At 63.7% G+C, this 56,591-nt stretch carries 57 protein-coding genes (2 of these 57 cut by a window edge); 24 read left to right on the forward strand and 33 right to left on the reverse strand.

The window, feature by feature from the left end; all coding sequences use genetic code 11:
* The 9 genes from ACSYG9_RS06545 to ACSYG9_RS06585 form a co-directional block, all read right to left on the reverse strand.
* Positions 1 to 189, reverse strand: the 5' end (the start) of a protein-coding gene (locus ACSYG9_RS06545; RefSeq protein ID WP_454842899.1) for an MFS transporter. It extends 1,176 nt beyond the left edge of the window; only the first 189 of its 1,365 coding nucleotides appear in the window; its start codon is at positions 187 to 189; its stop codon lies off the left edge, out of view.
* An 80-nt stretch (positions 190 to 269) separates the two neighbouring features.
* Positions 270 to 1,823, reverse strand: a complete 1,554-nt coding sequence (locus ACSYG9_RS06550) for an ABC transporter substrate-binding protein (RefSeq protein ID WP_454841710.1) — start codon at positions 1,821 to 1,823, stop codon at positions 270 to 272.
* Positions 1,824 to 1,879: 56 nt separating this feature from the next.
* Positions 1,880 to 2,611: a 3'(2'),5'-bisphosphate nucleotidase CysQ gene (locus ACSYG9_RS06555; RefSeq protein WP_454841712.1), complete on the reverse strand. Its 732-nt coding sequence runs from the start codon at positions 2,609 to 2,611 to the stop codon at positions 1,880 to 1,882.
* Between the two features lies 1 nt (position 2,612).
* On the reverse strand, positions 2,613 to 4,535 hold the full coding sequence (gene cysN, locus ACSYG9_RS06560; RefSeq protein WP_454841714.1) for a sulfate adenylyltransferase subunit CysN: 1,923 nt from the start codon (positions 4,533 to 4,535) through the stop codon (positions 2,613 to 2,615).
* Positions 4,535 to 5,437 carry a sulfate adenylyltransferase subunit CysD gene (cysD, locus tag ACSYG9_RS06565; RefSeq protein WP_454842900.1) on the reverse strand — a complete coding sequence of 301 codons (903 nt, stop codon included), beginning with the start codon at positions 5,435 to 5,437 and terminating at the stop codon, positions 4,535 to 4,537. The genes cysN and cysD overlap by 1 nt, the downstream gene beginning before the upstream one ends.
* A 44-nt stretch (positions 5,438 to 5,481) precedes the next feature.
* Positions 5,482 to 6,405 carry an LLM class F420-dependent oxidoreductase gene (locus tag ACSYG9_RS06570; protein WP_454841715.1) on the reverse strand — a complete coding sequence of 308 codons (924 nt, stop codon included), beginning with the start codon at positions 6,403 to 6,405 and terminating at the stop codon, positions 5,482 to 5,484.
* Between the two features lie 51 nt (positions 6,406 to 6,456).
* Positions 6,457 to 7,515 (reverse strand): hypothetical protein, encoded by a 1,059-nt coding sequence (locus ACSYG9_RS06575; protein ID WP_454841717.1) that lies wholly within the window; start codon positions 7,513 to 7,515, stop codon positions 6,457 to 6,459.
* Between the two features lie 101 nt (positions 7,516 to 7,616).
* A complete protein-coding gene (locus tag ACSYG9_RS06580) occupies positions 7,617 to 8,744 on the reverse strand; it encodes a sulfotransferase family protein (RefSeq protein WP_454841718.1) in 1,128 nt (375 codons plus the stop codon).
* Positions 8,745 to 8,798: 54 nt separating this feature from the next.
* Entirely contained in the window at positions 8,799 to 9,674 is an 876-nt protein-coding gene (locus ACSYG9_RS06585) for an SDR family NAD(P)-dependent oxidoreductase (RefSeq protein WP_454841719.1), read from the reverse strand.
* Positions 9,675 to 9,827: 153 nt separating this feature from the next.
* Between ACSYG9_RS06585 and ACSYG9_RS06590 the strand changes: the two genes are divergently transcribed.
* Entirely contained in the window at positions 9,828 to 10,733 is a 906-nt protein-coding gene (locus ACSYG9_RS06590; RefSeq protein WP_454841720.1) for a LysR family transcriptional regulator, read from the forward strand.
* A 70-nt stretch (positions 10,734 to 10,803) separates the two neighbouring features.
* Here the strand turns inward: ACSYG9_RS06590 and ACSYG9_RS06595 are convergent, their stop codons facing one another.
* The 9 genes from ACSYG9_RS06595 to ACSYG9_RS06635 all read right to left on the reverse strand — a co-directional run bounded on the left by ACSYG9_RS06595 (position 10,804) and on the right by ACSYG9_RS06635 (position 21,720).
* Entirely contained in the window at positions 10,804 to 11,850 is a 1,047-nt protein-coding gene (locus ACSYG9_RS06595) for an ABC transporter ATP-binding protein (RefSeq protein ID WP_454841722.1), read from the reverse strand.
* A complete protein-coding gene (locus ACSYG9_RS06600) occupies positions 11,840 to 12,853 on the reverse strand; it encodes an ABC transporter ATP-binding protein (protein ID WP_454841723.1) in 1,014 nt (337 codons plus the stop codon). The genes ACSYG9_RS06595 and ACSYG9_RS06600 overlap by 11 nt, the downstream gene beginning before the upstream one ends.
* A 28-nt stretch (positions 12,854 to 12,881) precedes the next feature.
* Positions 12,882 to 14,300, reverse strand: a complete 1,419-nt coding sequence (locus ACSYG9_RS06605; protein WP_454841725.1) for an ABC transporter substrate-binding protein — start codon at positions 14,298 to 14,300, stop codon at positions 12,882 to 12,884.
* Between the two features lie 226 nt (positions 14,301 to 14,526).
* The gene (locus ACSYG9_RS06610; RefSeq protein ID WP_454841726.1) at positions 14,527 to 15,429 is read right to left on the reverse strand and encodes an ABC transporter permease; all 903 of its coding nucleotides are present in this window, start codon (positions 15,427 to 15,429) and stop codon (positions 14,527 to 14,529) included.
* On the reverse strand, positions 15,426 to 16,379 hold the full coding sequence (locus tag ACSYG9_RS06615; RefSeq protein WP_454841727.1) for an ABC transporter permease: 954 nt from the start codon (positions 16,377 to 16,379) through the stop codon (positions 15,426 to 15,428). Before ACSYG9_RS06615 ends, ACSYG9_RS06610 begins: the two co-directional genes overlap by 4 nt.
* Before the next feature lie 269 nt (positions 16,380 to 16,648).
* The gene (locus ACSYG9_RS06620) at positions 16,649 to 17,806 is read right to left on the reverse strand and encodes a thiolase C-terminal domain-containing protein (protein ID WP_454841728.1); all 1,158 of its coding nucleotides are present in this window, start codon (positions 17,804 to 17,806) and stop codon (positions 16,649 to 16,651) included.
* Positions 17,803 to 19,002 (reverse strand): OB-fold domain-containing protein, encoded by a 1,200-nt coding sequence (locus ACSYG9_RS06625; protein WP_454841729.1) that lies wholly within the window; start codon positions 19,000 to 19,002, stop codon positions 17,803 to 17,805. Before ACSYG9_RS06625 ends, ACSYG9_RS06620 begins: the two co-directional genes overlap by 4 nt.
* Before the next feature lie 16 nt (positions 19,003 to 19,018).
* Complete coding sequence (locus tag ACSYG9_RS06630) at positions 19,019 to 20,224, reverse strand: CaiB/BaiF CoA transferase family protein (RefSeq protein ID WP_454841731.1); 1,206 nt, start codon at positions 20,222 to 20,224, stop codon at positions 19,019 to 19,021.
* On the reverse strand, positions 20,221 to 21,720 hold the full coding sequence (locus ACSYG9_RS06635) for an aldehyde dehydrogenase family protein (RefSeq protein ID WP_454841732.1): 1,500 nt from the start codon (positions 21,718 to 21,720) through the stop codon (positions 20,221 to 20,223). Before ACSYG9_RS06635 ends, ACSYG9_RS06630 begins: the two co-directional genes overlap by 4 nt.
* Positions 21,721 to 21,938: 218 nt before the next feature.
* Here ACSYG9_RS06635 and ACSYG9_RS06640 point away from each other — a divergent pair, with 218 nt between their 5' ends.
* The 10 genes from ACSYG9_RS06640 to ACSYG9_RS06685 all read left to right on the forward strand — a co-directional run bounded on the left by ACSYG9_RS06640 (position 21,939) and on the right by ACSYG9_RS06685 (position 31,312).
* Complete coding sequence (locus ACSYG9_RS06640) at positions 21,939 to 22,754, forward strand: TauD/TfdA dioxygenase family protein (RefSeq protein WP_454841733.1); 816 nt, start codon at positions 21,939 to 21,941, stop codon at positions 22,752 to 22,754.
* The gene (locus ACSYG9_RS06645; RefSeq protein ID WP_454841734.1) at positions 22,751 to 23,455 is read left to right on the forward strand and encodes an SDR family NAD(P)-dependent oxidoreductase; all 705 of its coding nucleotides are present in this window, start codon (positions 22,751 to 22,753) and stop codon (positions 23,453 to 23,455) included. Before ACSYG9_RS06640 ends, ACSYG9_RS06645 begins: the two co-directional genes overlap by 4 nt.
* Positions 23,456 to 23,560: 105 nt before the next feature.
* Positions 23,561 to 24,421, forward strand: a complete 861-nt coding sequence (locus ACSYG9_RS06650) for a mycofactocin-coupled SDR family oxidoreductase (protein WP_454841735.1) — start codon at positions 23,561 to 23,563, stop codon at positions 24,419 to 24,421.
* Positions 24,422 to 24,506: 85 nt separating this feature from the next.
* On the forward strand, positions 24,507 to 24,698 hold the full coding sequence (locus ACSYG9_RS06655) for a ferredoxin (RefSeq protein ID WP_454841737.1): 192 nt from the start codon (positions 24,507 to 24,509) through the stop codon (positions 24,696 to 24,698).
* A gap of 17 nt (positions 24,699 to 24,715) precedes the next feature.
* The gene (locus ACSYG9_RS06660; protein WP_454841738.1) at positions 24,716 to 26,080 is read left to right on the forward strand and encodes a cytochrome P450; all 1,365 of its coding nucleotides are present in this window, start codon (positions 24,716 to 24,718) and stop codon (positions 26,078 to 26,080) included.
* Between the two features lie 129 nt (positions 26,081 to 26,209).
* The gene (locus ACSYG9_RS06665) at positions 26,210 to 27,871 is read left to right on the forward strand and encodes a thiolase C-terminal domain-containing protein (protein ID WP_454842901.1); all 1,662 of its coding nucleotides are present in this window, start codon (positions 26,210 to 26,212) and stop codon (positions 27,869 to 27,871) included.
* Positions 27,868 to 28,806, forward strand: a complete 939-nt coding sequence (locus tag ACSYG9_RS06670) for an alpha/beta hydrolase (RefSeq protein ID WP_454841740.1) — start codon at positions 27,868 to 27,870, stop codon at positions 28,804 to 28,806. Before ACSYG9_RS06665 ends, ACSYG9_RS06670 begins: the two co-directional genes overlap by 4 nt.
* The gene (locus tag ACSYG9_RS06675) at positions 28,806 to 29,621 is read left to right on the forward strand and encodes an NAD(P)-dependent oxidoreductase (RefSeq protein ID WP_454841741.1); all 816 of its coding nucleotides are present in this window, start codon (positions 28,806 to 28,808) and stop codon (positions 29,619 to 29,621) included. Before ACSYG9_RS06670 ends, ACSYG9_RS06675 begins: the two co-directional genes overlap by 1 nt.
* On the forward strand, positions 29,618 to 30,412 hold the full coding sequence (locus ACSYG9_RS06680) for an NAD(P)-dependent oxidoreductase (protein ID WP_454841742.1): 795 nt from the start codon (positions 29,618 to 29,620) through the stop codon (positions 30,410 to 30,412). The genes ACSYG9_RS06675 and ACSYG9_RS06680 overlap by 4 nt, the downstream gene beginning before the upstream one ends.
* A 138-nt stretch (positions 30,413 to 30,550) precedes the next feature.
* Positions 30,551 to 31,312 carry an SDR family NAD(P)-dependent oxidoreductase gene (locus ACSYG9_RS06685; RefSeq protein WP_454841744.1) on the forward strand — a complete coding sequence of 254 codons (762 nt, stop codon included), beginning with the start codon at positions 30,551 to 30,553 and terminating at the stop codon, positions 31,310 to 31,312.
* Positions 31,313 to 31,393: 81 nt separating this feature from the next.
* On the opposite strand, the gene ACSYG9_RS06690 is transcribed toward ACSYG9_RS06685, so the two are convergent.
* From ACSYG9_RS06690 to ACSYG9_RS06715, 6 genes are read right to left on the reverse strand one after another with little or no spacing between them, the layout of a single operon-like run.
* Entirely contained in the window at positions 31,394 to 32,347 is a 954-nt protein-coding gene (locus ACSYG9_RS06690) for an NAD(P)-dependent oxidoreductase (protein WP_454841745.1), read from the reverse strand.
* On the reverse strand, positions 32,344 to 32,790 hold the full coding sequence (locus ACSYG9_RS06695) for a carboxymuconolactone decarboxylase family protein (RefSeq protein WP_454841747.1): 447 nt from the start codon (positions 32,788 to 32,790) through the stop codon (positions 32,344 to 32,346). Before ACSYG9_RS06695 ends, ACSYG9_RS06690 begins: the two co-directional genes overlap by 4 nt.
* A gap of 43 nt (positions 32,791 to 32,833) precedes the next feature.
* Positions 32,834 to 34,252 (reverse strand): aldehyde dehydrogenase family protein, encoded by a 1,419-nt coding sequence (locus ACSYG9_RS06700; protein WP_454841748.1) that lies wholly within the window; start codon positions 34,250 to 34,252, stop codon positions 32,834 to 32,836.
* A 25-nt stretch (positions 34,253 to 34,277) separates the two neighbouring features.
* Positions 34,278 to 35,285: an aldo/keto reductase gene (locus ACSYG9_RS06705; protein WP_454841749.1), complete on the reverse strand. Its 1,008-nt coding sequence runs from the start codon at positions 35,283 to 35,285 to the stop codon at positions 34,278 to 34,280.
* The gene (locus ACSYG9_RS06710; RefSeq protein WP_454841750.1) at positions 35,278 to 36,687 is read right to left on the reverse strand and encodes an acyl-CoA reductase; all 1,410 of its coding nucleotides are present in this window, start codon (positions 36,685 to 36,687) and stop codon (positions 35,278 to 35,280) included. The genes ACSYG9_RS06705 and ACSYG9_RS06710 overlap by 8 nt, the downstream gene beginning before the upstream one ends.
* Positions 36,688 to 36,692: 5 nt before the next feature.
* Positions 36,693 to 37,991 (reverse strand): hypothetical protein, encoded by a 1,299-nt coding sequence (locus ACSYG9_RS06715; RefSeq protein ID WP_454841752.1) that lies wholly within the window; start codon positions 37,989 to 37,991, stop codon positions 36,693 to 36,695.
* 135 nt (positions 37,992 to 38,126) lie between these two features.
* On the opposite strand from ACSYG9_RS06715, the gene ACSYG9_RS06720 reads away from it, so the two are divergent.
* Positions 38,127 to 38,792 (forward strand): TetR/AcrR family transcriptional regulator, encoded by a 666-nt coding sequence (locus ACSYG9_RS06720; RefSeq protein ID WP_454841754.1) that lies wholly within the window; start codon positions 38,127 to 38,129, stop codon positions 38,790 to 38,792.
* Positions 38,793 to 38,834: 42 nt separating this feature from the next.
* Here ACSYG9_RS06720 and ACSYG9_RS06725 read toward each other — a convergent pair whose 3' ends face one another.
* Together ACSYG9_RS06725 and ACSYG9_RS06730 are read right to left on the reverse strand one after the other, a co-directional pair.
* Complete coding sequence (locus ACSYG9_RS06725; protein WP_454841756.1) at positions 38,835 to 39,671, reverse strand: SDR family oxidoreductase; 837 nt, start codon at positions 39,669 to 39,671, stop codon at positions 38,835 to 38,837.
* Between the two features lie 46 nt (positions 39,672 to 39,717).
* On the reverse strand, positions 39,718 to 40,137 hold the full coding sequence (locus ACSYG9_RS06730; RefSeq protein ID WP_454841758.1) for a VOC family protein: 420 nt from the start codon (positions 40,135 to 40,137) through the stop codon (positions 39,718 to 39,720).
* Positions 40,138 to 40,267: 130 nt separating this feature from the next.
* Here ACSYG9_RS06730 and ACSYG9_RS06735 point away from each other — a divergent pair, with 130 nt between their 5' ends.
* From ACSYG9_RS06735 to ACSYG9_RS06750, 4 genes are read left to right on the forward strand one after another with little or no spacing between them, the layout of a single operon-like run.
* Entirely contained in the window at positions 40,268 to 41,569 is a 1,302-nt protein-coding gene (locus tag ACSYG9_RS06735) for an acyl-CoA dehydrogenase family protein (RefSeq protein WP_454841760.1), read from the forward strand.
* 26 nt (positions 41,570 to 41,595) lie between these two features.
* Complete coding sequence (locus ACSYG9_RS06740) at positions 41,596 to 42,588, forward strand: phosphotransferase family protein (RefSeq protein WP_454842902.1); 993 nt, start codon at positions 41,596 to 41,598, stop codon at positions 42,586 to 42,588.
* Positions 42,589 to 42,596: 8 nt separating this feature from the next.
* A complete protein-coding gene (locus tag ACSYG9_RS06745; RefSeq protein ID WP_454841762.1) occupies positions 42,597 to 43,364 on the forward strand; it encodes an enoyl-CoA hydratase-related protein in 768 nt (255 codons plus the stop codon).
* Between the two features lie 5 nt (positions 43,365 to 43,369).
* Positions 43,370 to 44,341: an NADPH:quinone oxidoreductase family protein gene (locus ACSYG9_RS06750; protein ID WP_454841764.1), complete on the forward strand. Its 972-nt coding sequence runs from the start codon at positions 43,370 to 43,372 to the stop codon at positions 44,339 to 44,341.
* Between the two features lie 140 nt (positions 44,342 to 44,481).
* Here the strand turns inward: ACSYG9_RS06750 and ACSYG9_RS06755 are convergent, their stop codons facing one another.
* Positions 44,482 to 45,621 (reverse strand): RNA-guided endonuclease InsQ/TnpB family protein, encoded by a 1,140-nt coding sequence (locus tag ACSYG9_RS06755; RefSeq protein WP_454841766.1) that lies wholly within the window; start codon positions 45,619 to 45,621, stop codon positions 44,482 to 44,484.
* A gap of 60 nt (positions 45,622 to 45,681) precedes the next feature.
* On the opposite strand from ACSYG9_RS06755, the gene tnpA reads away from it, so the two are divergent.
* Positions 45,682 to 46,047 carry an IS200/IS605 family transposase gene (gene tnpA / locus ACSYG9_RS06760; RefSeq protein WP_454842903.1) on the forward strand — a complete coding sequence of 122 codons (366 nt, stop codon included), beginning with the start codon at positions 45,682 to 45,684 and terminating at the stop codon, positions 46,045 to 46,047.
* Positions 46,048 to 46,145: 98 nt separating this feature from the next.
* On the opposite strand, the gene ACSYG9_RS06765 is transcribed toward tnpA, so the two are convergent.
* The 6 genes from ACSYG9_RS06765 to ACSYG9_RS06790 form a co-directional block, all read right to left on the reverse strand.
* Complete coding sequence (locus ACSYG9_RS06765; protein WP_454841768.1) at positions 46,146 to 46,598, reverse strand: hypothetical protein; 453 nt, start codon at positions 46,596 to 46,598, stop codon at positions 46,146 to 46,148.
* 41 nt (positions 46,599 to 46,639) lie between these two features.
* Positions 46,640 to 47,239 (reverse strand): TetR/AcrR family transcriptional regulator, encoded by a 600-nt coding sequence (locus ACSYG9_RS06770; protein WP_454841770.1) that lies wholly within the window; start codon positions 47,237 to 47,239, stop codon positions 46,640 to 46,642.
* A 115-nt stretch (positions 47,240 to 47,354) separates the two neighbouring features.
* A complete protein-coding gene (locus ACSYG9_RS06775) occupies positions 47,355 to 48,503 on the reverse strand; it encodes a thiolase family protein (protein WP_454841772.1) in 1,149 nt (382 codons plus the stop codon).
* A gap of 54 nt (positions 48,504 to 48,557) precedes the next feature.
* The gene (locus tag ACSYG9_RS06780; RefSeq protein ID WP_454841774.1) at positions 48,558 to 49,763 is read right to left on the reverse strand and encodes a CaiB/BaiF CoA transferase family protein; all 1,206 of its coding nucleotides are present in this window, start codon (positions 49,761 to 49,763) and stop codon (positions 48,558 to 48,560) included.
* A complete protein-coding gene (locus tag ACSYG9_RS06785) occupies positions 49,763 to 50,929 on the reverse strand; it encodes an acyl-CoA dehydrogenase family protein (RefSeq protein WP_454842904.1) in 1,167 nt (388 codons plus the stop codon). Before ACSYG9_RS06785 ends, ACSYG9_RS06780 begins: the two co-directional genes overlap by 1 nt.
* 99 nt (positions 50,930 to 51,028) lie before the next feature.
* Entirely contained in the window at positions 51,029 to 51,337 is a 309-nt protein-coding gene (locus ACSYG9_RS06790) for a hypothetical protein (protein ID WP_454841775.1), read from the reverse strand.
* Between the two features lie 308 nt (positions 51,338 to 51,645).
* On the opposite strand from ACSYG9_RS06790, the gene ACSYG9_RS06795 reads away from it, so the two are divergent.
* From ACSYG9_RS06795 to ACSYG9_RS06825, 7 genes are all read left to right on the forward strand, one after another.
* Positions 51,646 to 52,182, forward strand: coding sequence for a carboxymuconolactone decarboxylase family protein (locus tag ACSYG9_RS06795; RefSeq protein WP_454841777.1), 537 nt, complete (start codon positions 51,646 to 51,648; stop codon positions 52,180 to 52,182).
* A gap of 4 nt (positions 52,183 to 52,186) precedes the next feature.
* Positions 52,187 to 53,467 carry an aromatic ring-hydroxylating oxygenase subunit alpha gene (locus ACSYG9_RS06800; protein WP_454841778.1) on the forward strand — a complete coding sequence of 427 codons (1,281 nt, stop codon included), beginning with the start codon at positions 52,187 to 52,189 and terminating at the stop codon, positions 53,465 to 53,467.
* A complete protein-coding gene (locus tag ACSYG9_RS06805; protein WP_440126443.1) occupies positions 53,451 to 53,774 on the forward strand; it encodes a hypothetical protein in 324 nt (107 codons plus the stop codon). Before ACSYG9_RS06800 ends, ACSYG9_RS06805 begins: the two co-directional genes overlap by 17 nt.
* A gap of 355 nt (positions 53,775 to 54,129) precedes the next feature.
* A complete protein-coding gene (locus ACSYG9_RS06810) occupies positions 54,130 to 55,449 on the forward strand; it encodes a cytochrome P450 (protein ID WP_454842905.1) in 1,320 nt (439 codons plus the stop codon).
* Positions 55,446 to 55,634: a ferredoxin gene (locus tag ACSYG9_RS06815; protein WP_454841780.1), complete on the forward strand. Its 189-nt coding sequence runs from the start codon at positions 55,446 to 55,448 to the stop codon at positions 55,632 to 55,634. Before ACSYG9_RS06810 ends, ACSYG9_RS06815 begins: the two co-directional genes overlap by 4 nt.
* Before the next feature lie 151 nt (positions 55,635 to 55,785).
* Positions 55,786 to 56,097, forward strand: coding sequence for a DUF1330 domain-containing protein (locus ACSYG9_RS06820; RefSeq protein ID WP_454841781.1), 312 nt, complete (start codon positions 55,786 to 55,788; stop codon positions 56,095 to 56,097).
* A gap of 208 nt (positions 56,098 to 56,305) precedes the next feature.
* Positions 56,306 to 56,591: the start of an aromatic ring-hydroxylating oxygenase subunit alpha gene (locus tag ACSYG9_RS06825; RefSeq protein WP_454841778.1), read on the forward strand. 995 nt of this gene lie beyond the right edge of the window; only the first 286 of its 1,281 coding nucleotides appear in the window; the start codon lies at positions 56,306 to 56,308; its stop codon lies off the right edge, out of view.

Here is a 56,591-nt window from a genome sequence, read left to right on the forward strand (position 1 = left end):
GATGATCAACGGGATCGTGCACAGCAGCAGTATCCGGCGAGCCCCGTACATGTCCCCCAGCCGGCCGGTCACCGGTGTGGCCACAGCACCCGACAGCAAGGTCACCGTCACCACCCACGACGAGTTGGCGACGCTGGTTCCGAGGATCGTGGGGAGCTCACCGAGGAGCGGGATCACCAGCGTCGACATCAAAGTGGTGACGATGCCGCCGAATACCAGCACCCCGACGACACGACCGGAACTGCTGGGGCGGTTCGAGTTCGGCGCTCTCACTCGCCCAGCCAGAGTTCTTCGGGAAGCGGTGAACCCCAGGCGTACAACGTGATTCCGTGTAGTGGCTCACGCCAGATGGTCGACGGCGCGGACCGGATGGTCCACACGGCGGGATTCAGGGCCACGAGTCGCTCCTGGACTGTGGCGTATGCCTGTACGCGCTCCTCCATCGATGCGCTGGTACGGCCGACATCGAGAGCGTCGTTCAGGTCCTCGTCGTCGATCCCCGTGACGTTGCCCGGTGACTCGCCGTGGAAGGCGGTCCAGAGAGCGTAGTCCGGATCCTGAATGACGGCGGTCGAGATCATCGCATCGAAATCCCGCGCCCCTGCTCGCGCGGTCGCCGCCGGGTAGTCTGCAATCTCGACGTCCACCTCGACGTTCTCGAAGGTATTCAGCTGCGCCTGCAGGCCCTCCCCGAGTCCGCGGCTCTCGGGCGTGGGATACGACAGGAAGGTGAACTTCACGGGCTTGCCCTCGGCCGCGAGCTCGTCGAACAGCTTCTGAGCGGACTCCGTATCCCGTACAGGGAATGCGATGTCGCGGTGATACGGCGACGACTCCGGGAAGAGAGAGCTCTGGGTCTCTGCAGTCCCCTCATAGACGGCCGCGTTGATCGCCTCGGCATCGACGGCCAGCGCAACGGCGCGGCGCGCTCGCTCGTCGTCGAACGGTGCCCTCCGAAGATTCAGGGCGATGAACTGGCCGCCTCCGGTGGCCACGGATTCGGTTATGAGCCCTGCCTCTTCGGCCCTCGACAGGATCTTCCAGCTGGCCTCGGTGGAAAGATCCGCCGCGCCGGTCGAGAGCGCGTTGAAGCGCTGGTTGGTGTCGGTCGGCGTTCGGATGCTCAGACCATCGAGGTACGGCTTCGGAGCGTCCCAGTAGTCGGGGTTCTTCTCGAGTTCGATCGTGTGCTGCCGGGTCCATTCCGCCAGGGTGAACGGGCCGGCGCCAACCGGGTTCTCGTCGAATGCCTCCCGGCCCTCGGCCAGAGCGGTCGGCGACGCGATCCAATTCATCGACGTGTTGACGATGCCCTGCACGAGGTTCTCGTTGGGTTCGGGCAGCGTGACCTTCAACGTTCGGTCATCGATCACTTCGGTTGCGGTGATCTGGGCCGCCTGACGGATGGCGGTCGAGGCCAGATCCGGGTCGCGCAGCCGATCCCAATTGACCTTCACGGCTGCGGCATCGAGCGGTGTTCCGTCGGTGAAGGTCACGTCGGGCCGCAGTGTCAGCGTGAATGTTCGTCCCTCGTCGCTCCCGACGAAGTCCGTAGCGATCTTGTACCCGACCTCGAGTGTCTCGGGGTCGAGGGTCATCAGCGTTCCGTACAGGGCGTTCCCGATGACCGGATGATGCGACCAACTGTTGGAGAGGGCCGCCGGGTCGAGGGAACGCGGTTCGGCAGGCTGCAGGATGTTCGCTGTGCCTCCGGGAACCGGCGTATCCCCCTCACCCACGGACCGGTTGTCGCCGTCGCCATCGCCGGCGGCGGCTGCACCGCACGCCGACAACATGAGGGCGGCGATACATGCCGCAACCACCACCCCGACAGACCGACCGAATCGCGGACGCGTCTGCCTGTTCGGACACCTCCGAATCATCTGCGACTCGATTCGACACTCCCGGAGAGTGATTCGAGTACCGCATCTGTGAGTTCCGGGCGACAGATCACCAGGTCCGGCAGGTACGGGTCGGGCATGTTGTAGCGCAGTCGAGACCCATCGATCCGCGACGTGTGGAGGCCTGCGCTCTCCGCCACGGCAACCGGTGCGCAGGAATCCCATTCGTACTGACCCCCGGAGTGGACGTAGACGTCGGCCTCACCCCGCACCACCGCCATGGCCTTGGCGCCGGCCGACCCCATCGGAATCGTGGTGGCGCCGAGTAGCTCGACAACTCGATCGACGGCCATCGGGGGCCGCGACCTGGACACCACCAACCGAGGCGGACCCGAGTGCGCCACGGGCACCACGGGTGGTGTTCCCGTGTGGAGGACGATATCCATTCCGGGGAGCGCCACCGCACCGATCGCGGCGACACCGTCGATCGCGAGCGCCACGTGGACGGCCCAGTCGGTCCTCGGCGGCTCGCCGTATTCCCGCGTGCCGTCGAGGGGGTCGACGATCCAGACCCGATCGCGACCGAGGCGGACCTTGTCGTCGGCCGCTTCCTCCGACAACACCGCGTCCCGAGGACGTTCTTCCGCGAGCCGGCGCAACAACAGTTGGTTCGCCATTGCGTCGCCGGCATCACCTCCCTGGGAGCGAATCTCGAGCAGCAGCGCACCTGCTTCCGCGGCCAACGCCGCCGCAAGCTCGTGGTCGTTCATCTCATGCCCCCGTTCCTGGTTGCAGGATTCCCGCTTCACGGAGATGGAGGATCACGAGATCGGCTGCGGCTTCCGGTGTGACGCCACCACTTGCGTCGAGATGGACATCCGGAGATTCGGGAGCTTCGTACGGTGAGTCCACACCGGTGAAGTTGACCAGATCGCCGCGCCGGGCTTTTGCATACAGACCCTTCCGGTCGCGGGACTCCGCTACCGACAGCGGAGCGTCGACGAAGACCTCGACGAACTCGGATTCACCGGCAAGTTCCCGCGCCATCTGCCGTTCGGCCTTGAACGGTGAGATGAACGATGCGAGCACGATCAATCCCGAATCGACCATCAACCGGGCGACCTCCGCGACCCGCCTTACGTTCTCGACGCGATCGGCAGCGGTGAAGCCGAGGTCCTTGTTCAGCCCATGGCGTACATTGTCGCCGTCGAGAAGGTACGTGTGAAAACCCTGGTCGAACAGACGCTTCTCGACGAGGTTCGCGACGGTCGACTTGCCCGCACCGGAGAGTCCGGTGAACCACACGAGCGCTGCCTTCTGCCCCTTGGCACGCGCGCGAACGTTCCTCGTCACGTCGACCGCCTGCCAGTGGACGTTGTCGGCCCGGCGCAGTGCGAAATGCAGCATTCCCGCGGCCACCGTCGCGTTGGTGAACCGATCGATGAGGATGAACCCACCCATCTCCCGGTTCTCGCCGTACGGGTCGAAGGGAATCGGCTTGTCGAGGTTGAGATTGCACACACCGATCTCGTTCATGGTGAGTGTCTTCGCAGCGAGGCGTTCGAGAGTGTTGACGTTCACCGTGTACTTCGGCTGGGCGACACTGACACCGACAGTGCGCGTACCGATCTTCATCAGGTACGAGCGGCCGGGCAGCATCGCGTCCTCGCCCATCCAGACCACATGACTTTCGAACTGGTCCGACACCGACGCCGGGGCCGAGGCCGCCACGATGACATCACCACGGCTGACATCGACTTCGTCGGTGAGGGTGACCGTGACCGACTGGCCTGCAACGGCAAGACCGATATCACCGTCTGCGGTGTGCACCTGTTTGATTCGAGTCTCTCGACCCGACGGAAGGATGCGCACACTGTCGCCGGCGCTCACCGTGCCGCCCACGATCCGGCCGGAGAACCCCCGGAAGTCGAGATTCGGCCGGTTCACCCACTGCACCGGAAGCCGGAACGGAGATGCCCGGACTTCGTCGGCGATCTCAACGGACTCGAGATACTCGATCAGAGTAGGGCCTTTGTACCACTGCGTATTCGGACTCTGCTCGATGATGTTGTCGCCGCGTAGCGCCGAGATCGGAATGCACACGGGGTCGGCGAGACCGAGTTCCTTCGCGAACACCCGGTATTCGGATTCGAGACGCTCGAACACGTCTTGCGAGTAGTCGACCAGGTCAAGCTTGTTGACCGCGAGAACCACCCGGTCGATTCCGAGCAGCGTCACGAGATACGAGTGCCGTCTGGTCTGCGTCGAGATCCCGTGTCGGGCATCGAGCAGGATCACCGCGACGTCCGCAGTCGACGCTCCGGTCACCATGTTCCGGGTGTACTGCTCGTGCCCCGGGGTATCGGCGACGATGAACTTCCGCTTCTCCGTGGAGAAGAATCGATACGCCACATCGATCGTGATGCCCTGCTCGCGTTCCGCGGTGAGGCCGTCGACGAGCAGCGCGAAGTCCAGCTCGTCGCCCTGTGTCCCGACCCTCTTGGAGTCCGCTTCGAGCGCATCCAACTGATCCGAGAACACCAGTTTCGAATCGTAGAGAAGCCTGCCGATCAGCGTGCTCTTGCCGTCGTCGACGCTTCCACAGGTGATGAAACGCAACATCGACTTGTTCTCGTGGACTTCGAGATAGTCCTCGATACCGGATTCGAGGAGATCGCTCGTTGAATGTGCCATCAGAAATAGCCTTCCTGCTTCTTCCGCTCCATCGACCCGCTCGAGTCGCGGTCGATCACCCGTCCCTGCCGTTCAGAGCTTGTCGTCAGGAGCATCTCCTGGATGATCTCGGTGAGCGTGGACGCCTCACTCTCGACTGCTCCGGTCAGCGGATAGCAACCGAGAGTCCGGAAGCGTACGTTTTTCTTCTCCGCCACCTCACCCGGTTCGAGCGGGAATCGATCGTCGTCGACCATGATCAGGACACCATCGCGTTCGACCACCGGTTGCGGGCTCGAGAAGTACAGCGGCACGATCGGGATCCGCTCCCGCCGGATGTACTGCCAGATATCCAGCTCGGTCCAGTTGGACAGTGGGAAGACGCGCACACTCTCGCCCGGGGCCTTCCTCGTGTTGTAGAGACTCCACAGCTCCGGACGTTGCTGCTTCGGATCCCAGCGGTGCTTCGCGCTACGGATCGAGAACACCCGCTCCTTCGCTCGCGACGCCTCTTCATCGCGTCGCGCACCGCCGAACGCCAGATCGAAACCGTGGAGGTCGAGCGCCTGCTTGAGGCCCTCCGTCTTCCACATATCGGTGTGGGTGGCCGAGCCGTGCTCGAAGGGATTGACGCCGAGCCGAACACATTCGGGGTTCTGGTAGACGATCAATTCGGCACCCATGCGTTCGGCTATCGTGTCGCGGAACTCGTACATGGCCCGGAACTTCCACGTCGTGTCGACGTGCAGCAATGGAAACGGCAACTTCGACGGATGAAACGCCTTCATCGCGAGATGCAGCATGACCGAGCTGTCCTTACCGACCGAGTAGAGCATCACCGGATTTTCGCTCTCCGACACTGCCTCCCGGAAGATCTGGATACTTTCCGCTTCCAACCTCTCGAGATGTGTGAGTGGCTTCATATCGTTCATGTCTCCCTACAACCGTGTACGACTGAATGCGCGGCTCAGAGCCGGGCTATTACTTCCGCGCCGATACGCTCAGCGGTGTCACACCATTCGGCGTGAGTGCGTCCGGCAAAATTGACGCCGAGACCCGAAACCCCGAGCTCTCGGTATCGACCGATGCGGTCGATCCACATCTCCGGCGCCCATGGCTCGGTGGGCTTGATGATGCCGCCGAGTACAACATCGGGCGGCGTTGCACGCCCGACTTTTTCACAATGCGCACGCATGTAGACGATGGACTCGCGCAAGTCGTCTTCTCCTGCGATCCCTGCGGTGCGGGTCCTGGCCAGGTCGGCACCCGACACCGAGGTGAGAAACGGGTTCCATCCGTCTCCGCGCTCCACCGCTCGCCGGATCGCCTTCTTCGAGTTGCCTCCAACGAGAATCGGCGGGCGCGGTTGTTGCACCGGGCCCGGAAGGATCCGATTCCCGTAGGCGGTGTACCCCTCCCCCTCGAAGGTGAATTCGCTACCGGACAACGCCGCGGTCATCGCGTCGAGGTATTCGTCAGTGAGTTCGTTGCGTCGATCGAAGTCGACCCCGAGCGCCCGATATTCACCCTTCAGATAGCCGGTTCCGACACTGAGTGTGACGCGGCCACCGGTGACCCGGTCCAGCGACGCGACCGCACGCGCAACCAGGAACGGATTACGGTAGGGCAGCACGAGAATTCCCGTCTGCAACCTCAGTGTCGTCGTCACCGCCCCGAGGAGAGACAACATCACGAACGGGTCCTGGGCGTGATGCCCGCCGGAATCGAGCCATCGCCCGGTGGGGCACGGGTGGTCGGTGACCAAGCCGGCATTGAACCCTGCCCGCTCCAGGGCTCGCCCCACGTCTTGGACCGCATCGACGGTCATGAATTCATCGACTGCGTCGACGTTGTCGAACGGCAGCGGGGCATTGATCTTGATATCCGACATGTTCGGTGCAACCGTCGCTTTCTCGGGTTCGGGGTCTTCAGATGTTCCCGGCTACGGGCGTTCGATCTTTTCGATGGGATTCGAACGTTCCATCATCCCGTAGACCTCTTCACCGTCCCACCGGTAACGCACGCCGGATTGGTGCACCACGGGAAAGTTGGTCTGCAGTACCTGCGCGGAATAGGTCTTGTCCTTGTGGTGGACGTCGTGGAGTCCGAAGGCCGTCACTCCTTCGATCTCGATCGTTTCGTCATCCGTCTCGAGGACCAGCGATGCATCGTCACCGGACGGCTCGAGCTTGGTGAGCCACGGCGCCTTCACCACGCGCGCAGGAATCAGATCACCATCACCGCGGAAGATGAACCCTTCGTTGAACGACGGCTGCCCGTCGTCTCGTGGGGGAAATGCGAGGTATCCGAATGCTTTTCCGCTCGGGAACACCGCTGACTGCCAGCAATGCCCCCAGAACTCGGTCAGCCTTCTCACACCCTGACGGCGAATACGAAGGCCGCTACCCGAGAACGTCTGCTCCTCGCCGCCATCGACGGCGATGTACCCGGTGGCCCGGTACAGCTGTTCGTAGCGTGGACCGCCGATGAGATCGCCCGCCGCTGTCGTCTTCAGCTGGTCTCCTGCTTCCTTGCGCATCGCACCCTGAACCCATGGCGGAACCGCCATCTTCGCCTCGACGCCGAAGCGGATATCGACCAGAGGGCCGTCGACATTTCCGTCGATGAGGTCGGCGGATGTCGAGGCCACGGCCTTTCCCTCGTACGTCATCTTCCAGGTGTCGAATTCGGAGATCGACTCGAACCGCAGTCCACCGGCACCGAGTACCCTCGGAAGGCCGTCGTGTCCGGCGACGGGATGAGAAGGTGTGGTTTCGCGGAGTCGGTACGTTCGCCCGTCCGGGAACGCAACATTGATCTGAATATCGTGGCTGTCCCAGTTCGCAGCGGTGGCCTCGATACCCATGCGGGGCAACCCCACGGTACCGCGATCGTCGAAAGTCCAGAAGCTCACCGAGTCCCGCATGTCCGGGTCCTCGGGGCGTTCGTCGAATACGAGTTCTCGCGACGGATCGATTCCACCGGTCAGGTCTACAGACATCTCACACCTTTCGTATTGGCCGCGCGTGCTCCACGCGCGTGGATTGACATGGCCGGAAGCATCGAATGCCCTTCCTGTTGAGGGGCCCACGCGTTCCTGGCTCAGCTGAATTCGTGCACCGTCCACTTGTTCGCCTTCTCCAGGTAGTCCGCGAACCGTGGTCGTACCTGGTCGAGATCGATGTCGAACTCGACGGGGTCGGCGCTCTTGCTGGGTTCACGCTCGGCGGCCGCGCGGGTCCACCAGTCGCGCATCTGGGCCTCGAACAGGTCGGTGACCGGCTCACCCAACCACTGGTACAGACCTCGGACCTGGCCGACGGGGTCGGATTGCATGGCACGGAAATCGATGTCGTAGAAGCGATCGTCCGCACCGGCCGCGCGGAACTCGACTGCCTTCTGCATCCCCGATACCCAATGCTCGATGTTCATTCGGCCGATGTAGGGCCGGTCCACGGTGTCCGTGAAGCTCATGACGATGTCGGTGATCAGTTCCGCCAGTGAGAGCATGGAATCGGTCGGGTCACGGTGTGTCATGACGAATCGCGCATCTGGGAAGACCTCTGTGAGGGGTTCCAGAAAGTGGACATGCGTGGGGCATTTCAGGCGCCACGGGCGGGTGGGTTGACCCCATTGCAGGAGCTTCATGACGCGCTTCTGGTACTCGAAGGTCGGTCGCAGGTCAGCGTCGTGGACGAGCCACTCCGCGTAGGTGGGCACCTGCGCAAACGACAAGAACATGTACGACTTGAAGTCCAATGCCATCAGGTCGTGGCATTCCATCGGACCGTGCGTCTCGACCGGAACATGGTGCCGGGAGCCGACCATCTCACCGGTGCCCGTGGGGATTCGCGGATCCACACCGGACACCGTCGACGGCGGCGGACACGGCTGCGAAGATTCCCACCGCCGGATGTAGCGAACTTCGGGGTCCTGCGCCAGCAGCAGCGCGAGTGCACTCGATCCGGTTCGAGGAAGGCCCAATCCGATCAACGGTGCCGAGATCTGCTCGGCATCGATCTCGGGATGTCTGCGGTACCAGTCTTCGACCTGAAGTCGCTGCGCGAGATGGTTCACGATCCGCTCGTGAAGAAACGTTTCGCCACGAGAATTCAGTTGCGTCTCGTTGCGCAGCGACGAAAGAAGTATGCCGAGACCTTCGCGGAAGGAGTCGTCACCGAAATCGGTGAGCCCCGTTCGCGAGGTTGCCGCCGCCAGCATGTCGTCCATATCGAACACGTTGTTCTCCAATGAAATAGATGTCAGGCTTACAATGAACGTGCGTCAGTTCATCCACTGTCCGCCGGCGACATCGATCGTCTGACCGCACATGTAGTCGGCTGCATCGCTGGCGAGGAACGCGACCATGTTGGCCACTTCTTCGGGCAGCGCTGCGCGCCCGAGCTGCACGTAGTTTTCGATCGATTCGACGATCGAGTCCCGAGCCGCGCGCTCCCGGTCGTTCGTCGGACGCTGGAGGTACTCCATCATGCTGGGCTTGATCATGATCCCGGGTGCACACGCCAACACGTTGACACCCCGCGGCGCCATCTCGTGCGCCAGGTTACGGGTGAATCCCACTACCCCGGACTTGCACGAGTTGTACACCACCAGCCCCCGCTGCTGAATGCGGCCACCCACGGCCCCGATGTTGATGATCTTCCCCGCGCCCTGGGGCAACATGACCTCCAGCGCAGCATGTGCGCCGTACATCATCATGGTCAGGCTGCCGTGCACCGTGGTGTCGATGTCGTCCTTGGTGTGGTTCTCGAACGGACCGGCAACCACATTCACCGGGTTGTTGATCATGATGTCGAAACCACCGAGGCCATCACGACTTTCCTGCACAGCCCGGTGCACCTGGTCCCAATCGGACATATCGGCCTGGACCGGGACCGTATTCACGCCCCAGCGCTCCGCAATCTCCTTCGCCCGACGCTCCAACGTCTCCGGCGTCCGGCCCACCAATGCGATATCCGCGCCGAGCCCGGCGAGCCGATTCGCGATGGCATGGCCGAGGCCTTCCCCTCCAGCGCCGGTGACGAGGGCCTTCCTTCCGGTCAGATCCATAACCTCGGTGACACGCTGATCGACAGTGTGCCTCGGCAGCCGATCCAGGCCGAGCTTCTCGACCCAGTTCTGCGCCTCGTCCTGCAACATGGATTCCCCTCTCGCCGATTCACTCTCGAATCCGGGTGCGTGGAAATTCACCCCGGTGAAACGAGACTATGATTCAGGTCACGCACCAAGCCAATATCGATTTCGGCGCCAAGCCATAACATCGCGCTATACCCCGAGAGGACTCCGCCACACATGGACACTCACCGGCTCGGCTACTTCCTGCGCATCGCCGAGGAGGGTTCGATGACCCAGGCTGCCAGCGTGCTGGGAGTGGCGCAGCCGGCACTCAGTCGGCAACTCCGACTCCTCGAAGAAGATTTGGGCGTGAAACTCTTTCGTCGTACATCTCGGGGTATGGAGCTCACCGAAGACGGCGAACAGCTCCGCGCGAACACGGCGGGCCCGCTACGCCAGCTGGAACTCGCACTCCAGTACGCCGGGTCCCCCATGGCACACATCGAGCGAGGACTGCGGCTCGGCCTGACCGAAACTGTCGCAGCCACGCTGGCCACGCCCTTACTCGGCAGCCTGTCCACGGCATTTCCGAAGGTCAGCTTCTCGGTGACGGTCGCACCCAGCGAGAAGCTCGTCGAGGACATGCTCAAGGAGAACTTGGATAGCGCTGTCATCAACTCGATTCCCGACGATCGCCTGTTCTACAGCGAGCTTCTCGTCGAAGATCTCGTCGTCGTCGGCGGTCCCGCATCGGATCTTCACCCGAGCCGAGCAATCGAGTTCGTGGATCTTGCGGACTACCCGCTGGTACTTCCGATTTCACCGGTGGGAATCGGAACGACGTTGACGAACACCGCACTCAGGCTCGAAATCACTCTTCGGTCCCGATTCGCGACGGACTCGCTTCAGATCTCGAAGGAACTCATCGAGTCCGGTCAGGCGTACGGCATCCTACCCCAGTCGGCCTGCCGTGCCGAGATACACAGCGGCCGTATGCGATACGCACCGCTCCGCGGACCGATACTCAGTCACAGAGTCGGTATGGCCGCGACGTCGCAACACAAATTACCCCGGGGGTTCTCGATCAAGGTAGGCATCATCATCCGCGAGGAGTTCGCGCGCCTGACCACATCGTCGAGGTAATTCGAAAATTCCGGCGAACGACTGTAGGCCCCGAGACTCTCTCGGGGCCTACAGTTCTCACGACTGGTTCCTACGACGCTTCAGCTTCGGCGAGGCCGATGTCCTCCACCTCGAACAGATTCTTACGTCCCAGGACGGAAGGCAGCGGGAAATGGCATGCCGCGTACTGTCCCGGTCGTACCTCCCGCATTTCCGGTTCTTCCTTCTCACACCGCTCCTGCGCGTGGGGGCAGCGCGTCCGGAAACGACATCCCGTCGGCGGGGAGAGCGGCGACGGCACATCACCTGCCAGCGCCGGCCCTGCGAAAGCCTTGTCCGGGTCGGTGAGCGGGACGGAGTCCAGCAGCGCGCGGGTGTAGGGATGCGCGGGGTCGTCGTATAGCTCGATGGAGTCGCCGAACTCGCAGAGCTTGCCGAGATACATCACCATCACGTTGTCGCTCACAGTGCGGACCACACCGAGATCGTGGGCGATGAACACGACCGTCAGGTCGAACTCCGCCTTGAGTTCTTCGATGAGGTTGAGGATCTGAGCCTGAACCGAGACGTCCAGCGCCGACACCGGTTCGTCGCAGATCAGCAGGCGTGGCCCGAGCGCGAGTGCACGCGCGATCGCGACACGCTGTGCCTGGCCACCGGACAACTGCCGGGGCAGGATATCCGCGAATCGGTCGCCCGGCAGCCCGACCTGCTCGAGCATCGACGCAGACTTCTTCTCGCGCTCCGCGGCATCCGCTCCAGCGACGGTCATGCCTTCGACGACGATGTCCTTGACCGCGCGACGCGGATTGAGCGACGACACCGGGTCTTGGAAGATCATCTGCATGTCGCGGCGCAGCGAGCGCATGTGCTTCTCGCTCACATCCTCGATCCACTCCTCGCCGAACCTGATCCGGCCCGCCGTCACCCGATCGAGTCGCAGAACGGCACGGCCGGTAGTCGACTTCCCGCACCCTGATTCACCGACGATGCCCAGCGTCTCGCCGGGAAGCAGGTCGAAACTGATCTTCGACACCGCCTGCACCGTGCCGGCCTTCGACGGGTACTCGACGACGAGATCCTGTACCGAGAGCAATGCTTCGTCGCCACGCAGATGCGCGGTACCACTACCTGCCATGTGATTCACCTCCGGATACAGACCCCACCGGAACGTGGACGGGGTTCACGCACGCGACGTCGTGATCGACGCCGAAGGATTCGAGTTCGATCGGCGCAGAGGAGCATGCGTCCTCCGCGTGCGAACAGCGAGGAGCAAACCTGCACCCCTCCGGGGGTGACGTCGGGTCGGGAAGTGACCCTTCGATCAGACGCAGAGGGGAATGTCTCTCGTGATCGATCGACGGTGTCGCGCCCAGGAGCGCATGTGTGTAGCGATGCATAGGCGCGTCGAACACTTCACGAGTGGACCCGACCTCCGCGAGACGACCCGAGTACATGACAGCCACCCGGTCGGTGCGACCGGCGACGACAGCCAGGTCGTGGCTGATGAGCATCATCGCCATGTTCCGATCGCGTTGTACACGGCGGAGCAGGTCGAGGATCTGACGCTGCACGGTCACGTCCAAGGCCGTGGTCGGTTCGTCCGCGATCAGAAGATCCGGCTCGCATGCCAGGGCGATGGCGAGCATGACGCGCTGGCGCATGCCGCCGGACATCTCGTGGGGATAGTTCCTCAGACGACGTTCCGGATCGGGCACACCCACTTCGTCGAGGAGTTTCAGCGCGCGATCGTGGGCCTCGGACTTGCTCACGCCGAGGTGTCGTCGCATTCCCTCGGTGAGCTGACGTTCCACCCGCACAACCGGGTTGAGAGACCGTCCCGGATCCTGGAAGACCATGGCGATCTGGTTTCCCCAGATTTCCAGTTTCTCCTTCTTGCTCAGAGACAGCAGATCACGTCCCTGGAAGGTGACCTCACCCGAACGACCCGAGCGCGGCGGCATCAGGCCCATGATGGCACGGGCCATGACCGACTTGCCGGAGCCGGACTCGCCGACGATGCCCAGCGCCTGTCCGGAGTCCAGGTTCAGCGACACATCGTCCACAGCACGGACGGTGCCTCGCGGCGTGCCGATGTAGGCACGTAGATTTCTCACTTCGAGAAGCGGCTGAGCATTCACGGCGAGCCGGCCCTTTCGGTCGTGTCGGCTAGTTACTGATCCAGAGCTCTTCGGGCAATGTCGAGCCGAGGCTGAAAAGCTGCACCCCGTGTGTGTCCTCGCTGAAGGTCACCGACGGCAATGCACGGGTGTACCAGAGACCCACAACGGTGTCGGCGAGAATCTGCTGGACCTCGTCGTAGGCCGCCTTGCGCTCTTCTTGGTTTGCGCCGAACCGGCCGCGCTCGAGCGCAGCGTCCAGTTCGGGGTTGTTGACACCCATGAAGTTTCCGGTGGAGTCCGACGTGAACGCCATCGACAGGGCGTAATCAGGATCCTGGGTGACCGCGGACGAGATGAGCATGTCGAAGTCACGTGCGCCCGCTCGCGCCGTGACGGCCGCGAAGTCGGTGACCTCGACGTTCATCTCCACGTTCTCGAAGGCACTGAGTTGTGCTTGAATCGCCTCGCCGAGGACACGGCTTTCGGTCGTCGGGTACGACAGGAAAGTGAACTTGACGGGCTTGCCCTCTGCTGCGAGTTCGTCGAACAGGCGCTGCGCTTCTTCGGTGTTCGTCTCGCCGAGCGGAATATCGGCGTAGAACGGTGAATCCTCGGGGAAGAACGTGGTGGGAACCTCGCCCTCACCGTTGTAAACCACAGTGTTGACGGCCTCGAGATCGACAGCGAGCGAGACGGCCTGCCGCGCACGCTCGTCGTCGAATGGCGCGCGACGTTGGTTCATGCCCACGAACTGGCCGCCACCGGTGGACGTCACGACGTACTGAAGCCCCGCGGCGTCGGCCTTGTTTACGTTGGTCCAGCTCGTCTCCGCGGTCAGATCGGCACCGCCGGTGGTCATCGTGTTCGACCTCTGGCTGGCATCGGCCACAGTACGAATTGTCAGAGTGTCGAGGTACGGCTTGGGCGCATCCCAGTACTGCGGGTTCTTCTCGAGCTCGACTGCGTCCTGCCGAGCCCAATTGACCAGTGTGAACGGGCCCGCGCCGATCGGGTTCTGATCGAACGACTCACGTCCTTGCTCGAGCGCCGCCGGTGATGCAACCCAGTTGAGTGCACCCGCAACAAGAGCCTGACCGAACTGCGGGTTCGGCTCGACCATCGTGACGCGCATCGTCAACGGGTCGACCACCTCGGTCGACTCCACCTCGACTGCCTGCCGGATGGTGGTAGAACCCAACGTGGGGTCCTTGAGGCGATCCCAGTTGTACTTCACCGCGGCAGCGTCGAGTGGAGTGCCGTCGCTGAACACCAGGTCGGGCTGAAGGGCGAGGGTGAAGGTCTTGCCGCCGTCGTCGGTCGAGAAGTCCGTCGCCATCTTGTATTCGAGCTCGAACGTCTCGTTGTTCGTGACCATCAGTGTGCCGTATAGCGCGTTGCCCAGGAGCGGCTGATGCGCCCATGTATTGGAGAGCGCCGCGGGGTCGAGAGACCGCGGCTCACCCATCTGCAGGATACGTGCGGTACCGCCGGCAACGGGTTCGCCCGCTTCGACCGTGGCCGCGGTTGAATTGCTCTCGGACCCGGAGTCTCCTCCGGAACCGCATGCACCCAAAACCAAGGCTGCGGAGCACGCCGCCGCGAGTGCGGCCGCTATGCGTCTGTGTCGGATCATTCTCGACCTCTCATGCTTTCAGTACTTCAGAACTACGACCGGCGCGCGCTGAACGTGTTCAGTCGTGCAGCGTGCGGTCGTACTTGGTGCGGAGGTAATCGCCTACCTGGTTGAGGCCGAATACCGTGAGGAAAATGACGAGTGAGGGAACCATCACCAGGTGCGGCGATGTGGACAGCGCGTCCTTGCCGTCGTTGATCATCCCGCCCCAGCTGGGCTGCGGCGGCGGAATGCCGAGGCCGAGGAAGCTGAGCGAGCCCTCCGCGACGATCAGTGCCGCCATCACGATGGGGAGGTAGGACGCGAGGGGTGCGATCACGTTGGGCGTGATCTCCTTGAACAGGATGCGACTGTTGCCGGCGCCCATGTTCTTCGCAGCCCTGACGAATTCACGAGACGACCACGCCAGCGTATTCGCGCGTGACAATCTGATGAACGACGGAACAGCCATCAATCCCAGGCCCAACAGCATGGTCGGCACGCTCGGGGTCAGGATGGACGCCAGTGCGAGAAGCAGGATCAGCGGGGGGAACGCGAGCATGGCATCGGTGATCAGGGTGATCACGGAGTCGAGCTTCTTGCCGAAATATCCGGAGATCAAACCGAAGAAGGATCCGATCACGAAACCGGTCAAGCCGGCGACTGCACCGATGACGAGCGAGACCTGCGCGCCGTAGATGATGCGCGACAGCATCGATCGGCCGAGCGTGTCGGTTCCCAGGAGCAGGTCGAACGACTCGAACGACGGAGACAGCCGAGGCGATCCGATCGGAACGTCGTAGGGCGCAATGGGAAGCAGGCCCGCGAAGATCGCGGCGCCGATGATGACCACGAGCCAGACGATCGACAGGTAGACCAGGATCGAACGCTGCTTCTTGACGACCGGGACGTCTGGTAACGCCGCGGCGGTCTTTCCTGCGGGGATGTCGCCCCCGCGCTTCTCGAGCGCGACCTGCGTCATGCTCCGACCACCTTCCTGACCCGCGGGTCGATGACTTGGTAGCTGAGGTCGACGAGGGTGTTGATACCGACGTACACGACCGCGATGAAGACGACGATGCCCTGCACCATGATTACGTCACGTGATGTGATGGACGAGGCAACCAACTGCCCCAATCCCGGTAGACCGAAGAGCGTTTCGACGATCACGGTGCCGCCGATCAGGCGTCCGAGGTTGATGCCCGCGACCGTGATGAGCGAGAAGGACGATGGCCGCAGTGCGTGCCGGAGCATCACATACCAGGAGGGCATCCCCTTGGCTCGCGCCGACGCCACGAAGTCTTCGCGAAGCGTGCCGATGAGGTCGGTACGCAACAGTCGGTGGAATGCGGCGATCTCGGTGAGCGCGATCGCGATCGCCGGGAGGATCGCACCGCGCAGGTTGTCGCCGAGGCCTTCGCTCATCCGCGACCAGCCCATCACCGGGAAGATCTGCAACTGGATGGCGAAGTAGTAGATCAGCACCGGACCAGCGATGAACGCCGGCACCGAGAGGAACACGGCAGACAGGGCGTTGATGCCCCGGTCCACCTTGCTTCCCGGACGCGATGCCGAGACGATGCCCATCACGAGGGAGACGACCAGCGCGATGATCAGGCCCATGGCCGCGAGCTGCAGCGTGACCGGCAGACGCTCGACGATCGCCTCACTCACCGATTGTCCGGTCAGCGGGGAGGTCCCGAGGTCGCCACGGACTGCATTGCCCAGCCACTCGATGTACCGCACCCAGAACGGTTGATCCAGACCGAGTTCGGAGTTCATCTGCGCGACCGCTTCGGGCGTGGCATTCTCGCCCAGAATCACCTGGGCAACCGATCCCGGCGCGAAACTGAGCAGGGCGACGACCGCAATCGTGACCAGCAGGACAACCAGAATGCTGCGCCCCACCCGTTTGGAAACTGTGGAAATCATCCGAACTCAACTTTCATCGCGATACCGGAATCGTGCCGCCCAGAACAAGAGACGAAGTACTTGTGACCGCTCCCACAGTAGGACGTTCTCGCGCTGACGGCAATATCAGTTCACCTAAAAAAGAACCGATGTATTCAAATTACAGAACGGCAATCTTGCACTTCGGCAACATTTCGTCGATCCAGACAAAGCGGATAGGATCACGGGTTTCAGATACGACGAAAACCCGCGTCACACAACGCATGTGCGCGGGTTTTCGGTAACTGCCGTCAGCCGCCGGCAGCCTCGAGGATGGTCACGGCGGCAACGGCGGTGGGCCCGCCGACATTGTGCGCCAGCCCGATCCGAGCGCCGTCGACCTGGTTGACAGCCTCGCCTCGCAGTTGCTCGAACAGTTCGACACACTGGGCAACTCCGGTGGCACCGGGCGGGTGCCCCTTGGTGTTGAGTCCCCCGCTCGGGTTCACTGGCAGGGAACCCCCGATTCCCGCGCTGCCCGACTCGATGAACTTGAACGCCTCGAACTTCTCGACGAAACCTAGATCCTCGTAACTGATCAGTTCGATGCCCGTGAAATAGTCGTGCACCTCCGCCACGTCGATGTCCGACGGAGTCATCCCTGCCATCGCAAACGCCTGCTTCGCCGCGCGCACTGTTGCTGGGAAGGAGGTCATGTCGCGCTTGTGCTGGTGCATAACGGAATCGAGCCCGAGACCACTTCCCCGAATCCAGACCGGACGATCGGTGAATCTGTCAACGACGTCCTCGGCCACCAGAATCATCGCAGCAGCACCATCACTCTGCGGTGCACAGTCGTAAACCCCGAACGGGGTGACCACGGTATCCGCCGCGAGCGCCTCTTCCACTGTGAGCTCGAATCGTCGGCAGGCTTTGGGATTGCTCATCGCATTGTGGTGATTCTTGACCGCCACCATCGCCATGTGCTCACGAGTGGCCGGCGAGTCGTGCAGGTACCTGCGCACGTGCAACGCGAATCCGGCCTGCGCGAGCCCGAGTGGGTAATCCCAGGCCATGTCGCGAGACATGGCTTCCCATTCCCACAGCATCCCCTTCGACGCCGTCTCACGAAGTTTGTCGGCGCCCATGACGAGCGCAACATCGTAGGCCCCCGATGCAATGCCGAACATCGCATTCCGGATCGTGTCGTGCCCCGTTGCGCACGAATTCTCGACACGGGTCACGGGAATATTGCGCAGGCCCAGGGTGTCGGCAAGGATCCCGGACGGGAACCCGTCGGTAGTGCCCATCGAGCCGAACCAGGCGGCCTGCAGGTCCGAGAGATCGAGTCCTTTGTCGATGCTCGCCGCACACTCGGAGAACGCCATCGGCAAAAGGTCTCTGATGCCCAACGCGAAATGCTCCGCGAATGGCGTCATTCCCGCACCGACAATCGCTACGTTCCTCATGCCGCATCCTCCGTTCCTACGCCGAGCCCGCCGGCGGTGTCGGGCTCGAATGCATAGCCGTAGTCGGGAACACCCGAACGCACGGCCACCCGCCTGAGCACCAGTCGGCCTCGATCACCGATGTCGACAGTGCCTGCCTCGACACCGGTGACCCGCACCAGCGCCCGCACTCCTACATCGTCGAGTTCGACGATCACGAGTGTGTACGGCGTCTTCAGTCCCGGCACCGGGACGTGCACGGTCACTTCGGTGTACACGGTGCCGGTGCGAGGAAGTTCGACGAAGGTGTAGTCCGTCTTCAACGTGCCATCGCCGTCCACCCGGTATCGGGGAGGAAAATCCAGTTCGTCGCTGCCTGCGAACTTCCCCGCCTCCCAGCGCACCTTCGCTTCGAAGGCCCGCTCGTAGGCGGCAAGGGAGATAGGGATCTCGCCGGTTGCGAGCTGGCCGGCTTCAGGCAATGGCTGCGCGGCCGGCTCGCGGCGAACGACCGAAGCCGAACCGTCCGCGACCGTGATCCCCGACAAACTCGCCTGCTCGATCCCTACAAGTGGGCCGACCGTGCTTGCTTCGGCCATGGCCGCCAGCGCGAACAGACTGGCACTCGCGCCGGTCGTGGGAAGCGTCACCGGATCACCGGCGAGCGGTTCTGCGTCCTTGCGACCCACACCTGCCACGACCACGGGGGTATCCACCCACGCCGTCGCGAGAGACGCCAGATACCCGCGCTTCTTGAGCAGTCGCGGATCGCCGTAGTCGTGTACGTCTCCCGTACTGTTCCGTGTCCGAACCGGCAGGCTCCGCGATACCCGCGCGGCGGTACGCACCTGCAGGCCACGTTCTGCAGTGAGCGCAGCCGCCGCGCCGGCAGCGTCGATGTCGACCCCGATCACAAGCGTTCTGGGCCTCGCCGAACCGAGCGCGTCGAGAGTTGCGGGGGCCCCACCCAATCGCTCGATGACCTCGAGCTCCGGGTCGAGCCCGAGCCCGGCGAGGAGCACCGCGGCATTGCTGCTCTCCGTGAGCGGCAGATCTCGGCTCACGAGCACGACGTACTCGACCGACCCTCCGGATTCGAGTGCGGCGCGACCTGCTTCTACAGCAAGCGTGATCGCGTCCTCGTCATCTCCCGGTACCCGGGAGTCGGAAGTACCCCAACATGGCAGGTACGTACCGATCGAAGCGATGTATGGCATGGGGACTCCCTGCAAATCAGGTGACTGCGCCCGCTGTCTTGAGGGCGATGATCCGCTCCCAGTCGAGCCCGAGCTCGAGCAGGACTTCCTCTGTCTGAGCGGCGAATTCAGGCGCCGCTGCGGTGGTGGGTGCAGAGACGTCGAACTGGACGGGATTGCTGACCAGCTCGAGCTCACCCGCCTTCACGATGTACTCGTTTGCCCGGACCTGCGGGTCACTCGCCACCTGCAGAGAATCCTGCACGGGCGCCCACGGGCCGGAAAGGCTTCCGAAACGCTCGGTCCACTCGGGGAGCGTACGGGTGCGGATGGCCTCACGAATGAGTTCGACGGCTTCGGCGGTGTGGGCGGCAATCTGTTCCGAATCGGCGAATCGGGGATCGTCGATCAGTTCGGGACGCTCGATGAGCGTGCACACCTCGGCCCAGTACTTCATCGGCTGCAGCATCACGAACGACAGGAAGCGTCCGTCCGCGGTCTCGTACAACCCGGACAGGGGGTTGGTGACCGCGCCGTGCCCGCCGGGCACCGGAGCCACCATGTGATCGTTCATGTGCACCGACAACGCGATCCCATGCCCCATCGCCCACACGCCACTGCTGAGCAGCGACACGTCGACGATGGACGGCTCACCGGTGCGTTCGCGCTTGAACAGTGCCGCCGCAATTCCACCCGCGAGGTTGGTACCGGAGATGGTGTCGCCGAATGCAGGCCCCGGCGGAGTGATCATGCCTTCGGTCCCGGGTGGGGTGAGCGTCGCGGCGATTCCGCCTCGCGCCCAGAAGGCGGTCATGTCGTAGCCGCCCTTGTCGGACTCTTCGCCGCGGGGACCGAGCGCGCTTCCGCGGGCGTAGATCACCTTCGGGTTCACGGCTCGAATATCGTCGACGTCGATACCGAACTTCGTCCGGGCCTGTGGGAGGAAACTCGTCAGGAACACGTCGCAGTTGCGCGCGAGGTCGTGGAGGAGTTCCTTGCCCTCGGGCGTGCTCATATCCACCCCGATGCTGCGCTTTCCCCGATTCGCATGTTCGACATTGGGATTCGGATCGCCCTCGACGCGCATATGGCCGATCTGCCGGAGGCCGCGCTGCGGATCACCGGTGACCGCGTGTTCCACCTTGATGACGTCTGCGCCCCACTCGGCGAGCACTGCGCCCGCCGAGGGAACGAACCCGTACATCGCGACCTCGAGGACGCGAACTCCGTCGAGCGGCCTCACGACTTGACCGCTAGCGCGTACGACTTCGTCTCGAGGAACTCCTCCAGACCCTCCTGGCCCATTTCACGTCCGATGCCCGACTGCTTGTAGCCGCCGAAGGGCATATCGGGGCTGAAGTAATTGCCGCCGTTGATTCCGAAGCTGCCCGTGCGGATGCGACGTCCGATCGCGATGCCGCGATCGTCGTCGGCGGTGAGAATGCCGCCCGACAGACCGTACTTCGAGTCGTTGGCGATTCGGACCGCATCCTCGTCGTCGTCGAACGGGATCACGGCGAGGACCGGACCGAACGCCTCTTCCTGGGCGATCTCACTTGAAGGATCGACGTTCGCGAGGAGCGTCGGCTCGTAGAAGTAGCCTGGGTCGACGGCCTTGCCGCCGGCCGCGAGCGTGGCGCCCGCAGCGATCGCACGCTGCACGAGTCCGTCGACCTTGTCGCGCTGCTTCGCGCTGATGAGCGGACCCATGTACATCTTCGGGTTCGTCGGATCGCCGAACGGCACGTTCGCCATCATCGTCGCAATGGCTTGGACGATCTCGTCATGCTTGTCGCGCGGCACAAGGAGGCGCGAGGTCAGTGCGCAACCCTGGCCTGCATGTGAACAGATGCTGAACGCAGCGAACTGGGCGACAGTCGCCAGGTCTGCATCCTCGAGCACGATCAGGGCCGACTTGCCTCCGAGCTCGGTGAAGACCTTCTTCATCGTGGCTGCGGCCGCGGCCATGATCTGCGCACCGACAGGCGTGGATCCGGTGAAGGTGACGACGTCGACGTCCGGGTGGGTGGTCAGGACCTCGCCGACGGGAATTCCCGACGACGACAGAATGTTGACGACGCCTGCGGGAATGTCGGTGTACTTCTGGATGAGCTCGCCAATCGCATTGGTGATGAGCGGTGTGTCGGGAGCGCCTTTGAGGACCACGGTGCACCCGGCAGCGAGGGACGGTGCCAGCTTGGCCAGCCCCAGCTGCACTGGGTAGTTGTACGCGGTGATCGCGGAGACGACGCCTGCCGCCTCCTTGCCGACCCAGCGGCGGTGCTTCTGCCCGCGGATCTCGATATCGCCCTTGTCTTCCTCGAACGAGTATCCGCGCAGGAGGTCGGCGTAGAACTTGATGATCCCGATGGGCGCTTCGAGTTGATTGGCGTGGGTGGAGATGAAGGTTGCACCGACCTCCGCGATCAGAATCTCGCGAAGTTCTTCCTTGTGGTCCTGGAACGCCTGATGCAGCTGATCCATGCACTTGATACGGAATTCGACGTCGGTCGACCAGGTGGTGGTATCGAATGCGCGGCGAGCAGCAGTAACAGCGGCTTCGGCTTCCTCGACCCCCGCGTCGGGAGCGTGACCGTACAGCTCGCCGGTCGCGGGGTTGTAGGACGGGAAGGTCTTGTCGAGCGTGACCAGTTCGCCGTCGATGAGCAGGGGTTTCGTCACGCCCGTCGATGTAGTGCCGTCGACTACTGCAGTCGACCCGTTGTCCTGCGGTGACATTCCGTCTCCTCACACTGGTGGAAATATTATTCTCGCATCTGAGAATCAGAGATCTGTTGGACGCGACTGTACCAAGTCAACCGGCTCACGCCTACCCCAGAACGTGATTCACACCACGGGGATGAAATAGGATGCAGCCTGCAAGACCCGGACAAATCCGGTCTTGCAACCCTGAATCGAACGAGAGTATGGTTCTCGCATCCGGAAGGGAGATTCTTGTGATTGAGACAACAGCCCTCAGTCCTTCGCTCGGCGTAGAAGTCACGGGCCTCGACAGCAGCAACATCAACGACGACGTGGTCGCGGCCCATCTGCTCGAGGCACTCAAATGGCGAGGGGTGCTGCTCATCCGCGGCCTGAACCTCGACGACGAGGCCCAGTTGGCCTTCAGTCGCCGTCTCGGGGAGGTGGTGCAGCCTGCTCCGGGCATGGAGATCTTCACCGTCTCACTCGATCCTGCGAAGACGCCGTCCGCCGAGTACCTCAAGGGCACGTTCTGCTGGCACATCGACGACACCACCAACGACATCCCGGCCAAGGCCACGACACTCACGGCACGCCACGTGGCGATGGTCGGCGGCGGAACCGAATTCGCCAGTACCTATGCCGCATACGAGAATTTGCCCGACCATGAGAAGAAGCGTTACGAGGGCCTTCGTGTCGTCCACAGCTTCGAGGCCGCGCAACGCCTGGTCTACCCGGACCCGACCGACGAACAGGTTGCGGGATGGCGTCGGCTGCCCGAGCACGAGACCTCCCTCGTGTGGGATCGCCGCGACGGCCGGCGATCACTCGCGATCGGCGCGACGGCCGACCGCATCGTCGGTATGAGCCGAGAGGAGAGTCGCGAGCTCCTCGACGAGCTTCTCGCGTGGACCACGCAGGAACGCTTCAGCTACTCCCACGAGTGGGCAGTCGGCGACCTCGTCGTCTGGGAGAACACAGGCATGTTGCATCGAGCCCTCCCGTACGAGGCGTCCTCCGAGCGCCTGATGCGGCGCACGACGATCGTGGGAGATGAACCGTGGGCATGAAAACAGCCGTCGTGACCGGCGGAAGCTCGGGCATCGGCAAGGCCATCGCGGAGCGACTGCGCAAGGACGGCCACCAGGTCGCGGTCTTCGATCTCAATCCGTCGGGTGGAGAGCTCGAATACAGGGTCGACGTCTCCGATCCGGAGCAGGTCGCAGCAGCATTCGCGCAGGTCCGCGAGGAGCTCGGACCCGTTACGATCCTCGTCAACGGTGCCGGCCTCGAGCTGTACAAGCGATTCAAGAACATCGACTATGCCACCTGGCAGAAGGTCGTCGACGTCAACCTCGGCGGCGTGTTCCACTGCGTCCAGTCCGCGCTCCCCGACATGATCGACGCCGGCTGGGGACGCATCGTGAACATCTCCTCGTCGAGCGCGCAGTCGGGCCAGCAGTTCATGTCCGCGTACGTGTCGGCGAAGTCCGCCGTCAACGGGCTCACGAAGTCGCTCGCGCTCGAATACGGGCCCGACGGAATCACTGTCAACGCGGTCCCGCCCGGATTCGTCGACACCCCCATGCTCCGCCGCTCCGAGAGCAAAGGCCTCCTCGGCGGCACCATCGAAGACCACATCCAGCGCACACCGGTCCGTCGGGCCGGCCGTCCGGAGGACATCGCTGCAGCGTGTGCGTTCCTGATCTCGGAAGAAGCCGGTTACATCACCGGACAGATCCTCGGCGTCAACGGCGGACGAAACACGTAAACCTCAGTACGTAAACGCAATACGTAGACACTGCGCAATACGTAGACACTGCCGGCCCACCATCGGGCCTGTGAAAACCACGAACTCGATCGAAAGGGACGAACAGTGGGGCGCGTACAAGGCAAGGTTGCATTCATCACCGGCGCGGCGCGGGGCCAGGGCCGCAGCCACGCGGTCAAGCTCGCATCCGAAGGCGCGGATATCATCGCCGTCGATCGGTGCGAGGACTTCTCGACCATCGGATACCCGATGGCCACGCAGGAGGATCTCGACGAGACCGCTCGACTCGTCGAGAAGGAAGGCCGTCGCATCGTGACGGTCAAGGCCGACGTCCGCGACGCCGCGCAGATGCGCGCAGCGGTCCAGCAGGGTATCGATGAGCTCGGCAAGATCGACATCGTCGTCGCACAGGCCGGTGTCGCAGGCATGAAGGGCGAGCCGCAGCGACAGGCGTGGGCCGACGTGGTCGATACCAACCTGGTCGGCACCATCAACGCCGTGCAGGCCGCACTGCCGCACCTCGGTGACGGCGCATCGATCATCGCGACCGGTTCGACCGCCGCGCTCATGGATGTGTCGAAGGTCGACCAGCCGGGCAAGGACCTCGGCGGTGCCGCCTACGTGTTCTCGAAGCGCGCCCTGTCGCAGTACATCCACGACCTGGCCACCCATCTCGCACCTGCCGGTGTCCGTGCAAACGTGCTGCACCCCACCAACTGCAACACCGACATGCTGCAGAGTGAGCCGATGTACCGGTCGTTCCGACCGGATCTCGAGCACCCGACCCGCGCGGATGCCGAGCCCGCTTTCGGCGTACAGCAGGCCATGCGCATTCCGTTCATCGAACCCGAAGACAGCAGCAACATGGTGCTCTTCCTCGCCTCCGACGAGTCCCGGTACGTCACCGGCATGCAGATGCGTGTGGACGGCGGCGGCTATCTCAAGTGGTACGACTACCACATCTGATGACCGGACCCCGCCCTCGGGCCGGGACCGACTCCCCGAAATGTACAGCCCATCAACAAATTCCCACTCGAACGGGAGGAACATCATGAAGGTGCGAGTCGACCCCGAACGCTGCCAGGGACACACGTTGTGCGCCATGGCAGCACCGGATGTCTTCGAGCTGAGCGACATCGACGGCCACGCCACAGCCATCGATACCGAAATTCCCGAAGACCTCGAGGAGAACGTCCGCGAGGCCGTGCGCTCGTGTCCTGAGCAAGCGATCACCATTCTCTGAATCCCGAGAGGACAGTCATGAGTGTCGACCCAGTTGCCGACGCAGCCCGAAAGACTCCCAAATTCGACTTCGACCGACACGCAGCGGATTACCGGGATCGCTTCCTCGACGTGACCCAGGAAATGCAGTCGAAGTGTCCGATGGCATGGTCCGACACCCACGGTGGCCACTGGGTCGCCGCGGGTAGCAGCCAGGTCTTCGATCTTGCCCGCTCGCCTGACGTATCCACCGACCACGACCTCCACAACAAGCGCAAGGGCTACAAGGGCATCGCGATTCCGACCATGGAGCGCGCGTCCGGTGTGCGTGGTGGCATCCTCGAAATGGATGATCCCGAGCACCACGAGTTCCGCAGTCTGCTCAACCCCTACCTCTCTCCCGCTGCCGTCGAGCGGTGGATTCCCTTCGTCGACGAGGTCGTCCGCGCAGCCATCGACGAGAAGATCGAGAGCGGAAAGATCGATTTCGTCGACGAACTCGCGAACATCGTACCGGCCGTACTGACCCTCGCCATGATGGGAATTCCCATCGAGAAGTGGGTCATCTACAACGAGCCGGTGCACGCGGCGGTCTACACCCCGCCGGATTCCCCGGACATCCCGCGCATCAACGAGATGCACCGCACCATGGGGTTGGACCTGCTCATGAGCCTGATCGAGATCCGGGAGAATCCCCGACCGGGATTGATCAACGCAATCGCAAATGTCGAGGTCCTCGGTGAGAAGCCCGACGACATGGAACTGCTGGGTATCCTCAGTCTCCTGATCGGCGGTGGATTCGACACGACGACCGCCCTCACTGCTCATTCACTCGAATGGCTGGGGCTCAACCCCGACGAGCGGACTCGTCTGAGCGAGGAGCGCGACACGCTCCTCAATCCCGCGACCGAGGAGTTCCTGCGCTACTTCACTCCGGCGCCGGGCGACGGCCGTACCTTCGCCGCCGACTACGAACTCGACGGTACCGAGTTCAAGGAAGGCGACCGGCTGTGGTTGTCGTGGGCCATGGCCAACCGCGATCCCGAACTGTTCGACGACCCGAACAACATCGATCTCGAGCGCCGGGGTAACCGTCACTTCAGCTTCGGACTCGGAATCCATCGGTGCGTCGGGTCGAACATGGCTCGCATGGTGTTCAAGAGGATGCTGCTCGCGGTTCTCGATCGTATGCCCGACTACAAGGTCGACGTCGAGAACACGGTGCATTACGACACCATCGGTGTGATCCAGGGGATGCGGCACCTGCCTGCAACGTTCACTCCTGGACCGCGTCTCGGCGACAACCTCGACGACACGCTGAAGAAACTGCAGACTATCTGCGACGACCAGCGGCTCGCAGATCCGATCACGCGGAAGAAGGATTCGGCGAACATCGGTAATTGATTCTGCAGCAACCGTTTTCGCCCCGGGGGCGCCGCAGCTCGATGCGCAGCGGCGTCCCCGGCTCAGACAGTAAGGAACTCGAGGCACGTGGCCGAGACAGCGGTGGTCGATCAGACCGGAGGCACACCCGTGGCGAAAGCCTCGGGACGCCCTCTCCCCCAACTCACCTCTTCGAACCGATTCTTCTGGACGGCAGGCGCCGACGGTGTGCTGCGGATACAGGAATGTGAGTCGTGCTCGGCTCTCATCCATCCGCCACAGCCGGTCTGCCGCTACTGCAGGGAGCACCGGATGGGGGTTCGTGAGGTGTCGGGCTTCGCGACCCTCGCGGGGTTCACGGTCAATCATCGCTTCGCTGTTCCCGGCATGCCCGCACCGTATGTCGTCGCGCAGGTTGCGATCGAGGAAGATCCGCGAGTCCGGCTGACGACCAACATCGTCGAGTGTGATCCCGAATCTCTCGAACTCGGTATGCGCATGGAGGTCGTGTTCCAGCAGGACGCGGATGTGTGGCTTCCGCTCTTCCGGCCGGCACAAGAGCAGGGGGAGCTCTCGCCGCTCCCGCAGGAGGAGATCGAACCGGACCAGTTCCAGTTCCATGTCCGCCCCCCGGCCACACAGGACAAGTACGAGGACAAGGTCGCGCTCACCGGTATCGGTATGTCCGATATCGGTCGACGGCTGATGCGGTCGCCCATCGACCTGACCATCGAGGCGTGTGAACGAGCGGTCGCCGATGCCGGTCTGACCATGGACGACATCGACGGCATCGCCAGCTACCCCGGTGGAGGAAACGTCGGGGGCTTCGGCGAAGGCGGCATCACGCAGGTCGAAGCGGCGCTCGGCTTGCGCCCTACCTGGCACAACGGCGGTATCGAGACCTTCGGCCCCGGCGGATCGGTGATCGCCGCGATGATCGCGGTCGCCAGTGGAGCCGCACGGCATGTGCTGTGTTACCGCACGCTGTGGGAGGCGACGTACGCCGAACTGATGAAGCGCGGGGAGATCGCACCCCCGTCGGGCGGGCGCACCCCGAACTGGTTCATGCCGTTCGGCGCCACATCTGCTGCCCATACCCTTGCGCAGAACGCGCAGCGGCATTTCCATCGCTACGGAACCGACCGCGAAACACTCGGGTGGATCGCGCTCAACCAACGCGCCAACGCCGCGCTGAACCCCACCGCGATCTACCGCGATCCGATGACGATGGACGACTACATGTCGGCCCGTCCGATCACCACACCGTTCGGCCTCTACGACTGCGACGTCCCGTGCGATGGTTCGATCGCGGTCATCGTCTCGGCCATCGACGCCGCGCATGATCTCCCGAAGACTCCGGTGCTCGTCGAGGCCGTCGGCACCCAGATCATCGAACGAATGGACTGGGATCAGAGCTCGCTGACCCACGAGCCACATTCGCTCGGGCCGTCTGCCCACATGTGGTCGCGCACCTCGATGAAGCCCGAGGATGTCGACGTGGCCGAGCTCTACGACGGCTTCAGCTTCAACTGCCTGTCGTGGCTCGAAGGGCTCGGATTCTGCGGTATCGGCGAATCCAAGGACTTCCTCGCAGGCGGCAAGAACATCGCCCGCGACGGAATCCTCCCTCTCAACACGCACGGTGGCCAGCTGTCGCACGGCCGCACACACGGCATGGGACTGATTCACGAGGCCGTGACCCAACTACGTGGCGAAGCCGGTGCGCGGCAGGTTGCCGGTGCGCGCGTCGCTGTAGCCGCGACCGGCGGGCTCTCCCCGGGCGGCGCGATGCTTCTGCGGACCGACTCATGACTTTCACATCCCCACAGTCCTCACCGATCGAGGAGGCCGGTGTCGGCGGCGCGTGGAGTTCCTCACCCGTCTCCCGCGTCGTCGATATCGAGGGCATTCCGATCTCCGGACTGCTCCTCGAGGCCCCCGAACCGCGAGCGGTGATCGTTGCCCTTCACGGCGGCGCCGCATTCTCCGCCTACTGGGATTGTCCCGGTCACCCCGAACTGTCGATGATGCGCTCCGCCGCGCTGCACGGGTACACGGTGCTCGCGCTCGACCGTCCGGGCTACGGCACGTCCAGACCGTTCGCCGATGAACTGCGCGACTCACAGCGCCGGGCCGACCTCGCCTACGCCGCGGTGGACGCCGTTCTCGGCTCGGGTGCCTGTAGGAGCGGACTGTTCCTGTGGGGCCACTCGGTCGGTAGCGAACTTGCGGTTCGGATGGCTACAGACGACCACGGCCACGTCCTTCTCGGCCTCGCAATTTCCGGCACCGGCCGCGAGCACCACGCACTGGCGGCCGGGATCCTCGGCACGCGCGAGCGCTACGCTCAGGCAAAAGGTGTGGGCGAACTGATCTGGACTCCGGCCGAGGGCCTCTACCCTTCCGACGTCATGGGTGGATCGGCAATCTCTTCTCGCACACCGGATTACGAGGCCGATGTCACCGCGGTCTGGCCCACGGAGACTTTTCCTTCTCTGGCAGCGCGAGTGCGTGTCCCCGTCCACTACACCGCGGCCGAGCACGAGCGTGTGTGGCGCAGCGACGCGGAAGCCATCGACGACGTCGCCTCGATGTTCACCGCGTCCCCCCGCGTCGCCACCGCCCGGATTGCCAGAGGCGGACACAACCTCAGCATCTGCAACGCCGCACCGGAATACCACCGGACGGTCATGAACTTCATCGATGACTGCCTCGCTCAGCGGGGCCTCCAGGGTAAGGACACGTGATGCGCGTCGGATTCATCGGACTCGGTAGTCAGGGCGGCCCCATGGCGCGCCGCATCGTCGAAGCCGGCTACGAGGTGACGTTGTGGGCCCGCAGGAAAGAGTCGCTGGAACCCTACGCCGATACAGCTGCGAAGTACGCCGACACTCCTGCGCAACTCGCTCGAGCCAGCGACCTCGTGTGCCTGTGTGTGGTGAGCGACGACGACGTCCGCGCTGTGATCACCGGAGAGAACGGGATACTCGAAGGGCTCCGCGAAGGCGGCATCATCGCGATCCACAGCACCATCCATCCCGATACCTGCAAAGAACTCGCCGAGGTTGCCCGCGCGAAGGGTGTGTCGATCATCGACGCACCGGTCAGCGGCGGCGGCATGGGCGCAGCCGCAGGCACTCTCCTCGTCATGCTCGGTGGCGACGAGAAGACCGTCGAGTCGGCACGACCGGTGTTCGAGACGTACGGCAACCCGGTCGTCCATCTCGGCGACCTGGGTGCCGGGCAGCTCGCGAAGCTCCTCAACAATCTGCTCTTCACCGCGAATCTGTCGACTGCCGCAAGCACGCTCGACCTCGGCAAAGCGCTCGGTGTCGACCCTGCCAAGCTCGGTGAGGTCGTCTCACACGGCACAGCGAACAGCTTTGCCCTCGGCCGTGTCGTTTCCGCCGGCGGTCTCGAACGGATCGCAGGTCATGCCGGCGAGCTCCTGCGCAAGGACGTCACGCTCGTTGCAAGTCTCGCCGACAATGCCGGAGCTTCCGCGGGAGTGTCCCTGAGCACTGCCGACGCCACTCTCGACATGATGGGATACCGCCGATGAGCCGGGTCGGGTTCGTCGGCGCGGGCCGCATGGGCATGCCCATGGTCGAGCGCCTTCTCGGTGCAGGACACGATGTTCGCGTGCTCGGACGGTCCGATGAGTCGCGCGCCGCGATCGAAGCCGCCGGGGCGAAAGCGGTAGCCGACGTCTCCGAGGTCGGCGTCGACGTCGATCTCGTGACGGTGTGTGTTTTCACGGATGCGCAAGTCCGTGAGGTCTGCTTCGAACGTGGCCTCCTGAAGACGATGCCGCGGGGATCCGCCCTCGTGGTTCATACCACCATCAGCCCGAAGACGATCGAAGATCTTGTCGCGGTGGCGGAACCTCTGGGGGTCGATGTCGTCGATGCAGCGGTGAGCGGAGGGCCGCACGATATCGCGGCGGGAAGCCTCGCGCTCTTCGTCGGCGGCACCGAGGAAGCTGTCGGACGCATCGAACCCGCGCTGAGGAGCTATGGAACTCCGCTGCTCCATGTCGGCGGGAGCGGAAGCGGCCTTCGTGTCAAGCTCGTGAACAACGCGTTGTTCGCCGCGCAGATCGGGCTTCTGGCGGAAGCCGAGGAACTCGGACGACAGCTCGGTGTCGCACCGGAAACACTCTTCGAAGCCCTCCCGTACGGAAGTGCGGCCTGCAAGATAATGGGTAACGTCGCGATGCGCGGTTCGGTCGAGGCGTTCCGCAGTTCGGTCGGTGAATTCATTTCGAAGGATGTATCGGTGGTGCGCGCCACGGTCGCCGAACTCGGCGCCGACCTCGGTGTCCTGGACACCGCGATCGACGCGCGAACCTGACCGACCGGTTTCACGAATATCGCTTCCTACCACAATGTCTCACCCTCATGTCGGTCTCGACAGCGTTGCCGAGGTCAGATAGTCTCGATTGCAGAACGACATTCCTGATTTCAGAATCGCGATTCTCGAGGGGTACTTGTGGAAGGTCTGAAGGACAAATCCATCCTGATCGCCGGGGCAGCGACCGGCCTCGGCGCCGATTCGGCAGCGCGCCTGGCCCGCGAAGGAGCGAGAGTCGTTGTCGGCGACATCAACCTGCAAGGGGCACAGCGCACTGCTGAGGCGATCACAGCAAGCGGTGGCACCGCGATCGCCGTCCACGTGGACATCTCCGACGACAGGTCCGTGCAGGCTCTCGTCGCGGCGACCCACGAGGCATACGGCCGACTCGACGCGGTTCATATCAACGCGGGCGACATGGGGTCGGTCAGTAAGGACAGCGACGTCGTCGACATCGACCTCGAGGTCTGGGACCGCACCGTGGCCGTGAACCTCCGCGGTCATATGCTGGTCACTCGCCATAGCGTCCCGAAACTGCTCGACAGTGGCGGTGGAGTGATCGTCTACACGTCGTCGATCGCGTCGTTCACCGGAGAAGCGCGCCGTCCTGCTTATTCGGCCACCAAGGCAGGCATCAACGCCCTCGCTCGACACGTGGCCTCACGATGGGGCAAAGAAGGTATCCGGGCCAACGCGATCACGCCCGGGCTGATCGTGACACCCGAGATCCTCGAGGGCGCACCCGCCGAGATCCTCGAATCGGGAATGGCCCGCAACCGCACTACGCGCCACGGCGAGCCTCGGGATGTCTCGAGCATGGTGGCGTACTTGATGTCCGACGAAGGCTCGTGGATCACCGGGCAGGTGGTCAATGTGGACGGTGGAACCGTGCTGCGCTGACACCGCCGCGCAGGCTCGACCGGAAAAGCCTCGCTCCGTGGGGAGCGAGGCTTCTTCGATCAGCGTTCGTTCAGTGTTCGTTCACTGGCCGGCCGGGTCCGCCAGCGACACCTGGTGGTGTTCCTCCAGATACCGCACGACATCCGTTTGGTCTGCAGCCGGGTCGAGTCCGTCGACCGCCGCATTCCACAACCGGCCCACCGCCTCCCCGAGAAGCGGTGAGATCTCCTGATCGTGCGCGAGGTCGAGTGCGATCCCGATGTCTTTGCGCATCAGACGCGCAGCGAAACCGGAGTCGAACGTCCGCGACAACACGAACTTCTCGTACTTCGCTTCGGTTGCCTGATTGCGTCCGCTGCTCGCGTTGATCACGCCGAGCAGCGTGGCGGGATCGATGCCGAACTTGCGGCCGACGAGCAGAGCTTCGGCAGCGATGAGCATGTTGTTGGCGGCCATCAAGTTGTTGAGAGCCTTTGCTGCATGGCCGGATCCGACGGGACCGACATGGATGATGTCGCTGCCCGTTGCCCTCAGGAGCGGAATCACCGCTTCGACCGCCGCGGCGTCGCCGCCGACCATCACCGCGAGCGCGGCCTGTCGTGCGCGCGCCACCCCTCCGCTCACCGGAGCATCGACGACCGAAATGCCCTTCGCTGCGGCGGCTTCGGCGAGTGCCTGCGTGCGGGTGGGGATGCTCGATCCCATATCGACGATCGTGCTTCCCGGACGCAGATGCGCCAGCAGTCCGTCCTCCGAGAGCACGACGCTGTCGACGATGTCGCTGGTCGGGAGCACTAGAACGACGACGTCGCAGGCGGCGAAATCCGCGAAGCTCGCGGCACCCCCGACACCGGCGTGGTCGTCGAGGAATCGGCCCTGGGACGCCGAATCGGCGTCGAACACCAGCGTGGACTGTCCGCTGGCAACGAAATTCTGTGCAATGGGCCGCCCCATCGCGCCGAGTCCGATGTGGCCGACGACCTTGCCTGGCAGCGGCACTGCCGAGGTCGACGTGGTCTGCGCGCCGGCGGTCATGCGTTGTCTCCGGCAGCGCGCGGGCCCAGTTCGGCGACCAGAACTTCCTGCACTACCCGCATCGCCGAAATACCCGCGGGGCAACCCACGTACGCGGTCGCGTGGACGACGGTCTCGGTGATCTCCTCTCGGGTCAGGCCGTTGCCGAGCCCGGCACGCACGTGCGTCGCGAGCTCTTGGAGGTGGCCGAGCGCGATGAGAATGCTGATCGTCGAAAGAGATCGGTCGCGACGTTCGAGCCCGTCACGCGTCCACACACCGCCCCAGACGAATTCGCTGACATACTCCTGTAGCGACTCCCCATCGGAACCGGCGTTGCGTTCGAGGGCTGCATCGACATACGCGTCGCCGAGCACTTCCCTGCGAACAGTGAGTCCGGCATCGAAGAGGGCGCGGTGCGCGTCGTCGACGGACGCTCCGCTCACCGCTGAGTCCTGGGTCATCAAAAGTTCCTTCCGAAAATGGCCTGCAGCACCGCGTGCGTGTTCAGAGCTTGACGGTCACGCATTTGACCTGTCCGTAGTGGTGCAGCGCTTCGACGCCCTTCTCGCGCCCGTAGCCGCTGTTCTTCCACCCACCGAACGGGGTCTGCACCGATGCCGTCGACCAGGTGTTGACGAAAACCTGGCCGGTGCGCAATCTGTCGCTGACCGCGAGTGCCCTGGATACATCCCTGGTCCACACACCGGCAATCAAACCGTACTCCGAGTCGTCGGCGATCGCGACCGCGTCGTCGTCGGTGTCGAACGGGATCACCACGACGACGGGGCCGAAGATCTCCTCGCGCGCAATGCGCATCGTGTTGTCCACCCCGGTATACACGGTGGGGTCGACGTAGAAGCCTCCGGTCTCCTCGGCGAGTGCCGAGACGTTGCCACCGATCTCGGCGCGAACGCCCTCCGATTCGGCGACCTTGAAGTACTCCTGGACACGCCCGAACTGCTCGCGGGTGATGATGGGTCCCATGTCGCGTCCCACCTGGATCTCAGCGACGGCGTCGACCAATCGGCGTACGACCTCGTCGTGGATCTCGCGCTGCACGAGTAAACGGGTACCGGCGGAGCACACCTGCCCCGCATTCCCGGTGAACGCCGCGAGAGCACCAGCAACAGCGGTATCGAGATCCGCATCGGCGAAGATGATGTTCGCCGACTTGCCACCGAGTTCGAGTGTCACCGGAACAACCCGTTCCGCAGCGATACCCGCAACCGCGCGACCCGTCGGCACCGATCCGGTGAAGGCGACCTTGGCAATGCCCGGGTGCTGCGCCAGCGCGGCTCCCGCGTCGCGTCCGTTTCCCAGCACGATGTTGATCACACCATCGGGAATCCCGACTTCCGTCGCGAGCTGCGCGAGCCGCACGCTGGTTGCCGACGTGTTCTCGGACGGCTTGAGTACCACCGTGTTACCCGCAGCAAGCGCGGGCGCACACGCTCGCGACGCCTGGTTCAGCGGCACATTCCACGGCGTGATGACGCCGATGACGCCGTACGGCTCACGCTTGGTGAACACGTGCTGATCCGGTGCCACGTCGATGGTCTCGCCGGCGGGCATCCCGACCAGTCCACCGTAGAACTCGAAATACACGGCGGAGTTCTCGATTTCGCCGAGCGCAACGGCGACCGGCTTGCCGGTCTCACTCACCTCGAGCTCTGCGAGCTCCGGCTTGTTCGCCCGGATCGCCCGACCGAGATCGGTGATCAGGCGCCCACGTGCCAGTGCCGGGATGCTCAACCATTCCGATGTCGCCCTCGACGCAGCGCGCACTGCTGCATCGATGTCGTCGCTGTCGCCGTCCGCGATCTGTCGCACTGTGCGACCGGTCGCGGGATCGGTCACCGGGAGGTATCCACCGCCGTGTGGTGCTGCGGCAGATCCGTCGATCCAGTGTTCGAGGGTCTCCATCGTGTTTGCCTTCCTCAGTCGCGGGCTACCGTTGGGCTCGAGCCCGAAGAGCATCCGGTGTGAACATCGCCCGGCGCTCGTGCAGGAACTCGTGCGGATAGCCGAGGCGAATCTTCGATGCCTCGTCGAGTCGCGCCAAGTGGGAGTCATCGAGTTCGACGTCCAGTGCCGCCAAATTGTCGTTGATCTGATCGACGGTTCGTGCACCGATCGACAGCATAAGCCCTTGCCTGCGTACCCATGCGAGCGCAACCCGCGCGGGTGAGACTCCGAGCTCGCCTGCGACCTCGCGCGTGACGGTGAGAACCCGCTGTACCGGCCCGGGGAGCTTCGCGAAGTCCTCGTCGGACATGGTGCGAGCAAGGGTTCCGCGCCCGAGTGGACTCCATGCGGAAACTTCGATACCCAGCGCTCGCGCCATCGGAAGGAGTTCGCGCTCGGCAGTACGCGCAGTGAGAGCGTACTCCACCTGCATCGTGCAGAAGGAGTTCCATCCACGTAGTTCGGCGACGGCAACGGATTGCGACACCACCCAGGCCGGCGTGTTCGACACCCCGATCGCGAGCACCTTGCCCGACCGCACCAGGTCATCGAGAGCTCGCAGCGTCTCGTCCACGGGGGTGCACTGATCCCACGCATGGACCCACAGCAGATCGATGTAGTCGGTGCCGAGCCGTCGAAGGCTCGTCTCGACGCTGCGGCGCAGGCTCTTCCGGTGGTTTCCGCCAGTATTGGGATCCGCGGGGTCGGTGGGGAAGGAATACTTGGTGCTCACGACGACCGAGTCGCGTTCCGGTGCCACAAGCCGCCCGAGGATCTCCTCGCTCGAACCGTTCGTGTAATTGTTCGCGGTGTCGACGAAGTTACCGCCCGCTTCCCGGTAGGTCTCGTAGATCTTCCGGCTGGTCGATTCGTCGGTACCGAATCCCCATTCCGTACCGAACGTCATGGTGCCGAGGCACAGGTCGCTCACTCGGATACCGGAGCGCCCGAGAACACGCATGGGTATGCCGCTTCGATTCTGCTCAGGCATCGTCATCGGCCACCCAGTTCACCATGCGGTGCAGCGGGTACATGCCGTCGTGGGGGTTACCCATCGTGCCGCGCAATGCACCGCCGAGCTTGACGAGGCGCTGTACGCCTGCGGTGGCGAGATGATCGCGGATCTCGGCCTTGCGATGAGGCGGGTACACACCGACCGTCTGCGTCGCGACGGTCGCGTACGACGCAGCGTCACGGAGCTGCGCGATCGGAATGACATTGACGGTCTTGAAGTTGGGATGGAAGTCGACCATCTCGGGAGAGCGGACGACGAGCCCGGTTCCGTCGAACTTGCCCCACACCCGGTAATCGGGTTCGAGGTAGCGCATTCCCTCCACCGCTTCGCGGATGTCTGCATCAGGCTTCGGGCCCACTGCGGAGGCAAAATCCCGGTCGACGCCGAGACGCTCGTGCAGCAGTGCGCAGAATCGGTCGACCTGGTCGACATCGCCTTCCACACAGATGTGACGCGCTGCGAGGCATGCGTCCTGGTTGAAAATCGTGGCGTCGGCAGCCGCGAGCTCAGCGACCTCCCGCAGCGTCTCCTCCGACTCGAAGGCTTCTCGGCCGATGACTGCCATCGAGACCTTGGGATCGAACGAGATCAGGCTGAAGCCCGGCCCCGCATACTTCGCGGCGTTCTCGATCGCGGCGCCGCCGCCCCACGCAACGAGCTTGTCGAAGTACTGCGAGCGGTACAGCACACCTTCGACCGATTCGTCGCCGCCGCGCCAGTAGACCGCGGAGATCGACTTCAGCACCGGATGATCGGGCGCGATGTCCGACATCGTCCGCAGTACCGCGACCGTGGTGAACGGATCGGCCGACGGCATCTTGAACACGTTGACGGCCTTGAGTAGTGCAGCATCAGCGATCGATGTCATGGCAGCGCTCGGTGAGTTGCCCGCGAGCATGTGGACCAATCGCGGCGGGAACGCGCGGATCTTGCTGACGTTGCCGTTGGGGTCGGTGTTCTCGACCCAGCCGTCGAGCACATCGAGACTTCCGAAGGTGCGCTCGAGGCGGAACTCGAGAGCCTTCTTCGTCAGGAACTGCCCCGGTCGACGGAAGGTGTTCTCGATGATCCGGCGAGGCAACGCGCTGACCTGCAGCGTCATCTCCAGAGATTCCTGAAGGTAGGGGTTCTTGTCCAGGGACAGCTGCCCGGCGGTCTCGACGAGGAAGTCGATGATCTCCGAGACCGGTACGTCGAAGGCGGGTCCCGGCTCAGTGCGCGGGACGAACAGCTCGTTGTACTCGATCTTGGGAGTCACGAAAGGGACTCCGAAGTCGCGCGAGAGATATTCGTTGTCTTCGCCCCAGATCAGCTTCCCGCGGACGAAATGCGGTACCTGGATCTTGGTGCGTGTGGGGGCAGGCGCAGTCGTGGTCATGATGCTCACTCCCCGACGATTCCGCGGACGTATGCGTCCATCGTTCCGGCACAGGTGATCTTGTCGTCGTCTCCGAGATCGGAGTAGCGCACGATGTTCGGCAGAACGGTCTCGCCGTCGCGCCCGCACGGGCAGCGACCCTGATCCACGGTGATCTTGTCACCCGAGATCGTGCCACCCCAACGCCCGTCGACGGTGGTGTCGACGAATGCGGCCCGGCCTTCGACCAGGTTGCCCGATGCTTCGGCGAGTGCGTCGCCGTCCTTGTTCAGGACGAGGAGGACGATCTCCTCCGGCACGTGGTAGCGCCCCTCTTCCGGGCACTTGAACATGCGATTGTTGAGTTCCTGCATGGAGTAGTAGTGCAGGAAGCGCTCCGGAGCGATATTGAGCATCCGGTAGATCTGATCCTGGTAGTCGTCGGGCAGGTTCGTGCCCTTGAGGCCGCCGCCGCTGGTGAGACCGTTGATGCCGGTGATGTCGCCGTCCTTGACGCCCCGTTCACGGAGGACCTCGACGAGTCGGTACAACTGCGGGAACTGCGAACTGAACAGGATGTTCTCGTTACGACGGGCCATGATCTGGTCGGCGTAGTGGTTCAGCTTCTGTTCCTGGAGCGCCGCGCGCTCGGCTGCTTCTGCCTCGAACGACGCGATGTCGTCGGGGGCGGCGGTGCCGTCGGCCATCGCGCGACGCATCGCCGACAACCGGGACAGGTAGCGATGGAACCCTTCGGGTGCGGGCCCGTCGAACAGGGGGAGCGCGTCGGGCCGGGAGAACGAATCGATGATCAGGTCGCGCACAGCGGCATGCTGGGTCTGCCCGGTGTCGGGCCCGACCGGGATGACGTGCCATACCGTTTCGGGCGGCATTCCCAGCGATACGAAGCAGTCGAGCAGGTTCTGCTTGTTGACTTCGAAATCGCGGTAGGACTTGTTGAGGAACGAGCCTTTTCCGCTGGTTCCGCTCGAGCTCGACACCATGTGGCCGGCCTTCTCCAGCGCGCCGATCCAGCCGTCGACGTCGGTGACTTCGGAGACGTCGACGTCGTCGAGTCGGCGGGTGGACAGGGATCCCAGCCACCGATTCATCTGCTCCCACCTACCCTTGGCGATAAGCGTTTCCGGGTAGCTCTTGTAGGTGGTGTGAGGAAAGAGCAGCGGAACGATGTCCTCGCGGGAACGGATCTCGGTGATCCCCTGGTCGTTCGCGCGCTGGGTCAGGACGGGAACTTGTTCCCGCCGTTCCTGGAAGTACGCGTTCAGCGTCCCGATGACGTTTTTCTGCATCGTCGCTTCTGTCACTGTGCCCTCCGGCCGTTGAGTTTCGGGAAGTCCGAGATAACTAGACTTGCGGGTATAGTTAGCGAATACCGATAACCATACTCACCGGAAAAGTTTTATGTCCATAGGCAATTTTGTTTGGCACACTCTTCAGCTATGACATCGGTGAATGAGCCGCCGCGGGCCGTGGGCGCAGGTCGGCGGAGGGGAGGCCGACCGACCAAAGAGGAAGCGGGCCGACTCGACGAAGCCGTCCGCGAGTCTGCGCTCCGGTTGTTCCTCGAAAACGGTTACGAAGGCACGACCATGAATGCCATCGCCTCCGCCGCGGGAACGACGAAACCGTCTCTGTACGCGCGCTTTCCCACCAAGGAGGATGTTTTCCGGTCGGTACTCGGGTGGGCCATGTCGCGTAGGGACTGGCCGTGGCCCGAACCCGATCCGCCGGACTTCGACGACCTGGAGAAGGCATTGACCGCGATCGCAGACATCGCGGTCCGGCGCGCCCTGGATCCGTCGATGATCAAACTCCAGCAGGTTGCGGTCGCCTATGCCTCCCGATATCCCGATATCGCCCGCAAGGCACTCGGTTCCGGTCACTGGCCGCGCACGAGACAGGTCGCCGAACTCCTCCGACATCATGCGGCCACCGGCGCCATCGTCGCCGACGATCCCGACACCCTCGCCGAGCTGTTCCTCGGCATGGCGTCGGGCGGCCCCGCGCGCCTCGCTTCGTTCGGAATCGTTCGCACCCACCTGGAAGAACACATCCGAGCGTCGGTCGACCTGTTCCTGCGCAGCCTGCGACCGAGCGCCGGCTGACATCGCACTACAGCGCAGCGGCAGTCCGGTCGAGAATCCGCTCTACGCACCGCCCCCTTCGCGTTGCGCCGCGATCGCAGCCATCACTCCACCGTCGACGAGTACATCGATGCCGTTGACGAAACTCGCGCCGTCCGACAGCAGGAACGCCACGACCGTTGCGAGTTCGTCGGCCTGGCCGAGTCGGCCGAGCGGCGTCGCGCGCTGCATATCAGCGATGCGCGGATTGCTCGCCGCCTCCTGCCGACCCTGCGGAGTATCGATCAGCCCCGGTGACACGGAGTTCGCACGCGCTCCCGCGGCACCGAGCCGGATGGCTTCCGCACGCGCGAATCGCTGCACCCCGTGCTTCGCCCACGAGTAGGCGATCCCGGGTTGCTCGATCGATTCGCCGACGATCTCCCGGAGTTTGTCGAGGAACTCCTCGTCGAGCGGATCGTCCAGGACCGCACCCAGCTCTGACCCCGGATTCATCCGGCCGATCAACGGTGCCATCGACGCGAAATAGACCATGGCGGTACCGGCTCTCGCCAGCGGACGGAGCGCCTCCGCCAGCAACGCCGTACCGACGAGGTCGACCGACACGATCTTGCGCCAGTCGGCCATGGTCGGGGAGATCCCCGCTGCGTGAGCGACGGAACGGAGCGTTCCGAGCTCGGCCGTGCGGTCGGCGAGCCTGCCCAGCGCATCGGCGTCACCGACGTCGGCGGCGAACGGTTCGACCACCGTCAGGTCCGACGACAACTGCGCTGCTGCCTCCTTCGCGGACGTTTCGTCGATGTCGACGAGCAGCATTGTGTCGACGGTGCCGATCATCCGCTCCGCGCACGAGAACCCCATGCCGCGGCCGCCTCCGGTCACGATTCCTACCTGGCCCATGCTTCCCTCTCTACCGTCGGTGCCGATGTATCGAACTGCTGTGGGGTCACTGCGGCGCCATCCAGCACTGCGACATCCCCGGTTCCGCTGCGCGGGTCACGAATTCGAGGAGGAGCCCGGATGGACTTCGCATGAACGCGAAGAAGAGGCTGCCGTCGGGCGCTCGTCGGGTTGCTTCCGTGCTGTAGCCCTGGGCGGCGAACTCGTCGCGATCGGCATCCACGTCGTCAGACCAGTAGCCGAGATGGTGGATACCCGGGACCGCCTCCCACAGGGGCGCCGACGCACTCCGGACGAGTTCGATGCGCGGTTCTGTGATCGAGAACGCGCATTTCAGGTCGACCACATGATCTCCGGTGGGCAGTGTCACCGCTACTTCCCCACCGACCTCCGGACCCCATTCGTAACCGAAGAGCTGGGAATACTCTGCCTTGGCCGCGGCCGGGTCGTTGGTCACGACACCCATGTGGAATAGGTCTTGGGCTTTCAACTCGGTGCCTTTCGTCGCGGGCTGTTCCAAACCGACTTCAGTCGTGTAAGAATAGCATTCTGAAAAGTACGATTTAAGATTCTTGGAATCAGAGAGGAGCCGGGCAATGGCGTGGGACTTCGAAACCGACCCCGAATACCAGGAAAAACTGGACTGGGCCGACGCCTTCGTGCGCGACGAGGTCGAGCCGCTGGACCTGGTGTGGGAACACGAGCAGTTCGTACCCCTCGACGGCCTGCGACGCAAGGCCATCGATCCGCTCAAGGAACGGGTTCGCGAACAAGGCCTGTGGGCCACACACCTCGGTCCCGAGCTCGGCGGCCAGGGCTACGGACAGCTCAAACTCGCACTGCTCAACGAGATCCTCGGACGCTCGTCGTGGGCACCGATCGTCTTCGGATGCCAGGCACCCGATACCGGCAACGCCGAGATCATCGCGCACTACGGCACACCCGAGCAGAAGAGGAAGTACCTGCAGCCACTGCTCGACGGCGAACTCTTCTCCACCTACTCGATGACCGAGCCCCAGGGCGGCGCCGACGTCGCGCAGTTCCGCACTCGAGCAGTCAAGGACGGTGACGACTGGGTCATCAACGGCTGGAAGTACTTCTCCTCCAACGCCAAGACCGCCTCGTTCCTGATCGTGATGGCCGTGACCGACACCGAGGTACCGGTACACAAGGGCATGTCGATGTTCCTCGTGCCCGCCGACACCCCGGGCATCAATATCGTGCGTAACGTCGGCCTGTACGGCGAACCGATGAATGGGGGCAGCCACGCGCTCATCCACTACGAGGACGTGCGGGTACCCGCCGACGCGCTCCTCGGCGGTGAGGGTCAGGCGTTCGCCGTCGCTCAGACCCGTCTCGGCGGCGGCCGCATTCACCACGCGATGCGGACGATCGGACTCGCCCAGAAGGCCCTCGACATGATGTGCGAACGGGCACTGAGTCGCGAAACCGCTGGCAGCCGACTCGCCGACAAGCAGACGATCCAGGGCTACATCGCCGACTCCTACGCGCAGCTGACGCAGTTCCGCCTCTTCGTGCTCCATACCGCGTGGAAGATCGACAAGTACAACGACTACAAGAAGCTCCGCAAGGACATCGCTACGGCAAAGATCGTCATGCCGACCGTGTTGCACGACATCGCCTGGCGCGCAATGCAGGTCCATGGCGCACTCGGTGTCACCAACGAGATGCCGTTCTTCAAGATGATTCACGGTGCGGCCGTGATGGGCCTGGCCGACGGCCCGACCGAGGTCCACAAGACGACCGTTGCAAAACAGGTCCTGCGCGACTACAGCGCAACCGACGACCTGTGGCCCACGCAGTGGCTTCCGCGCAAGCAGGACGAAGCCCGCGCCAAATACGCCGAATACCTCGAACTGGAAGTGGGAAACCTGTGATCGACACCGATCGACTCGCCGCATGGATGGACGAGCAGGGACTGCCAGGCAAGGGGGCCCCGCTCGAGGCCAAGTACCTTTCCGGTGGCACGCAGAACGAGATCTACAAACTCGACCGCGACGGCTTCACCTGCGTCATCCGGATTCCGCCGACCGGTGCCCCTGCCGACCGCGACAGTGGAATCATTCGTGAATGGCGGATCATCCAGGCACTCGACGGCACGGACGTCCCCCATACCGCTGCGGTCGCAGCCTGCGAGGACACCTCGGTTCTGGGCCGCTCGTTCTACCTCATGGGATACGTCGACGGCTGGTCGCCGATGGATCAGCACGGCGTGTGGCCCGAGCCGTTCAACAGCGACCTGTCCACACGTCCGGGTCTCGCGTACCAGCTCGCCGAGGGCATCGCGCTGCTGTCCAAGGTCGACTGGAAGGCGCAAGGCCTGCATGATCTCGGGCGGCCCGACGGATTCCACGACCGTCAGGTCGACCGCTGGACCCGCTTCTTCGAACGCATCAAAGCCCGCGAGCTCGACGGAATCGATGTCGCCACCAAGTGGCTGCAGGCGCATCGCCCACTCGACTACGTCCCGGGTCTGATGCACGGCGACTACCAATTCGCGAACGTGATGTTCGAGCACGGCGCACCCGCGAAGCTCGCTGCCCTCGTCGACTGGGAGATGGGCACCGTCGGCGACCCGAAGCTCGACCTCGGCTGGATGCTGATGAACTGGCCCGAGGACATGACCGTCGAAGGCGCAGGCCAGGGCGGCTACGCCGATCTTCGAGGAATGCCCGACCGCGCAAAAATGGTCCAGCACTACTCGGAAGTTTCCGGCCGTCAGGTCGACGACCTCGATTACTACCTGATCCTCGCCAAGTGGAAGCTTGCAATCATTCTCGAGCAGGGCTACCAGCGCGCCGGTGACGACCCCAAGCTGCAGTCCTTCGGTCCGGTGGTCGTCAGCGCAATGCGTGAGGCCGCCGAGCTCGCCGAGTCGACCGACTACAAGGGATGACAGCGGAAATGAACGAACTCGTACAAGAGCAGCACGGTGCCGTTCTCCTCCTGAGGCTGAACCGCCCCGAGGCGCGCAATGCGCTTACCGGCACGCTGATCAACGGGATCGGCGCGGCGGTCGAAGCCGCCGAATCCGACCCGGAGATCCGCGCGATCGTCCTCACCGGCACCGGCGATCGGGCATTCTGCTCCGGCATGGACCTGAGGGCATTCGCCAGCGGCGACAAGATCGGGTTGGACTCCGGCCCCGGCGCCTCCTACGCGCGGTTCGCCAGGGGCGAGACCGACATCCCCGTGATCGGTGCCGCCAACGGCACCGCGATCGGCGGCGGGCTCGAGCTCCTCCTCGGAAGTGATCTCATCGTCGCCTCCTCGGCCGCGAAATTCGGTCTTCCCGAGGTGAAACGGGGCCTGTTCCCGGCCGGCGGAGGGACGAATCTCGGGACGAGGATCCCGCGGGCAGCCGCCATGGAACTGACGCTCACCGGCGATCTGATCACCGCGCAGCGAGGCTACGAACTCGGCCTGATCAACGAGGTCGTCGAACCGGAGTCAGTGCAGTCGGCCGCGCTCGCGCTCGCCGAGCGCATTGCGGCGAACGCCCCACTGGGCCTTGCCGCGGTCAAGGAACTCGTGCGTCTCGCACAATCCGATCCGGCTCGGGCAGACGAGAGGCTGGGACACTGGCAGAGTGTCGTCTTCTCGAGCGACGACGCCAAGGAAGGCGCATCCGCGTTCGTCGAGAAGCGCGCACCGGTCTGGCGAGGGCGGTAACGGGCATGCGCGCAGCGATCTGCTCCGAGTACGGGGGACCCGAGGTGGTCCGCATCGACGAGATCGCCTCACCCTCCCTCGAACCGGGTCATGTACGGGTCCGGGTCGGTGCTGCCGCGGTCAACTTTCCCGATGTGCTGGTCGTCGCCGACAAATACCAGATCAGCGTGCCCCCGCCGTTCGTCCCCGGAAGCGAGTTCGCAGGGGTGGTGGCGGAGATCGCCGACGACGTCGGCGACCTCGCGGTCGGCGACCGGGTGAGCGGCACCGGTATCGTCGGCGCGTTCGCGGAGGAGATCGCAGCAAAGGCCTTGTCGCTGAGACGGATACCCGACGGCGTCGACGACCGCACAGCAGCAGCGTTCGGCGTCGCACATCGCACTGCGTATCACACGCTCCGGTCGGTCGCCCGGATCCAGCCAGGCGAAACACTCGTCGTGCTGGGGGCCGGCGGCGGCGTCGGACTGGCCGCGGTCCAGCTCGGAGCGGTTCTGGGAGCGACCGTCGTCGCTGTGGCCTCGTCGGCCGACAAGCTCGAGGTCGCAGCGTCCTACGGTGCTAAGCATCTCGTCGATCATCACTCGGGCGATCTGCGCGCACTGTTGAAGGGCGTCACTCGCGAGGGGGCCGATGTCGTCGTCGATCCGGTGGGCGGCGCCCTGTCCGAACCGGCTCTCAGGAGCCTGCGACGAGGCGGACGTTTCATCACCGTCGGATACGCCTCGGGAACCATCCCACGAATACCGCTCAATCTTGTTCTGGTGAAAGGTATTCGGATCCAAGGCTTCCAGTTCCAGGACTTGGACCCGGACGAGTTCCGCCGCAACGAAAGCGAACTGGTCGATCTTCTCGTCTCAGGGCGAGCTGTACCGCATATCGGTGCGGTCTATTCGCTCGACGAAGCCGTCGGCGCCCTTCGTCTGGTAGGTGACGGGCAGGCCATCGGCAAGGTGGTCATCGACCTTCAGCAGGACTGACCGACTGCATACGACGTCCCGGCGCTCATCGAGTGCCGGGACGCTTTTGACGTCCTCCCCGGCCGTGAACGACCGGGATTCCTCCCGCAGCGCTACACGCCACTCCGGTGGGTTCCTGTTTCACAGGGACTTACCTCCCGCTAGGCGGCAGGATTTACGGTCCCTCCGCAGGCGTTTCGCCTCTCCGCCCGTCCGGCGGCGAGGATGTTCTTGGCGGCGTTGAGGTCGCGGTCGTGGACCGCACCGCACGCCGCGCACTGCCACTCCCTGATCGAGAGTGGTTTCGGCCCGTCGAGTACCCCGCACGTCGAGCAGATCTGACTCGACGGGTAGAAACGGTCCACCTTCACGAAGGTCCGCCCATACCGGGCGGCCTTCTCCTCCACCATCCGAGTGAACATGCCCCACCCGGCATCGTGCACCGACTTCGCCAACCTCGTCCGCGCCAACCCGGTGACACACAAGTCCTCGACGAACACCGCTTGGTTCTCGCGGATGATCGCCGTGGACTGCTTGTGCGCCCAATCCTTGCGGGCATCGGCCACCTTCGCGTAAACCTTCGCGACACGAACGCGTGCCTTGGCCCGATTCTTCGATCCCTTCTCCTTGCGAGACAGGGCTTGCTGCGCCTTGCGGAGTGTGCGTTCGGCGCGGCGCAAGAACTTCGGTGAGGTGATGGTCTTGCCGTCCGACAGGACCGCGAACGTCGTCAGGCCCAGGTCGATCCCCACCTCCGCATCGACCGGCGGCAGCACCTCGTCGGTCGTTTCGACCACGAACGACGCGAAGTACCGGCCCGCCGCGTCCTTGATGATCGACACACTCGAGGGTTCCGAGGGTAGGTCGCGTGACCAGGCGACTTTCACCTCGCCGACCTTCGCGATATACAACTTCCGGTTGCCTCGGATACTGAAGCCGTTGCGGGTGAGCCGGATCGCCTGCCGAGTGTCCTTGCGGGACCGGAACCGCGGAGCCCCGACCTTGCGCCCCTTCCGCTTCCCCGACATCGAGTCGAACCAGTTCCGGTACGCACGCCGCGCATCCTGGCAGGCTTGGACCAACACCACCTCGGACAGCCATACCCGCTGCGGGGTCTTCTTCGCTGCGGTGACCACTTTTTTCTGCACGTCGGTGTCCGAGAGCGTCACCCCGGCCGCATACGCGTCCTGGCGGGCGCGCAGTGCGTCGTTGAATACCACCCGCGCGCACCCGAACGACCGTGCCAGCCTGTTCTGCTGGCCCGGCGTCGGGTAGACGCGGTATTGGTATCGCAGCTGCATACCCACAGACTAGCGTTGGTCCATGACTCCTTCATCTGATTACGTCGCGGTCGCACATGCATTTTCGCTCTCCATGTGCATTTGGTCTTCGTGACCAGGTATCGCCGGGGGGTCTTCACTGACGAGCATCTGACGACGATGGAGCCGGTGATGACGGACGTGTGCGCCGACTTCGGGGCTCTGCTCCGTGAGTTCTACGGCGAGGACGACCACGTGCACCTCCTCGTTGAGTACCCGCCGACTGTGCAACTGTCCAAGCTGGTGAACTCGCTCAAAGGAGTTTCCTCGCGCCGTCTGCGGCAGCAGTACCGGATGCGCACTCACCGTGATCGCCTGTGGTCTCCGTCCTATTTCGCTGCGTCCTGCGGCGGGGCTTCCTTGTCGATGATTGGCCAGTACATCGAGCAGCAGCGCAGGGCGGACTGAGGGATCGGTTATCCCGGACGTGAACGGCCGGGCTTGCGCCGAAGACATGGTGGTCATTTCGAGGCTGTGAAACGTCTAGTCCTCGTCACGCAGGTCGGTCAGACAGACGTGAGGTGACCCGACTGAGATGAGGTGAACCCGGAGGTCCGGAAGGACTCGATGGGCGCGATCACGGGTTCGCGGACCTCCGCTGCGACGAGCGCGTGCCGCTTGAACACCTGTGCCGCCCTGCTCATACAGTATTCCGACGGCGAGAACCTGGCATCGATCTCTGCCGGGAGCTCATCACCCCACATGCTGAACTTCGTCGATCCGCGATCGAGAAGCCGGTCCAGACCTGCACGGATGCGCTCGTCGGACGAGTAGAGTTCGGCCGATGCCACCAGTGCTTCAGGAACCAGGCCGTGCTCGGTTCCCAAGACCGAGTCGAGATCGACGACTCGGGCCCCGAGGATCTCGAGCGGACGGATGTCTTGATGTTCCCGGGTCAGGACAGTGACTTCCCATCCCGCGAGAACCTGGTCGTAGAGCCACCCTCCGACGTTGCGCACGGTATCGACCACACGGGGCGCGACGACGACGACGCGATGTCTCAGGCTGTGCTGATGGGCATGAGCTGTTGCTCGAGCGACTGTGTGAAGTCCTCGAAGATCTCGGCTATCGGGAGCGAACGATCGAGCAGCCATGAGGTTTCCATTCCGTTGAGGAAAGCGACGATTTCCACCGCTTTGACGGCTGGGTTCACATCCATCCGATACCGCCCGGCGTGTTGACCACGTCGGATACCCGCCTCGATTGTGTCGATCGCGGCGCGGTGTCGAACGAGTAGGCGATCGTGCAGTGGAGCATCCGGCTCCAGGTTCTCGATCAGGAGTACAGCAAACATCCCGACCAGCTCAGGGGACTTCTCGAAACGCAAGTACAGTCTCCTGATCTGCTCGAGTGGATCTCCCGAACGATCAGCACGTGCATCATCGTCTGCATCCCGTGCGTCGAGCACGGCATGCAGCAACTGGTCCTTGGACTGGAAGTGATGCAGCAGCCCCGCGGGCGTGATACCCGCGGCCCGTGCGATCTGAGCGAGGCTCGTGCTGCGCCACCCGTTCCTCGCCAACAACCGCTGAGCTGCACTGAGTATCAGCTCTCTGCGGTCCTCACCCTTGGCGAGAAGCGTGTCGTACGCCCTTTGCACGCTACCTCTTTCCCTCACGTCCCCAACCTACTGAACACACATTAGGTCGGTTTGCCGGATGTGACAAGGGTCTCAGGCCGAGAATTTTTCTGATCGGGTCACAGGAGGCGAGACCCTATGCACCGAGGAGTTCGACGACGGTGGCATTCGCCGTGCCGCCGCCTTCGCACATGGTCTGGAGACCGAATCGAATTCCGTTGTCGCGCATGTGGTGAATCATCCGAGTCATCAGCACGGCACCCGAACCCCCGAGCGGGTGCCCGAGGGAGATCGCTCCTCCGAGCGGGTTGAGCAGTTCCGGATCCGCGCCGGTCTCGGCCAGCCACGCCAGCGGAACCGACGCGAACGCCTCATTGACTTCGAAGACTCCGACATCCTTCAGGCCGATCCCCGCCTTCACGAGTGCCTTCTCGGTAGCAGGGATCGGACCGGTGAGCATGAGCACCGGATCGGCGCCCGCCACCGCACCCGCCCGGTACCGAACGAGCGGGGTCAAGCCCAACTCACGAGCCTTCTCCGGTGTGGTCACGAGCAGTGCGGCAGCACCGTCGGAGATCTGCGACGAGTTTCCGGCATGGATCACACCGTCGTCGGCGAAAGCGGGCTTCAGACCGGCGAGTTTCTCGACCGTGGTGCCGCGGCGGATCCCCTCGTCGACGCTGACCGTGCCCTCGTCGGTGACCACCGGCACGATCTGCGCCTCGAATGCCCCGCGGTCCTGCGCTGCCGCGGCGCGCTCGTGCGAGATCGCCGAGTACTCATCGAGTCGAGTGCGCGACAATCCCCATTTCTGGGCGATCTTCTCGGCGGAGATTCCCTGGTTGAACGCGAATCCGTCGTAGCGTGCCAGCGCACGGGGACCGTACGGCTGCCCGGAGGCACGCGCCGAGCCGAGCGGGACGCGGCTCATGACCTCGACGCCGCCGGCGACAACCACGTCCTGCTGACCCGACATCACGGCCTGGGCTGCGAAATCGATCGACTGCTGACTCGACCCGCATGCCCGGTTGATGGTGGTGCCCGGGATGGATTCCGGCCATCCGGCAGCGAGTACCGAATAGCGGCCGATGTTGCTCGACTGGTCGCCCACCTGCGATACGCAACCCCAGATGACGTCGTCGACGACCCCGGGATCGATGCCGGTGCGATCGGCCAGCGCCTCGAGCACGAGCGCCGACAGGTCTGCCGGGTGCACCCCGGCCAGCCCGCCGTTGCGCTTGCCTACCGGGGTGCGGACAGCCGCAGCGACGACCACTTCACGCATTCGAATTCTCCTGATTCCAAGTGTGTTTACCGGTCATCCGCCGAATATCGATCATCACGGCACCGACCCGATCGCGCCCTGCTCGCGCAGACGATCGATCTCGTCGGGGCGGAAACCGAAGTCCGCGAGAATGATGTCGGTGTGTTCGCCCAAGCCGGGTACGGGTGCCATCGGCGGCTCGTAGCCTTCGATCACCGGTGGCGGAAGAATTGCCTCGACGGGTCCGTTCGGGCTAGCAACCGCCCGCCAACGATTGCGGGCGGCCAGTTGCGGATGATCGATGACGTCACGGGGCGTGTTGTAACGCGAGTTGCCGATACCCGCCTCGTCGGCGATCTTCTGTACATGGTCGAGCGGGTGCTGTGCGCACCACGCTGAGATGGCCTCATCGAGTTCGGCGCGGTGCTCGCACCGTCCCGTGTTGGTCGAGAACCGCTCGTCGTCGGCGAGATCGTCGCGCCCGATGATCTCGCGCGCCAGACGCTGCCACTCACGATCATTGGTCGTACCGAGCACAACGATCTGGTCGTCCGCGGTGCGATACGATCCGTACGGCGCGACCGCAGGCGAGCTCATCCCCAGTGGTTGCTGTTCGACACCGGAGTAGCGGGTGTATGTCAGGGGGTAGCCCATGATGTCTGCCATCGTGTCGAACAGGCTCACCGACACCTTCGACAGGCCGCCGCCGCGGCCCCGGTTTCGTTCCCGGCCGCACAGCAACGCGAGAATCGACAATGCCGAATAAAGCCCGGTGCTGATATCCGCGACCGGCGGACCCGGCTTCGCGGGCTGCCCAGGGAAGCCGGTGACGGAGCACGCCCCCGATTCGGCCTGAATGAGCAGGTCGTACGCGCGCTTGTGCGACAGCGGACCGTCGGGACCGTATCCATCGATCTCGACCGCGATCAAGTCGGGGTACCGCCCGGCCAGATCCTCCGGCGAGAGCCCGAGCCGCGCCATGGCGCCCGGTGCAAGGTTCGACACGAGGGCGTCCGCGCGCGCCAGCAGAGAGTGGAGCGCCCCGAGTCCGCCCTCGGTCTTCAAGTCGAGGGTGATCGATTCCTTGCCGCGGTTGGCCCAGACGAAGTGCGCCGCCATTCCGTTGACGACATCGTCGTAGTCGCGCGCAAAATCGCCCCCCTTGGGGTTCTCGACCTTGATCACACGCGCACCGAAGTCGGCCAGCACGCGGGTGCACATAGGCGCGGAGACCGCCTGTTCGAGGGTCACCACGGTGACCCCGGCGAGCGGGGCCTCCATCAGTAACTCCTCGGCAGTCCGAGGGTGTGGGACCCGAGGTAGTTCAGGATCATCTCCTGGCTGACCGGAGCTATCCGCATCACGCGTGCCTCACGGAAGTACCGCGACACGTTGTACTCCTCGGAGTAGCCCATTCCGCCGTGGGTCTGGAGCGCTCGATCGGCCGCCGCGAAACCTGCTTCCGCACAGAGATATTTGGCAGTATTGGCCTCACGACCGCACGGCTTGCCGTTGTCGTAGAGCCAGGTGGCCTTACGCAGGACGAGTTCGGCCGCGTCGAGGTGCGCAAGCGCATCGGCAAGAGGAAACTGGATGCCCTGGTTCATGCCGATGGGACGTCCGAACACTTCGCGCTCGTTGCCGTACTGCACGGCTTTCTCCAGCGCGACACGGCCGATGCCGAGGGCTTCCGACGCAATCAGCATCCGCTCGGGGTTGAGACCGTCGAGCAGGTACTTGAACCCTTGCCCCTCTTCACCGACGCGATCCTCGACGGGGACCACGAGGTTGTCGATGAACAGTTCGTTGGAGGTGACCGCGTTGCGTCCCATTTTCTTGATGGGCCGGATGTCGATCTTGCTGCGGTCGAGATCGGTGAGAAAAAGCGTCATGCCGTCGGTCTTCTTCTCGACCTCGTCGTAACGCTGGGTGCGGGTCAGGAGGAGAATCTTCTCCGATTCGACAGCCTTGGAGATCCACACCTTGCGGCCGTTGACGACGTACTTGTCGCCGTCGCGCTTCGCGAACGTCGTGATGCGCGAGGTGTCGAGGCCGGCACCCGGCTCGGTCACGCCGAAGCATACGTGCAGGTCACCGTTGACGATGCGGGGCAGTGTGCGCGCCTTCATCTCGTCCGTACCGTGCTTGACCACGGGCTGCATTCCGAAGATGTTGAGGTGGATGGCGCTCGCGGCGTTCATCGCACCGCCGGAGCGGGCGATCTCCTCGAGGAGGATCGTTGCCTCCGTGATACCGAGACCGTGGCCGCCGTACTCCTCGGGCATCGTGATGCCCATCCAGCCGCCGTCGGCGAGCATCTTGTAGAACTCCGTCGGGAACTCGTGAGCGAGATCCTTTTCCATCCAGTACTGGTCGTCGAAGTTCTTCATCAGCTCGGCAACGGATTTGCGGATCAGTTCCTGATCCTCACTCAGCGCGAAGCTCATTCCACCCATAGTCGACACCTCCTGCCGTCGTTGCGGGACCGCGCACTGCGCAACTGCGGCAGCACGCCCGGCCCATCTTCAGTTCTGCGATCGAACGAATCAATCGGAGGCGGGCAACGCCTTGGCTGCCTTGATCGTCATCGGAACGCCGCCGTACGACAGTTCGCCGGTTCCGGGTGACGTACACAGCACCTCGATCGTTCCGTCGGCGTCGACGTATCGCTTACCCAGAAGGGTGACCACGTCGCCGTCGGGCTTGGAATCCGGCTTGCCGGGGGGAGCCGAGATCATCGGGCTTCCGCCACAGGCGATCTCCTGCACGCCTTCTGCGGGTGCACGCACGACCACTACACGAGTGGTGCAGACGGCGCTGGCAAGTTGCCCACCAGGGCGCAGGGTTGCAGTCACAGGGAACCTCTCTTTCGGCAGACGGTCTGCGCACGCCGGATCACCGACGGGCAACACACAGTGCTCTCTCTTTAAGGAAACTAGCTTCTCTAATGTGGAGAATCAATATGCTCTTGACATTGAGGTAGCGGGCCACCCCTCGGGTGATGCAACCGGCCCGGCCGGTGGCGCCACCCCGGGGCGTAGGCGGAACATGCTTGTCAGCAGCACATTCGCCCGATACAGCACGCTTTGTTGACTATCCGGTGTCGTCATGAGAATCTAGCATCCGTAAACGAGAATATGATTCTCAAGAGGAGGAGTTCGGCATGGCCGTAGTGCCCCCGCTGCCGGCAGACCAATGGGACGAGCGTGTCGATTCCGCATTGAGGGGTTTGATGCCCCGGCACATGCGCAATCCGGAAGACGCCGGCACCGCCATGGCGACGCTCGTCCGCCACCCGGACCTGACCAAAGCATTCCTCGGGTTCAGCGTGCATCTGCTCTTCCGGTCGACGCTGCCGCCGCGACTGCGCGAGATGACAATCCTGCGCGTTGCACAGGTGTACGACTGCGAGTACGAGCGCAGCCATCACATCCTGATGGCAGAGAAAGAAGGCGGCCTGACCCGATCGGAGATCGAGGCCGCACTGGCAGGCACCGCAGACGACGAGTTCGAGAATCGCCTCCTTGCAGCGGTCGACGAGCTCCACCAGAAGGCCGCACTGTCCGAGCAGACATGGAATGCGCTCGGAGAGAAGCTCAGCGAGCAGCAGCGGATGGACTTCATCTTCACCGTAGGCGGATATGGCCTCCTGGCCATGGCCTACAACACATTCGGCATCGAGTTCGAAAGCGAAAGGTAGAGCCTTGCCACACTTCACCAAACCGGCCGCAGGAAGCTGGACCGAGAACTACCCCGACATCGGCACCGCCCCGGTCGACTACACCGACTCCATCGACCCCGCCTTCTTCGAAGCCGAACGCGAAGCAATCTTCAAGCGCACCTGGCTCTACGTCGGCCGCGTCGAACAACTCCCCCGCACCGGCGCCTACTTCACCAAAGAACTGCCCTCCGCCGGACCCGGCACCTCCCTGGTCATCGTCAAGGGCAACGACAGCAAGATCCGCGCCTTCCACAACGTCTGCCGCCACCGCGGCAACAAACTCGTCTGGAACGACTTCCCCGGCGAGGAAACCGCAGGCAGCTGCAAGCAGTTCACCTGCAAATACCACGCCTGGCGCTACAGCCTCGAAGGCGAACTCACCTTCGTCCAGCAAGAAGGCGAATTCTTCGACCTCGACAAGGCCGACTACGGCCTCAAGGACGTGCGCTGCGAAACGTGGGAAGGGTTCATCTACATCAACCTCGACCCCAACGCCATCCCCCTCGTCGACTACCTCGGCACCTTCGCCAAGGGCCTCGAAGGCTACCCCTTCGGTGAAATGACCGAGGTCTACAGCTACCGCTCCGAAATCGGCGCCAACTGGAAGCTGTTCATCGACGCATTCGCCGAGTTCTACCACGCACCGATCCTGCACATGAAGCAGGCCGTCAAGGACGAAGCCGACAAACTCGCCGGCTACGGCTACGAAGCCCTGCACTACGACCTGCAGCCCCCGCACTCGATGATCTCCTCCTGGGGCGGCATGGCACCGCCCAAGGACCTCAACATGGTCAAGCCCATCGAACGCGTCCTGCGCTCCGGCCTGTTCGGCCCCTGGGACCAGCCCGACATCGACGGCCTCGCCGACGACCAGCTGCCCTCCGCACTGAACCCCACCGGCTTCCACAGCTGGGGCCAGGACTCCTTCGAGTTCTTCCCCAACATGACCCTGCTCGTCTGGAAGCCGGGCTGGTACCTGACCTACACCTACTGGCCCACCGCCGTCGACAAGCACATCTTCGAGGCCAGCCTCTACTTCGTGCCCCCGAAGAACGCCCGCGAGCGCCTCGCACAGGAACTCGCCGCGGTGACCTTCAAGGAATACGCCCTCCAGGACGCCAACACTCTCGAAGCCACCCAAACGATGATCGGCACCCGCACGGTGACCGAATTCCCCCTCTGCGACCAGGAGCTTCTCCTGCGTCACCTCCACAAGACCGTCGGAGACTACGTCAAGGAGTACCGCGATGCCTCTGCCAACTGAATTCGCCGACCTCGAGCCCTACATCGGCTGGGATCTGGCCACCGAGCCCGAACGCTACGCCAAGCGACTCGCCTCGACGATGCCGGAAATGCAGGACTTCTACAACGCCGCATTCCCCCGCCTCGAAGACGCCATCGCCTTCTGCGACAAGTTCGACCTCGACGACCTGCCCGACGATGCCCGCACCGTCATGCACCTGATGCAGTCACTGGTCATGGTCTCCTTCCCCGTCGAGGTCTGGAAGCAGCCCCGCGTCCCCGACAGCGGCGCCGCATGGTGCGAAATCACCAAAGAACCGGTGGTCTGAGGCAGGCAGCCCGGTGGAAACACGTACTGGGAGATAGCAGTTGCACTCCGCAAGTGTGCCCGTGCTCGAACGACACTCGTCGCTCGAGCACGGGCACACTTGTATTTGCGGGCCTTCATCTGTGACCGCAGTCATAAGATGCCGTACACGACGATGACATCACCAAGATCAACTACATCTCGCACTCCACCCCATTGTTCATGATCACAAGTCCGAAATGTACGAAACATCCGTGAGTGAGAGGTTCGAGCAGGCGTGATTTGATGTGCGACGAGACTCGGCGTCGGCGCGGCACTGCTGCGATTCGGGGCCGTGCTCGGCCACAGCCCCGGAGCTTGTTTCTCGAGAGGAAATGATGACCGACATCGAGACGAAGAATTTCTTCACCGACCCTGAGTTCGTCGGCGATCCCAACCCGTACTACGACGCGATGCGCGCGAGCTGCCCCGTCAAGCGCGAACCGCACATGAACGTCATGATGGTCACCGGATACGAGGAAGCAATCCAGGTTCTCAGCGATGAGAAGTCCTACTCCTCGTGCATCTCGGTGACCGGTCCGTTCTCGGGCTTCCCGCTCCCTGCCGAGAGCGACGACATCTCGGATCTGATCGAGGAGCACCGCCCCTCGCTGCCGATGAACGATCAGCTGCCCACGATGGATCCCCCGCAGCACGCGGACCACCGCGGACTGCTGATGCGCTTGATCACCCCCAAGCGCCTCAAGGAGAACGAAGAGTTCATCTACCGCCTGGCCGACAAGCTGCTCGACAACATCCTGGCCAAGGGTGAAGGCGATTACATCAGCGAATTCGCCGGCCCCTTCGCGATGCTCGTCATCGCCGATCTCCTTGGCGTCCCGGAGAGCGACCATGCAGAGTTCATCGCCGGCCTGAATCTCGCGACGGAGGGCGGCTTCACTCTCGGCAGCACCGAGGGCGAAGCACTGAAGTTGAACCCGCTCGAGTTCCTCTACAAGAAGTTCGGCGAGTACATCGAGGATCGTCGCGCGAACCCCACGGACGACGTCCTGACAGGACTCGCGACCGCGACGTTCCCCGATGGCACACTGCCCCCGGTCGACGATGTCCTCCGCATTGCAGCGAACGTCTTCTCGGCAGGGCAGGAGACGACGGTGCGGCTGCTGAGCTCCGGGCTCCGGATCATCGCCGAGAATCCTGAGATCCAGCAGGCGCTTCGCGAAGATCCGGAGAAGATCCCGAACTTCATCGAGGAGGCGCTTCGGATGGAGAGCCCGATCAAGGGCGACTTCCGGCTCTCCAAGGTCCCGACCGAGGTCGGGGGCGTCGAGGTTCCGGCCGGCACGATCCTCATGCTCCTCAACGGTGCGGCCAACCGCGATTCCAGGCAGTTCTCCGACCCGGAGGATTTCGATCTGGAGCGCCGTAATGCGCGTACGCACATCGCATTCGGTCGCGGTGTCCATGCCTGCCCCGGCGCTCCTCTCGCCCGCACCGAGGGTCGTGTGGGTATCCAGCGCCTCCTCGAGCGGACCACCCACATCGCGCTGTCGGAGGAGGTGCACGGGCCCGAGGGCGATCGGAAGTTCGACTACCTGCCCACCTTCATCCTCCGCGGTCTGCTGAACCTCAACCTGGAGTACACCGTCGCGGAAGGCGACAATTCGGGCGGGGTCGGGGAAGGCGACGACAAGTGAAGGTCCATGTCGACGACGATGCGTGCCGTGGTCACGGCGTCTGCCTCGCGCTCTGCCCCGACGTCTTCGACCTGAGCGACGGCGGATACGCCGTGACGCTGGTGTCCGAGGTCCCGGCGGAGCACGAAGGTAAAGTTCGCGAGGCTGTCGCGAGCTGTCCCGAGCGCGCAATCTCGATTTCGTAGACCGACTCACACACCGAACACGACGCCCGCCCTCACGGTTTCTACCGTGAGGGCGGGCGTCTGCCATAGTGTGCGACAACGTAGTTGTTGCAGCACAACAATTTCCGGATACAGCATCCGTCGATGTCTACCGATACAGCGAGGAGCACTCATGCCCAAGGGATACGTCATCCTGACCGAAGCAATCCGAGATGGAGAAGGAATGGCCGCCTACAGCAGGGTTTCCGCGCCTTCGCTCGCCGAGCAGAGTGCGACCGTGCTCGCAGTCGATGCCCGCCCCGACGTGCTCGAAGGCTCATGGCACGGCGACCGGACCGTCGTCATGGAGTTCGAATCCGTCGCAGCAGCCCGGGCCTGGTACGAGTCCGAGGCGTATCAGAAGGCGCTTCCACTGCGCCAGGCCGCCGCCGACTGCAATGTCGTCATCCTCGAAGGCTTCGTGATGCCTCCGACTCGCGCCTGAGCCACGACGTCCACCTCGGCCCTTCCCGGGGTGTTGCCGTCAGGCGTCCGCATAGGCGCCGACCCAGGGCTTTCGCCCGGGCCGGCGCCTTTTTCATACCTTGATCGACTCGATGATTGACGTAGGTCCAGTTCTGTGGAAACCTAATGTTCAACAGTGAGAGCGTCATTCTCACTAGAGAGAGTGCTCTCGAGCGAAAGGTAGAGCCTTGCCACACTTCACCAAACCGGCCGCAGGAAGCTGGACCGAGAACTACCCCGACATCGGCACCGCCCCGGTCGACTACACCGACTCCATCGACCCCGCCTTCTTCGAAGCCGAACGCGAAGCAATCTTCAAGCGCACCTGGCTCTACGTCGGCCGCGTCGAACAACTCCCCCGCACCGGCGCCTACTTCACCAAAGAACTGCCCTCCGCCGGACCCGGCACCTCCCTGGTCATCGTCAAGGGCAACGACAGCAAGATCCGCGCCTTCCACAACGTCTGCCGCCACC

The organism is Rhodococcus sp. SJ-2 (assembly GCF_053750035.1).

Excerpts from the sequence above, each read along its gene's own strand:
- ACSYG9_RS06555 (WP_454841712.1), bottom strand. The coding sequence starts at position 2,611 with ATGAACGACCACGAGCTTGCGGCGGCGTTGGCCGCGGAAGCAGGTGCG.
- cysN (WP_454841714.1), bottom strand. The coding sequence starts at position 4,535 with ATGGCACATTCAACGAGCGATCTCCTCGAATCCGGTATCGAGGACTAT.
- cysD (WP_454842900.1), bottom strand. The coding sequence starts at position 5,437 with ATGAAGCCACTCACACATCTCGAGAGGTTGGAAGCGGAAAGTATCCAG.
- ACSYG9_RS06570 (WP_454841715.1), bottom strand. The coding sequence starts at position 6,405 with ATGTCGGATATCAAGATCAATGCCCCGCTGCCGTTCGACAACGTCGAC.
- ACSYG9_RS06575 (WP_454841717.1), bottom strand. The coding sequence starts at position 7,515 with ATGTCTGTAGACCTGACCGGTGGAATCGATCCGTCGCGAGAACTCGTA.
- ACSYG9_RS06580 (WP_454841718.1), bottom strand. The coding sequence starts at position 8,744 with ATGGACGACATGCTGGCGGCGGCAACCTCGCGAACGGGGCTCACCGAT.
- ACSYG9_RS06585 (WP_454841719.1), bottom strand. The coding sequence starts at position 9,674 with ATGTTGCAGGACGAGGCGCAGAACTGGGTCGAGAAGCTCGGCCTGGAT.
- ACSYG9_RS06590 (WP_454841720.1), top strand. The coding sequence starts at position 9,828 with ATGGACACTCACCGGCTCGGCTACTTCCTGCGCATCGCCGAGGAGGGT.
- ACSYG9_RS06595 (WP_454841722.1), bottom strand. The coding sequence starts at position 11,850 with ATGGCAGGTAGTGGTACCGCGCATCTGCGTGGCGACGAAGCATTGCTC.
- ACSYG9_RS06605 (WP_454841725.1), bottom strand. The coding sequence starts at position 14,300 with ATGGGTGAGCCGCGGTCTCTCGACCCCGCGGCGCTCTCCAATACATGG.
- ACSYG9_RS06610 (WP_454841726.1), bottom strand. The coding sequence starts at position 15,429 with ATGACGCAGGTCGCGCTCGAGAAGCGCGGGGGCGACATCCCCGCAGGA.
- ACSYG9_RS06615 (WP_454841727.1), bottom strand. The coding sequence starts at position 16,379 with ATGATTTCCACAGTTTCCAAACGGGTGGGGCGCAGCATTCTGGTTGTC.
- ACSYG9_RS06620 (WP_454841728.1), bottom strand. The coding sequence starts at position 17,806 with ATGAGGAACGTAGCGATTGTCGGTGCGGGAATGACGCCATTCGCGGAG.
- ACSYG9_RS06625 (WP_454841729.1), bottom strand. The coding sequence starts at position 19,002 with ATGCCATACATCGCTTCGATCGGTACGTACCTGCCATGTTGGGGTACT.
- ACSYG9_RS06635 (WP_454841732.1), bottom strand. The coding sequence starts at position 21,720 with ATGTCACCGCAGGACAACGGGTCGACTGCAGTAGTCGACGGCACTACA.
- ACSYG9_RS06645 (WP_454841734.1), top strand. The coding sequence starts at position 22,751 with ATGAAAACAGCCGTCGTGACCGGCGGAAGCTCGGGCATCGGCAAGGCC.
- ACSYG9_RS06655 (WP_454841737.1), top strand. The coding sequence starts at position 24,507 with ATGAAGGTGCGAGTCGACCCCGAACGCTGCCAGGGACACACGTTGTGC.
- ACSYG9_RS06660 (WP_454841738.1), top strand. The coding sequence starts at position 24,716 with ATGAGTGTCGACCCAGTTGCCGACGCAGCCCGAAAGACTCCCAAATTC.
- ACSYG9_RS06670 (WP_454841740.1), top strand. The coding sequence starts at position 27,868 with ATGACTTTCACATCCCCACAGTCCTCACCGATCGAGGAGGCCGGTGTC.
- ACSYG9_RS06675 (WP_454841741.1), top strand. The coding sequence starts at position 28,806 with ATGCGCGTCGGATTCATCGGACTCGGTAGTCAGGGCGGCCCCATGGCG.
- ACSYG9_RS06680 (WP_454841742.1), top strand. The coding sequence starts at position 29,618 with ATGAGCCGGGTCGGGTTCGTCGGCGCGGGCCGCATGGGCATGCCCATG.
- ACSYG9_RS06690 (WP_454841745.1), bottom strand. The coding sequence starts at position 32,347 with ATGACCGCCGGCGCGCAGACCACGTCGACCTCGGCAGTGCCGCTGCCA.
- ACSYG9_RS06695 (WP_454841747.1), bottom strand. The coding sequence starts at position 32,790 with ATGACCCAGGACTCAGCGGTGAGCGGAGCGTCCGTCGACGACGCGCAC.
- ACSYG9_RS06700 (WP_454841748.1), bottom strand. The coding sequence starts at position 34,252 with ATGGAGACCCTCGAACACTGGATCGACGGATCTGCCGCAGCACCACAC.
- ACSYG9_RS06705 (WP_454841749.1), bottom strand. The coding sequence starts at position 35,285 with ATGCCTGAGCAGAATCGAAGCGGCATACCCATGCGTGTTCTCGGGCGC.
- ACSYG9_RS06710 (WP_454841750.1), bottom strand. The coding sequence starts at position 36,687 with ATGACCACGACTGCGCCTGCCCCCACACGCACCAAGATCCAGGTACCG.
- ACSYG9_RS06720 (WP_454841754.1), top strand. The coding sequence starts at position 38,127 with ATGACATCGGTGAATGAGCCGCCGCGGGCCGTGGGCGCAGGTCGGCGG.
- ACSYG9_RS06725 (WP_454841756.1), bottom strand. The coding sequence starts at position 39,671 with ATGGGCCAGGTAGGAATCGTGACCGGAGGCGGCCGCGGCATGGGGTTC.
- ACSYG9_RS06730 (WP_454841758.1), bottom strand. The coding sequence starts at position 40,137 with ATGGGTGTCGTGACCAACGACCCGGCCGCGGCCAAGGCAGAGTATTCC.
- ACSYG9_RS06735 (WP_454841760.1), top strand. The coding sequence starts at position 40,268 with ATGGCGTGGGACTTCGAAACCGACCCCGAATACCAGGAAAAACTGGAC.
- ACSYG9_RS06740 (WP_454842902.1), top strand. The coding sequence starts at position 41,596 with ATGGACGAGCAGGGACTGCCAGGCAAGGGGGCCCCGCTCGAGGCCAAG.
- ACSYG9_RS06745 (WP_454841762.1), top strand. The coding sequence starts at position 42,597 with ATGAACGAACTCGTACAAGAGCAGCACGGTGCCGTTCTCCTCCTGAGG.
- ACSYG9_RS06750 (WP_454841764.1), top strand. The coding sequence starts at position 43,370 with ATGCGCGCAGCGATCTGCTCCGAGTACGGGGGACCCGAGGTGGTCCGC.
- ACSYG9_RS06755 (WP_454841766.1), bottom strand. The coding sequence starts at position 45,621 with ATGCAGCTGCGATACCAATACCGCGTCTACCCGACGCCGGGCCAGCAG.
- ACSYG9_RS06775 (WP_454841772.1), bottom strand. The coding sequence starts at position 48,503 with ATGCGTGAAGTGGTCGTCGCTGCGGCTGTCCGCACCCCGGTAGGCAAG.
- ACSYG9_RS06780 (WP_454841774.1), bottom strand. The coding sequence starts at position 49,763 with ATGGAGGCCCCGCTCGCCGGGGTCACCGTGGTGACCCTCGAACAGGCG.
- ACSYG9_RS06785 (WP_454842904.1), bottom strand. The coding sequence starts at position 50,929 with ATGAGCTTCGCGCTGAGTGAGGATCAGGAACTGATCCGCAAATCCGTT.
- ACSYG9_RS06795 (WP_454841777.1), top strand. The coding sequence starts at position 51,646 with ATGGCCGTAGTGCCCCCGCTGCCGGCAGACCAATGGGACGAGCGTGTC.
- ACSYG9_RS06805 (WP_440126443.1), top strand. The coding sequence starts at position 53,451 with ATGCCTCTGCCAACTGAATTCGCCGACCTCGAGCCCTACATCGGCTGG.
- ACSYG9_RS06810 (WP_454842905.1), top strand. The coding sequence starts at position 54,130 with ATGACCGACATCGAGACGAAGAATTTCTTCACCGACCCTGAGTTCGTC.
- ACSYG9_RS06820 (WP_454841781.1), top strand. The coding sequence starts at position 55,786 with ATGCCCAAGGGATACGTCATCCTGACCGAAGCAATCCGAGATGGAGAA.